56 protein-coding genes and 4 pseudogenes (2 of these 60 only partly in view) are annotated in these 55,015 nt (G+C 60.1%); 33 read left to right on the top strand and 27 right to left on the bottom strand.

Annotation, left to right across the window (positions count from 1 at the left end):
- The 4 genes from AB4Z52_RS20300 to AB4Z52_RS20285 form a co-directional block, all read right to left on the bottom strand.
- Positions 1-1,012, bottom strand: the 5' portion of a protein-coding gene (locus tag AB4Z52_RS20300) for an MFS transporter (protein WP_442219716.1). It extends 224 nt beyond the left edge of the window; only the first 1,012 of its 1,236 coding nucleotides appear in the window; it begins with the start codon at positions 1,010-1,012; its stop codon lies off the left edge, out of view.
- A gap of 4 nt (positions 1,013-1,016) precedes the next feature.
- Entirely contained in the window at positions 1,017-1,346 is a 330-nt protein-coding gene (locus tag AB4Z52_RS20295) for a hypothetical protein (RefSeq protein WP_442219715.1), read from the bottom strand.
- 2 nt (positions 1,347-1,348) lie between these two features.
- Positions 1,349-1,903 carry a cysteine hydrolase family protein gene (locus tag AB4Z52_RS20290; RefSeq protein ID WP_442219725.1) on the bottom strand — a complete coding sequence of 185 codons (555 nt, stop codon included), beginning with the start codon at positions 1,901-1,903 and terminating at the stop codon, positions 1,349-1,351.
- Between the two features lie 89 nt (positions 1,904-1,992).
- Positions 1,993-2,451: a MarR family winged helix-turn-helix transcriptional regulator gene (locus AB4Z52_RS20285; protein WP_442219714.1), complete on the bottom strand. Its 459-nt coding sequence runs from the start codon at positions 2,449-2,451 to the stop codon at positions 1,993-1,995.
- 379 nt (positions 2,452-2,830) lie between these two features.
- Between AB4Z52_RS20285 and AB4Z52_RS20280 the strand changes: the two genes are divergently transcribed.
- Positions 2,831-3,880 carry a hypothetical protein gene (locus tag AB4Z52_RS20280; protein ID WP_442219726.1) on the top strand — a complete coding sequence of 350 codons (1,050 nt, stop codon included), beginning with the start codon at positions 2,831-2,833 and terminating at the stop codon, positions 3,878-3,880.
- A gap of 260 nt (positions 3,881-4,140) precedes the next feature.
- Here the strand turns inward: AB4Z52_RS20280 and AB4Z52_RS20275 are convergent, their stop codons facing one another.
- The 4 genes and pseudogenes from AB4Z52_RS20275 to AB4Z52_RS20260 form a co-directional block, all read right to left on the bottom strand.
- Positions 4,141-4,533, bottom strand: a complete 393-nt coding sequence (locus AB4Z52_RS20275; protein ID WP_442219713.1) for a hypothetical protein — start codon at positions 4,531-4,533, stop codon at positions 4,141-4,143.
- A gap of 673 nt (positions 4,534-5,206) precedes the next feature.
- Positions 5,207-5,332, bottom strand: a pseudogene (locus tag AB4Z52_RS20270) (ATP-binding protein); the annotation flags it as partial.
- A gap of 470 nt (positions 5,333-5,802) precedes the next feature.
- The gene (locus AB4Z52_RS20265; protein ID WP_442219712.1) at positions 5,803-6,708 is read right to left on the bottom strand and encodes a nucleotidyltransferase and HEPN domain-containing protein; all 906 of its coding nucleotides are present in this window, start codon (positions 6,706-6,708) and stop codon (positions 5,803-5,805) included.
- A gap of 1,283 nt (positions 6,709-7,991) precedes the next feature.
- Positions 7,992-8,150, bottom strand: a complete 159-nt coding sequence (locus AB4Z52_RS20260) for a hypothetical protein (RefSeq protein WP_442219711.1) — start codon at positions 8,148-8,150, stop codon at positions 7,992-7,994.
- Positions 8,151-8,238: 88 nt separating this feature from the next.
- Here AB4Z52_RS20260 and AB4Z52_RS20255 point away from each other — a divergent pair, with 88 nt between their 5' ends.
- From AB4Z52_RS20255 to bla, 3 genes are all read left to right on the top strand, one after another.
- Positions 8,239-8,490 carry a ribbon-helix-helix domain-containing protein gene (locus AB4Z52_RS20255; RefSeq protein ID WP_442219710.1) on the top strand — a complete coding sequence of 84 codons (252 nt, stop codon included), beginning with the start codon at positions 8,239-8,241 and terminating at the stop codon, positions 8,488-8,490.
- 2 nt (positions 8,491-8,492) lie between these two features.
- Positions 8,493-8,858 carry a type II toxin-antitoxin system RelE/ParE family toxin gene (locus tag AB4Z52_RS20250; RefSeq protein ID WP_442219709.1) on the top strand — a complete coding sequence of 122 codons (366 nt, stop codon included), beginning with the start codon at positions 8,493-8,495 and terminating at the stop codon, positions 8,856-8,858.
- Positions 8,859-9,129: 271 nt separating this feature from the next.
- Positions 9,130-10,014: a class A beta-lactamase gene (gene bla, locus AB4Z52_RS20245; protein WP_442219708.1), complete on the top strand. Its 885-nt coding sequence runs from the start codon at positions 9,130-9,132 to the stop codon at positions 10,012-10,014.
- Positions 10,015-10,080: 66 nt separating this feature from the next.
- Here bla and AB4Z52_RS20240 read toward each other — a convergent pair whose 3' ends face one another.
- Together AB4Z52_RS20240 and AB4Z52_RS20235 are read right to left on the bottom strand one after the other, a co-directional pair.
- A complete protein-coding gene (locus tag AB4Z52_RS20240; RefSeq protein ID WP_442219707.1) occupies positions 10,081-10,254 on the bottom strand; it encodes a hypothetical protein in 174 nt (57 codons plus the stop codon).
- Between the two features lie 549 nt (positions 10,255-10,803).
- Complete coding sequence (locus AB4Z52_RS20235; protein WP_442219706.1) at positions 10,804-11,382, bottom strand: TetR/AcrR family transcriptional regulator; 579 nt, start codon at positions 11,380-11,382, stop codon at positions 10,804-10,806.
- A gap of 168 nt (positions 11,383-11,550) precedes the next feature.
- Between AB4Z52_RS20235 and AB4Z52_RS20230 the strand changes: the two genes are divergently transcribed.
- From AB4Z52_RS20230 to AB4Z52_RS20220, 3 genes and pseudogenes are all read left to right on the top strand, one after another.
- Complete coding sequence (locus AB4Z52_RS20230) at positions 11,551-12,195, top strand: NADPH-dependent F420 reductase (RefSeq protein ID WP_442219705.1); 645 nt, start codon at positions 11,551-11,553, stop codon at positions 12,193-12,195.
- Between the two features lie 52 nt (positions 12,196-12,247).
- The gene (locus AB4Z52_RS20225; RefSeq protein WP_442219704.1) at positions 12,248-13,189 is read left to right on the top strand and encodes an SDR family oxidoreductase; all 942 of its coding nucleotides are present in this window, start codon (positions 12,248-12,250) and stop codon (positions 13,187-13,189) included.
- A gap of 66 nt (positions 13,190-13,255) precedes the next feature.
- A pseudogene (locus AB4Z52_RS20220) lies at positions 13,256-13,489 on the top strand (NAD(P)-binding domain-containing protein); the annotation flags it as partial.
- Between the two features lie 1,126 nt (positions 13,490-14,615).
- On the opposite strand, the gene AB4Z52_RS20215 reads toward AB4Z52_RS20220, so the two are convergent.
- Positions 14,616-15,512: a LysR family transcriptional regulator gene (locus tag AB4Z52_RS20215; protein WP_442219703.1), complete on the bottom strand. Its 897-nt coding sequence runs from the start codon at positions 15,510-15,512 to the stop codon at positions 14,616-14,618.
- 272 nt (positions 15,513-15,784) lie between these two features.
- Here AB4Z52_RS20215 and AB4Z52_RS20210 point away from each other — a divergent pair, with 272 nt between their 5' ends.
- The 4 genes from AB4Z52_RS20210 to AB4Z52_RS20195 all read left to right on the top strand — a co-directional run bounded on the left by AB4Z52_RS20210 (position 15,785) and on the right by AB4Z52_RS20195 (position 18,428).
- Entirely contained in the window at positions 15,785-16,519 is a 735-nt protein-coding gene (locus AB4Z52_RS20210) for an SDR family NAD(P)-dependent oxidoreductase (protein ID WP_442219724.1), read from the top strand.
- Positions 16,520-16,594: 75 nt separating this feature from the next.
- On the top strand, positions 16,595-17,194 hold the full coding sequence (locus AB4Z52_RS20205; protein WP_442219702.1) for an NADPH-dependent F420 reductase: 600 nt from the start codon (positions 16,595-16,597) through the stop codon (positions 17,192-17,194).
- Between the two features lie 83 nt (positions 17,195-17,277).
- Entirely contained in the window at positions 17,278-17,691 is a 414-nt protein-coding gene (locus AB4Z52_RS20200; protein ID WP_442219701.1) for a nuclear transport factor 2 family protein, read from the top strand.
- Between the two features lie 104 nt (positions 17,692-17,795).
- Positions 17,796-18,428 carry a class I SAM-dependent methyltransferase gene (locus AB4Z52_RS20195; RefSeq protein WP_442219700.1) on the top strand — a complete coding sequence of 211 codons (633 nt, stop codon included), beginning with the start codon at positions 17,796-17,798 and terminating at the stop codon, positions 18,426-18,428.
- A gap of 103 nt (positions 18,429-18,531) precedes the next feature.
- On the opposite strand, the gene AB4Z52_RS20190 is transcribed toward AB4Z52_RS20195, so the two are convergent.
- Positions 18,532-19,398, bottom strand: coding sequence for a zinc-binding dehydrogenase (locus AB4Z52_RS20190; protein WP_442219699.1), 867 nt, complete (start codon positions 19,396-19,398; stop codon positions 18,532-18,534).
- Here AB4Z52_RS20190 and AB4Z52_RS20185 point away from each other — a divergent pair.
- Complete coding sequence (locus AB4Z52_RS20185; protein WP_442219698.1) at positions 19,279-20,511, top strand: LysR family transcriptional regulator; 1,233 nt, start codon at positions 19,279-19,281, stop codon at positions 20,509-20,511. The two genes, AB4Z52_RS20190 and AB4Z52_RS20185, sit on opposite strands and share 120 nt — an antisense overlap.
- A 592-nt stretch (positions 20,512-21,103) precedes the next feature.
- Here the strand turns inward: AB4Z52_RS20185 and ppk2 are convergent.
- Positions 21,104-22,018, bottom strand: a pseudogene (gene ppk2, locus AB4Z52_RS20180) (polyphosphate kinase 2).
- Between the two features lie 152 nt (positions 22,019-22,170).
- Entirely contained in the window at positions 22,171-22,356 is a 186-nt protein-coding gene (locus tag AB4Z52_RS20175) for a hypothetical protein (protein WP_442219697.1), read from the bottom strand.
- Positions 22,357-22,579: 223 nt separating this feature from the next.
- On the opposite strand from AB4Z52_RS20175, the gene AB4Z52_RS20170 reads away from it, so the two are divergent.
- On the top strand, positions 22,580-23,086 hold the full coding sequence (locus tag AB4Z52_RS20170) for a Dps family protein (RefSeq protein WP_442219696.1): 507 nt from the start codon (positions 22,580-22,582) through the stop codon (positions 23,084-23,086).
- A gap of 147 nt (positions 23,087-23,233) precedes the next feature.
- Entirely contained in the window at positions 23,234-24,742 is a 1,509-nt protein-coding gene (locus AB4Z52_RS20165) for a S10 family peptidase (protein WP_442219695.1), read from the top strand.
- 13 nt (positions 24,743-24,755) lie between these two features.
- Here the strand turns inward: AB4Z52_RS20165 and AB4Z52_RS20160 are convergent, their stop codons facing one another.
- Both AB4Z52_RS20160 and AB4Z52_RS20155 read right to left on the bottom strand, forming a co-directional pair.
- Positions 24,756-26,264: a mechanosensitive ion channel family protein gene (locus AB4Z52_RS20160; RefSeq protein WP_442219694.1), complete on the bottom strand. Its 1,509-nt coding sequence runs from the start codon at positions 26,262-26,264 to the stop codon at positions 24,756-24,758.
- Between the two features lie 117 nt (positions 26,265-26,381).
- Positions 26,382-27,146, bottom strand: coding sequence for a FadR/GntR family transcriptional regulator (locus AB4Z52_RS20155; RefSeq protein ID WP_442219693.1), 765 nt, complete (start codon positions 27,144-27,146; stop codon positions 26,382-26,384).
- A 150-nt stretch (positions 27,147-27,296) separates the two neighbouring features.
- Between AB4Z52_RS20155 and AB4Z52_RS20150 the strand changes: the two genes are divergently transcribed.
- The 3 genes from AB4Z52_RS20150 (at position 27,297) to AB4Z52_RS20140 (ending at position 30,744) form a co-directional block, all read left to right on the top strand.
- Complete coding sequence (locus tag AB4Z52_RS20150; RefSeq protein ID WP_442219692.1) at positions 27,297-28,196, top strand: aldose 1-epimerase; 900 nt, start codon at positions 27,297-27,299, stop codon at positions 28,194-28,196.
- A gap of 36 nt (positions 28,197-28,232) precedes the next feature.
- The gene (locus tag AB4Z52_RS20145) at positions 28,233-29,009 is read left to right on the top strand and encodes an SDR family oxidoreductase (RefSeq protein ID WP_442219691.1); all 777 of its coding nucleotides are present in this window, start codon (positions 28,233-28,235) and stop codon (positions 29,007-29,009) included.
- Positions 29,010-29,163: 154 nt separating this feature from the next.
- On the top strand, positions 29,164-30,744 hold the full coding sequence (locus AB4Z52_RS20140; protein ID WP_442219690.1) for an aldehyde dehydrogenase (NADP(+)): 1,581 nt from the start codon (positions 29,164-29,166) through the stop codon (positions 30,742-30,744).
- Between the two features lie 78 nt (positions 30,745-30,822).
- Here the strand turns inward: AB4Z52_RS20140 and AB4Z52_RS20135 are convergent, their stop codons facing one another.
- A complete protein-coding gene (locus tag AB4Z52_RS20135; RefSeq protein ID WP_442219689.1) occupies positions 30,823-31,221 on the bottom strand; it encodes a helix-turn-helix transcriptional regulator in 399 nt (132 codons plus the stop codon).
- A gap of 228 nt (positions 31,222-31,449) precedes the next feature.
- A complete protein-coding gene (locus tag AB4Z52_RS20130; protein ID WP_442219688.1) occupies positions 31,450-32,247 on the bottom strand; it encodes an SDR family NAD(P)-dependent oxidoreductase in 798 nt (265 codons plus the stop codon).
- A 122-nt stretch (positions 32,248-32,369) separates the two neighbouring features.
- On the opposite strand from AB4Z52_RS20130, the gene AB4Z52_RS20125 reads away from it, so the two are divergent.
- Both AB4Z52_RS20125 and AB4Z52_RS20120 read left to right on the top strand, forming a co-directional pair.
- On the top strand, positions 32,370-33,314 hold the full coding sequence (locus AB4Z52_RS20125) for a GlxA family transcriptional regulator (RefSeq protein WP_442219687.1): 945 nt from the start codon (positions 32,370-32,372) through the stop codon (positions 33,312-33,314).
- A gap of 118 nt (positions 33,315-33,432) precedes the next feature.
- On the top strand, positions 33,433-34,422 hold the full coding sequence (locus tag AB4Z52_RS20120) for a substrate-binding domain-containing protein (protein WP_442219686.1): 990 nt from the start codon (positions 33,433-33,435) through the stop codon (positions 34,420-34,422).
- Positions 34,423-34,496: 74 nt separating this feature from the next.
- Here the strand turns inward: AB4Z52_RS20120 and AB4Z52_RS20115 are convergent, their stop codons facing one another.
- The 7 genes from AB4Z52_RS20115 to AB4Z52_RS20085 form a co-directional block, all read right to left on the bottom strand.
- The gene (locus tag AB4Z52_RS20115) at positions 34,497-35,762 is read right to left on the bottom strand and encodes an ABC transporter substrate-binding protein (protein WP_442219685.1); all 1,266 of its coding nucleotides are present in this window, start codon (positions 35,760-35,762) and stop codon (positions 34,497-34,499) included.
- A 26-nt stretch (positions 35,763-35,788) separates the two neighbouring features.
- Positions 35,789-36,625 carry a carbohydrate ABC transporter permease gene (locus tag AB4Z52_RS20110; protein WP_442219684.1) on the bottom strand — a complete coding sequence of 279 codons (837 nt, stop codon included), beginning with the start codon at positions 36,623-36,625 and terminating at the stop codon, positions 35,789-35,791.
- Entirely contained in the window at positions 36,622-37,545 is a 924-nt protein-coding gene (locus tag AB4Z52_RS20105) for a carbohydrate ABC transporter permease (RefSeq protein WP_442219683.1), read from the bottom strand. The genes AB4Z52_RS20110 and AB4Z52_RS20105 overlap by 4 nt, the downstream gene beginning before the upstream one ends.
- Entirely contained in the window at positions 37,538-38,701 is a 1,164-nt protein-coding gene (locus AB4Z52_RS20100) for an ABC transporter ATP-binding protein (RefSeq protein WP_442219682.1), read from the bottom strand. Before AB4Z52_RS20100 ends, AB4Z52_RS20105 begins: the two co-directional genes overlap by 8 nt.
- Positions 38,698-39,534: a metallophosphoesterase family protein gene (locus AB4Z52_RS20095; RefSeq protein WP_442219681.1), complete on the bottom strand. Its 837-nt coding sequence runs from the start codon at positions 39,532-39,534 to the stop codon at positions 38,698-38,700. The genes AB4Z52_RS20100 and AB4Z52_RS20095 overlap by 4 nt, the downstream gene beginning before the upstream one ends.
- A 147-nt stretch (positions 39,535-39,681) precedes the next feature.
- Entirely contained in the window at positions 39,682-40,503 is an 822-nt protein-coding gene (locus tag AB4Z52_RS20090; protein ID WP_442219680.1) for an SDR family oxidoreductase, read from the bottom strand.
- A gap of 48 nt (positions 40,504-40,551) precedes the next feature.
- The gene (locus tag AB4Z52_RS20085) at positions 40,552-41,745 is read right to left on the bottom strand and encodes a phytanoyl-CoA dioxygenase family protein (RefSeq protein ID WP_442219679.1); all 1,194 of its coding nucleotides are present in this window, start codon (positions 41,743-41,745) and stop codon (positions 40,552-40,554) included.
- 100 nt (positions 41,746-41,845) lie between these two features.
- Between AB4Z52_RS20085 and AB4Z52_RS20080 the strand changes: the two genes are divergently transcribed.
- Positions 41,846-42,871: a LacI family DNA-binding transcriptional regulator gene (locus tag AB4Z52_RS20080; protein WP_442219723.1), complete on the top strand. Its 1,026-nt coding sequence runs from the start codon at positions 41,846-41,848 to the stop codon at positions 42,869-42,871.
- Positions 42,872-42,974: 103 nt separating this feature from the next.
- The gene (locus AB4Z52_RS20075) at positions 42,975-43,184 is read left to right on the top strand and encodes a SlyX family protein (RefSeq protein ID WP_442219678.1); all 210 of its coding nucleotides are present in this window, start codon (positions 42,975-42,977) and stop codon (positions 43,182-43,184) included.
- Positions 43,185-43,189: 5 nt separating this feature from the next.
- Here the strand turns inward: AB4Z52_RS20075 and AB4Z52_RS20070 are convergent.
- A pseudogene (locus AB4Z52_RS20070) lies at positions 43,190-43,339 on the bottom strand (3-oxoacyl-[acyl-carrier-protein] reductase); the annotation flags it as partial.
- Between the two features lie 172 nt (positions 43,340-43,511).
- Here AB4Z52_RS20070 and msrB point away from each other — a divergent pair.
- The 3 genes from msrB to msrA are packed head-to-tail and all read left to right on the top strand — an operon-like array spanning position 43,512 to position 46,638.
- On the top strand, positions 43,512-44,000 hold the full coding sequence (gene msrB, locus AB4Z52_RS20065) for a peptide-methionine (R)-S-oxide reductase MsrB (RefSeq protein WP_442219677.1): 489 nt from the start codon (positions 43,512-43,514) through the stop codon (positions 43,998-44,000).
- An 18-nt stretch (positions 44,001-44,018) separates the two neighbouring features.
- Positions 44,019-45,887, top strand: a complete 1,869-nt coding sequence (locus AB4Z52_RS20060; protein ID WP_442219676.1) for a cytochrome c biogenesis protein DipZ — start codon at positions 44,019-44,021, stop codon at positions 45,885-45,887.
- 13 nt (positions 45,888-45,900) lie between these two features.
- On the top strand, positions 45,901-46,638 hold the full coding sequence (msrA, locus tag AB4Z52_RS20055) for a peptide-methionine (S)-S-oxide reductase MsrA (RefSeq protein ID WP_442219675.1): 738 nt from the start codon (positions 45,901-45,903) through the stop codon (positions 46,636-46,638).
- Positions 46,639-46,692: 54 nt separating this feature from the next.
- Here the strand turns inward: msrA and AB4Z52_RS20050 are convergent, their stop codons facing one another.
- Positions 46,693-47,469 (bottom strand): class I SAM-dependent methyltransferase, encoded by a 777-nt coding sequence (locus AB4Z52_RS20050; protein WP_442219674.1) that lies wholly within the window; start codon positions 47,467-47,469, stop codon positions 46,693-46,695.
- A gap of 133 nt (positions 47,470-47,602) precedes the next feature.
- Between AB4Z52_RS20050 and AB4Z52_RS20045 the strand changes: the two genes are divergently transcribed.
- The 9 genes from AB4Z52_RS20045 to AB4Z52_RS20005 form a co-directional block, all read left to right on the top strand.
- Positions 47,603-48,529 carry a bestrophin family protein gene (locus AB4Z52_RS20045; protein ID WP_442219673.1) on the top strand — a complete coding sequence of 309 codons (927 nt, stop codon included), beginning with the start codon at positions 47,603-47,605 and terminating at the stop codon, positions 48,527-48,529.
- A 322-nt stretch (positions 48,530-48,851) separates the two neighbouring features.
- The gene (locus AB4Z52_RS20040) at positions 48,852-49,826 is read left to right on the top strand and encodes a glycosyltransferase family 2 protein (RefSeq protein ID WP_442219672.1); all 975 of its coding nucleotides are present in this window, start codon (positions 48,852-48,854) and stop codon (positions 49,824-49,826) included.
- Positions 49,810-50,538, top strand: coding sequence for a class I SAM-dependent methyltransferase (locus AB4Z52_RS20035; RefSeq protein WP_442219671.1), 729 nt, complete (start codon positions 49,810-49,812; stop codon positions 50,536-50,538). Before AB4Z52_RS20040 ends, AB4Z52_RS20035 begins: the two co-directional genes overlap by 17 nt.
- Complete coding sequence (locus tag AB4Z52_RS20030; protein WP_442219670.1) at positions 50,535-50,945, top strand: GtrA family protein; 411 nt, start codon at positions 50,535-50,537, stop codon at positions 50,943-50,945. The genes AB4Z52_RS20035 and AB4Z52_RS20030 overlap by 4 nt, the downstream gene beginning before the upstream one ends.
- Entirely contained in the window at positions 50,942-51,904 is a 963-nt protein-coding gene (locus tag AB4Z52_RS20025) for an NAD-dependent epimerase/dehydratase family protein (RefSeq protein WP_442219669.1), read from the top strand. The genes AB4Z52_RS20030 and AB4Z52_RS20025 overlap by 4 nt, the downstream gene beginning before the upstream one ends.
- Positions 51,901-52,776: a class I SAM-dependent methyltransferase gene (locus AB4Z52_RS20020; protein WP_442219668.1), complete on the top strand. Its 876-nt coding sequence runs from the start codon at positions 51,901-51,903 to the stop codon at positions 52,774-52,776. The genes AB4Z52_RS20025 and AB4Z52_RS20020 overlap by 4 nt, the downstream gene beginning before the upstream one ends.
- Positions 52,769-53,629, top strand: coding sequence for an SDR family NAD(P)-dependent oxidoreductase (locus tag AB4Z52_RS20015; protein WP_442219667.1), 861 nt, complete (start codon positions 52,769-52,771; stop codon positions 53,627-53,629). Before AB4Z52_RS20020 ends, AB4Z52_RS20015 begins: the two co-directional genes overlap by 8 nt.
- A 34-nt stretch (positions 53,630-53,663) precedes the next feature.
- On the top strand, positions 53,664-54,674 hold the full coding sequence (locus AB4Z52_RS20010) for a Gfo/Idh/MocA family protein (RefSeq protein WP_442219666.1): 1,011 nt from the start codon (positions 53,664-53,666) through the stop codon (positions 54,672-54,674).
- Positions 54,658-55,015: the beginning of a GHMP family kinase ATP-binding protein gene (locus tag AB4Z52_RS20005; protein WP_442219665.1), read on the top strand. 626 nt of this gene lie beyond the right edge of the window; 358 of the gene's 984 nt are visible here — the first part of the coding sequence; it begins with the start codon at positions 54,658-54,660; the stop codon falls past the right edge of the window. The genes AB4Z52_RS20010 and AB4Z52_RS20005 overlap by 17 nt, the downstream gene beginning before the upstream one ends.

Here is a 55,015-nt window from a genome sequence, read left to right as displayed (position 1 = left end):
TGGATAGCTGCATCAGACTGCTCGTGGAATTGGTGAAGGTCAGGATCGACACGCCGATGACGACGAGCGCGGCGCCGAACAGCCAGACATCGGGCGTTATCGCGGCGAATGCAAAGCCGATCCCGAACGTCGCGGCGCCGACGAACAGAAGCCCGAACCGGGGCTTGTCGCGTCCGGCGGCGAGCAGCGCACCGGCAAGTGTTCCGACCGCCATGACCGAGGTCAAAATGCCGTACTGATCGGCTCCGCCATGGAAGACCTTGATGGACATGGTGGAGATGAAGATCGGAAAATTCAGTCCGAAGGTGCCGATCAGGAAGAGCATCCAGAGGATAGCCTTCAGGTCCGGGCGGGACCGGACATACCGGAACCCGTCCACGAGGCTGCTCCGGGACCGGCTAGCGCGGAGGTTGGCGTGAAGCTCTTTGACGCGCAGGAGCCCAAGCGAACCCAGCACGGCGCCGAAAGAGGCCGCGTTGATCAAAACCGCCCAGCCAGAGCCGATGGCTGCGATCAGGACGCCGGCAACAGCGGGGCCGATCATCTGCGCGACGTTGATGGAGGCAGAATTCAGCGCCACCGCGTTTGAAAGGTCTTCGTCCCGGACCAGGTCGGAGACGAAGGTCTGGCGCGCCGGCATGTCGATGGCGTTGACGCAACCGGAGAGGAAAGCGAGGACGTAGACATGCCACAGCTGAACGAGACCCGTGACGACGAGGAGGCCGAGGCCAAGGGCCAGCAAACCCGAAGCCGCCTGGGTGGCGATCAGAAGCCTGCGCCGGTCGAAACGATCGGCGGCATAGCCGGACCAGGGCAGCAGGAGAAGCTGCGGCCCGAACTGCAGGCCCATCACGACGCCAACGGCGGTTGCGCTGTGGTGGGTGAGTTCCGTCAGCACGAGCCAGTCCTGGGCGGTGCGCTGCATCCATGTGCCGACATTGGAGACAAGCGAGCCGATGGCCCAAACGCGATAGTTGAAGACCTCCAGCGAGCGGAACGTGCCCTTGGCCATGCCGTCACGAGACCGTGGGCGAATTGCCGCCGTGGAACCGCCCGAACAAGCGTGCGCTCAGCACACCGATAAGCAGAACGCCGACGCCCACGGCGATGACGTGATCTGCGGCGCGCAGGTCGAAATGTCCCACACGGGCAAGGAGACAATAGGCGATGACGCCGTTTGCAAACCCCCAGAGCACGTTCACGGTCGAGGATGAAAGCCCTTCGCCCGGCGGCTTGGCAAACGGGCTCTGAAAGGACCGCCCCATCATGCCGCTGACGAAGTGAGGAACGGCGTTGGCCAGAAATGCGCCGCCGAACAGATAGGATATGTCATGAAGCCAGTTCATGCTCAGGCACTCCTTTGCAGAAGATCGATGATCGCCTGCGTCGTGCCGGTCTCTCCAATCCTAGGGAAAACCCGCGTGACGCTCCAGGCGTGGGCGTCGGCATTTGGGTCGGCCATGGCGTCGGTCGCGAGCATGACGTTGAAACCGAGCTCATAGGCCTGGCGCGCGGTGACCTCGACGCCATTGCTGGTGGCCACACCGACAATCACGACCTGCGTGACCGCCAACGCCTTCAAATAGGCTTCAAGGCCGGTGTTGGTGAAGGCGCCCGGCGTGTGCTTCGTCACGACATGGTCTTGCGCCTGCCGGTTCAGTTCGGGGATGAGATCGGTCCAGCCGACTGGAAATTCTCGATGGCCTCGCGGCTGCTCCGTCCGGCCCGGCGCACCGCCTGCGACATTGACCAGCACGACAGGCAGACCATGTCCGCGAAAGACGTCCAGCAGCGTCCTGGTGTGCTTCACCACGCTGTCCATGGGCGGCGCGTTCGGTAGCGGTACGATGCCTTTCTGAAGATCGATGACGATCAGCGCGGTCTTCGGGTCGAGGGTGGTCATGGTCACGGTGTTTTCCTTTCTGCGATCTGGATGACTGGTGAGACCACGTCTTGTCCCGTCACGCGCGTCAGCGGCGTCAGGCTTTCCAGTCAGCCCCGGCGGGCGTCGCTCTCGCCGAGACGCTTGATCAGCGCGGCCGCGGATATCAGCGTTTGTTGTTCGTCCGGATCCAACTCGGCCATCGCGGTCAGCAGCCACTCTTGCTTCGCGGCGCTCCGCTTCCGCCTCGCCTCGATGCCTTCGGCCGTAAGTGCGAACAGGACCTGCCGACCATCCGTCGGATGCGGGCGACGCTCGACCAGGCGCTCGCGCTCCAGCTCGGCGAGCGTGGCGCCCATGGACTGGGGTTTCACCGATTCTGCCCGCGCGAGGTCCGCCGTCGTCATCGGACCCGCCTTCTCCAGCCGCGACAGCGCCACGGTCTGCGACCACGTAAGTTCGTCCGAATTCGACTCCGCGCGCAGGCGCCGCAGGAGTTGCCCAATCGCCAGGGAAAGTTCGGTGACGGCAGTTACGAGGGATGGGGATGTGTCAGAAGGATCGCTCATATCCTCTCTATACAGATAGACAGGAAAACTTGCAAGTCTTCCTTCTTATTATACGAACGCACCGACCGGCGCGACCCTTTCGGATCGCAGCAGATCATTGTCGTTGCATTAAAAATGCTGATTGTGTCGGAAGCCAACGGGGGCTTGCCTGACCGGTCATACAATCTATGGCGAATGATGTGCCAGCTTGAACAGAGGCGAAGGTCGGCAATCGGCGGCGTCTGTGTAACCATCGCGTAGAATCGGCGGGGCGGGCGCGAGCCTGCTGGCTCCGGGACAGGCCTGGGCGGACTGCGTTATCGGCGTCACTATCCAGTGCAACGATACCTCCACCACCAGTACGACATACAGCGCCGACCTGCCCTTTGACCGCAATTACGTGATTGTGTCCAACACACCGGTCATCGTTGACGTCATTGCGGGAACGACGATCAGCGGGAATGGCCTTGCGGTTGCCAACACCGGCACTGGCGGCGTCTTTATTATCAACAATGGCGCGATCGCCGTCGATGTGGGCAACACGCCGACGGCTGGTGGAACGGCGGCCCTGTCGGTCTCGGCGGCCGGCGCGATCACCTACACGGGTGGGAACATCACCAACAACGGCGCAGGCAACGCATTCGATGCAACGCAGACGGGCGGTGTCGGTTCGGTGAATATTAATATCACCGGCAATGTTTCTGCGGCAACAGGCGAAGGCATCGTCGTCCGCGACGTGGCGACCAGCACCGGCATTTCGGTGACCACCAACGATGTCACCGCGCTGACGGCGGGCAAGGACGGCATCAACATCCAGTCCAACTTGCTGGCCGGCAACATCACCGAGGTCGCCAATGGCAACATCCGTGCGGGCAATGCCGGCATGGTGGCGGCGTTCCTGGGCGCTGGGGCGGCCGGCAACATCGACGCGACCGCCAACGGGTCGATCGACGCCCGCTTCGGCATCGACGCCGAGAACTTCGGCTCGGGCTCGACCACGGTCACCACCGTCGGTCCTGTCACCGCGACTAGCGGCGACGGCATCTTCGCGCTGTCATCAGGCGGCGCCGTCACGGTCAACGCTGGCGATGTCACTCCACCGGCAACACGGCGATCATCGCACGACAGACCTGAGTTGGAGCCGGCGCGATCGCCATCACCACCAGCGGCACGGTCGAAGGCGCCATCGCCGCGATCGACGCACAATCAATCGCCGACCACGCTATCGGCATCACTCTTGATCGAGACGTTCGACCTTTCGGTTGCGCTGAGAGGAAGGAACGCGATGCCAGCGGAGAGACTAAAGATGTGGCGTGTCCGCGAGATCCTGAGATACAGATTTGAAGATGGGCTTGGTCACGGGTCGATTGCGCTGCACGTCGGTGCGGCTCCCTCGACGGTGCGTGAGACACTGCGCCGTGTTGAGATCGCAGGCTTGTCCTGGCCGTAACCGAACGATGCGCCGATATGGCAAATCCCGGCGAGCCTTGTGCATGTCGGCCCACAATACCGGACCCGGCCGCGCGGAGCGCATGGTCGCTCTCCTCGTCGTGGGGCTCCGCTACGGCGCGAGTCAATCGGTGAACGCGCCTTCCCGACATCGGTGAATTGGCGAGGCTCCGGGTGGCTCTGCGCGACAGGTCAGATCGGCTGCAAGCGGTGACACCCCGCGAAGAGTCGGAAAGGTATATGACGGCTCGCGCGCCCCGGTCACTTCACGGAAAAGTCGACCGCTTCCTTCACCGTGCGGTCAACGGAGATCTGCACCTGATAGGTGCCGACCGGCCAGCCGGCATCCGGCTTGGTCATCGAGGAGTCGACATGGTTGTCGATCTTGCCGATTTCGAAGCTGACCTCGTCGATCTTGTAGTTCGCCGGCGCGACACCGCCCGAATCCACCGAAATCCAGCTCACGGTTAGCTTCGATCCCGAGGCCACAGCGTCGGTCAGGTCGGCGGAGAGGAAGATCTTGGCCGTGTCCGGCGCAAATGTCGCCTGGGTCTCTTTCGCGTCCTTGCTTGCGGACAGCACGATGTTTTCCAACCCTTCGGCCTGCACGTGCACGGCGAACGTTCCGACCGCCACCAAGGCGGCTGCCCCCATCATCGTCGACCGAATGCGCATGCTCTTCCCTTTGGACTGAAACCGCGGCCCGCGTCCGACTGATGTGGTGGGTGCCCGCGACCGCTTTAGTAGAGTGCGAGGGCGGGGTTTGTCAATGGAGCCGCGGCGCCATGATCGGCGTTTTGACGTGATCCTCCATGTCCGTCGTCAGGGATTTTGAGACGGGGCCTAGCTTGATCTAGCGCCCGTTCGCTCGCCACCGGGTGTTCGAGTCAGAAGACCGCTACATCGCAATACCCACTATCGAAGAGGCATTCTTTTGCTACCGGAGGCACCCCGTGTAGAGCGGCGGGAACCGTATGTCTGCAAGTCCCGCGCGGAGTGTTCCGAACACTCGATCCCCGCGTTTGACGAGGCTCGCAGAATGCAGGCGGCGCGTATTTTCGAGAGCGGCCGCGAAGCTGTACCGGCGTGAATGTCCGTTTCGTCCTCTTGATCCCACAAAGCCGTCGGTCCGGCCAACACCAGACATTGGCGCGTTTGGGGGCGGCTATGCTGCAAGCTTCGCTATAGCTCGCTCAACCAATCGCAAGAACCGGGAGTTGCGAGCAGCTGCAACCAACGCCTCTTGCTCAGAGGCGAAGTCCCGGCCATGGCGCCTTCCCGCAACCATCGCCATAGGTAGCGCAGAACCGCCGTTTGTCGGTTGTTGTTGGCCTACTTCTCCAATTTTGTGCACCAGCGTCGTCTTGCCGGCACGGCGTGGCCCAACGATCAGCACCGCAGGTGTGTCTGAAACCGCCTCTTCCGCTCTTTGCTCGACAAACCGTTTGTACATGTTGATTCCCAATCCGTTCTGATTAGAAATCATCAAGCATGATAATTAGAAGTCAATGGCAAGATGGATAGAAGTAACAGAGTTGAGATATGGAAATCAGCGTATGGAATACGGCCAGGTAGGGACAACCTCTCGGTGTGAACCGGCACCGGAATCCGGCAGCGGCCCATTTGGGCAATCCAAATCGTGCTCTCGGAAAAGCTAGTTTCCAAAGGGGATGTCGGCGACGCTAACCGCGTGTGATAGGTTACATGTAACCACCGCGGTCGGAGCAAAATATGGCTTTTGTATCAAGGCGCGTACCCTCGCGGGTAGATACCGGAATGAAGACCCGATTACACGGGAATGCGTTTTGGATGCGGCGGATGCCTTACGATAGGTTCTGGCTTTCCCACGACTCGGGCTGAGATGGGCTGCTGTGGCTGCCGCTTCATAATGAACGAGTAGCGTGGAAGTAGCCGCAATGGGGCTCACAGGGCCTTTTGAAGATTGTCGAGATGCTCTTCGCAGATCGTCTTTACCAGCTGCTGCAGCTCGCCGGTGCGCTCGCCAAGCCAGATCAAAGCTTCCTCGCCGATCGTGAAATGCTTGGAGTAGCGCGCCTTCACATAGGCCTCGTTGATGGTGTTGAACCAGGCGACATGGCGCTGCCGATCCTTCGGCCAGACCGCTACCAGCCGCCGGTCGCGGCCTTCCGCCAGCGTCCGCAGATGGTTGAGGTTGTGTGAGGCAGGGCTGTAACTGGTCAGCGTCAGCAACAGCGTCGAATAGGCTTGTTCAATGGCTTGATGTAGAAGAAAAGCGGCATGTTTAGGATAGCTTTTCTCCATATAGAGCGAGACCCCGTCCATTAAAGCTACTGCAAAAGAAAAGCGGTCGTCAAAATGCTCCTTGGCGATGCGGTATTCGTCGGCGGCTGAGCGTGGCCTCGGTTCGGCCAGCGGCTCGTCGTCGAGCTCATAGAGCACGATGCCGTCGCGACGGATGTCGCGAAAGAAATAGTTGCCCTCCTTCAGCGCCGTGTTGACCTCGCGGCGCGAGTGCACGACCAAGCTGACCGGCGTCTTGATGGCGCGGTCATGTAGGAAGCGATCGGCGGCCTTGTACCAGTAGAGCGCAAAGTCGGTGAGCTTGCGGTTGTTGACGATGACGAGCAGATCGTAGTCGGAGCGATAGCCCTTGCTGGTATGGCTCTCCTCGACCCAGTCGCCACGGCCGTATGAACCAAAGAGCACGATCTTCAGAATCCGCCCCTTCTTCTTGAAATCGGCGGTGCCTTCCTTCAGCGCATCCTCGAACTCCTCATGCACGATCTCGACGATGCGCGACAGTTCGCGTCGTTTGCGTTCGGGCAGATGATCGAGGCTGGATTTCATGGAAAGCGGCAATCTTTCTTTCTTCGCTCACGCCCTCTAAGCGCATTCAATGTGGTTTCTTCCCCACCAGATGGCAACAGCGCCACTGCCGATTACCGCTTCGGTTGCTGCAGATCGCCAATGGCTTCCAGCAGCGTCAATACCGTTTTCAGCGTACACGACGTGCAATTTGGAAACGCTTCGCCCATAGCGTTCTTAAACCTGTTCGCTGAGACCAAGCAAGCCACGAAACGTTTGTCGACACCCGTTACCCCCGTTTCGGTTTTCCGAACCCAATCGATAGCATTACGACGACGAACTTTCCGCGCATCGCGTCGCTGATCATCTCCTGAATGTCGGGGCGCAGGAGCGACGCGTCGGAGATCGCGTGGTCGGCATAGCTGTCGACGACCGTCCAGCCTGCTTTTCGGCATGCAGGCGGCCGAGCAGCAACTGATCCTCAATCGAGGCGTCTCGCTGATTGTCCGATGAGTAGCGGGCGTAGAGCTCGACCTCCATGAGGCGACCTCCTTACTCCGGGAGGCGGTCTCGGATCTGGCAATCTGTTTCGGCTTGAACGAAGTCCCGCGCGGCCTGTCGCGTCAGTAGTCTGACAAGATTGACGAGGCGTGGACCTAGCTTCGACGACGTAGGCACAGCCGGTCGCGGGTAGCGTCGGCGATCAAAGCTTTTCGGCGTTGTAGTCTCGGTGGCGCCACGACCGCGTTCTTGTCCTCGCACGGAATACTCCGCTTCGCGACAAGGATGCCAAGTGATAGCGCCTTTGAAAGGGAGAAATCACTTGTAAATCAGTGGCTTGTGGAGAGGCGGAGCGGAAGGCGGCGAGTATGGGCGTAGTCGCGCGCGACGAGACGAAGCCGAGCGAACAGAGCCTCGACCTCGCGCCCATATCGCGCGCCAGTCGGCCGATCAGTGCTGCATAGATTGCGTCGCAGCGGGGAGGCTTCTGCCCGACCTCTTCCGGAAGCTCATCGATCGCCAGCGTGAACGAACTGAGGCTGTAGAAGCCACGACACCAAGTTCGTCGTCGGTTGCGACAAACACCCGCGCGATGTTGCGTTTGTCGTCCTGGCTGGCACGACGCTGGAGCCAGTCATCGAGATCGGACTGCCCGCACGCGAATTGTTCTCGATCGTGACCCTTATCCAAGGGCGCGATAGCAAACCCCATGAGCCAGTCAGCCCACCAGATCGCGGTGCTGGCGAGGGCCGCCCCCAGCTTGTCGGCAGGTCAACTCCTTGGCGGGGCCGGCAACGCGCAGTTCGATCCGGTCTTTCTTCAATTCACGGGGTGGCCTGATTGAATGGGCAGAGGGCGGCATAGCAGTATCCTTTTGTGCAAAAAGGTGCGGCAATACGCCGTGCACGGCAATAGCTGGGCGTGATTTCCTTGGCATTGAGCTTGAGGGCAATCACCAACTGGCCGCCAGTTTGCGGGTTCATTGCGCACTCCCATAATGGAGCACGGTGATGAATATTGACAATATGTGCTACGATACTCACAATAAAGGGAGAACGAAAGGATATGCCAATGGCATCGGGAAGCATTCACGTGAAGGTAGGCGGCCAGTTGCAGGCCCATATTCAGCAGCAGATTGGTGAGGACGGCCTCTACGAAAATGCCAGCGAGTATATTCGGGCGTTGATCCGTCGCGACTTGCAAACGCGGGATGAGGCATGGGATGCGCTGCAAAAGCAACTCGCACCTGCGATGAGGGCGGATGATAGCGAGTTTGTCGCGGTTTCCGCTGAAGATGTCATCCGCCGCAATACGCGTCGCTGATCGTGGCAACCTACCGTTTTTACCCGCGTGCGGATGCGGCGCAGGACAAGATTTGGCGCGACACCGTTGAAAAATGGGGCGAGCCGCAGGCTGTGACCTACATCACGGGGCTTCACGCGCACTTGAAGCGTCTTTGTGAAGAAAGGGCGCATTGGCGCCGGCTTCCGCAAAAGCTTGCGGTTCCCGCCGATGTCAAACGCGAGGCGCATTTCAGCCGCTATGAACATCACTATTTGTTCTTCCGCGAACTTGATAACGGCGATCTTGGCGTGATGAGCATTTTGCACGAGCGCATGGATTTGCCGGTCCGGCTGAAGGAAGACTTTGCCGCCTTGATAGAAAAACAGGAAAAGACCGACGAGACATAACCGTCTGTCGCCGCAAGACGTTTTGTGGGAACCGGAGGCAGGTGACTGCCTCCGGTGACCCGGTGCCACGACGTTGCTGCCCATTCTCTTTTGATGTTCCGATTTCGGGCTGAAGGGCCTAAGGGCCCTTGAACATCATTAAAGGGGCACAGACATACGGCAGGATAACATGGATGAGCGGAAGCCCGGCCCCCTGACCAGTTCTCGGTCCTAAATTTGACGCCTTTCAATTGTTCTCGATTCAATTCCGACCAGGGGGGATTGAAACTACATGCCTTTACTGATTACGCGCCGGGTTGCGTTGATGACGCCGATAATTGCCCTGCCGGCGCTGTTTTGCCCTCTTGCACGGGCGGAGACCAGCCGCAAAGGCATTGAGTTGCGGCTTAAAGAGCTTGAAACGCGTAGCGGAGGACGCCTTGGCGTCGCCGTGTTGGATACTGCAACCGGTCAAGTAGTTGGCAATCGCCTCGACGAACGCTTCGCTATGTGCAGCACGTTCAAAGCATTGGCGGTTGCATACACGCTCGCTCGCGTTGATCGCGGCGAAGAGCAACTCAGTCGGCGAATTTTTTTTACTGAGCGCGATCTGGTAGTGCCTTTTAAGGCGACCAAGTCCCACCTCGCGGATGGCATGACAATCGAGCAATTGTGCCAGGCAGCATTAACTGTGAGCGATAGCACCGCGGCGAATTTGCTTTTGGCAAGCTTCGGTGGCCCTTCCGCGCTTACCGCCTATCTCCGTTTTTTGGACGATCCAATCACCCGTCTCGATAAGATTGAGCTGGACTTGAATGTCGTGAAGCCGGGGGAAACTCACGATACGACCTCACCACGCGCTATGGTCGGAACGCTGCGTCGGGTCGTTCTTGGCGACGCACTGTCAGCCCCGTCTCGCATTAAACTAACCAATTGGATGATCGATTCCAAAGATGCAGCGACACGACGCCTCCGTGCTGGCTTGCCGAAAGGATGGCGGATCGCGAATAAACCGGGAACCTGGGACGGAATTTCCACCAATGACATCGGAGTGGTCTTTCCGTCCGATCGCGATCCGATCGTGGTTGCAGCCTATCTTGCAGAAGCGCCAGGGGAGACCAAGGATCAAGAGGCTATCTTGGCTGATGTAGCCAGGATTGTCGCTGAGGAAATCTAACCGACCCGGCTTGATCAGTTTCATGGACCAAAGGCGCTAGATACGCGGCTCTCCAACCATCTGAACCTAAATCAATTTCTCGTCCTCTTTGTCCTCCATCCCGAACCGGATGACGCGCACGCCAGCGGTTTTCATCTGGGCCAGGGCGGCATTCTGGTCTGCGATGCTGAACGAACTGGGATGAACGAAATTGACACCTAACCGCGCGATCAGGTGGTGGTGACTAAACGCGCGCGCCATTGATGGACCTTTCACAGCGAAGCCGAGGCCTCAGCAGGAATCGGGCGTTGCGAGCCCCCGCAACCACTCTACGGCACGCTATGCTGCGACGACCTACTTTTCGGACTCGAAGCTTCTAGGGACAGTTCTGACTTGACCTGATCCGGCGAATATGCGGCGCGAGACGTTCCAGAACTTCGGCCTCACTGATCTGGCTCACTCCCTCGTGCTGGTAGGCCACGATTACAGAAGCCAATACCTCGCTCCAGCTCTTCAGGCGGAGCCCGGCCAGTGGCACCAATCCGGCGCTCCAAGCGGCGAGTACGGCGACGGCCGACCCGCATCCGCTAATCAGCCCACGAGTAGCACGAGAACGAGCGCCGACAGGACAGTCAGGATGACACCGGGGTTCGGAGAAATCCCGGACCCACCTACATCCCGCTGCTTCCGCGCTGGATGGACGAACGAGGTATCCGCATCGAGGTCGTCCGCTACGAGGTGCGCAGCTTCAAGCGCTGGCCGCCTTATGCCGGCATCGCCGAGAACATGCTTACCAACGCCACTCTCCCGTCAACACGTCGCCTTCTTAACATCGTTGCTTGGCAGGTTTGTCTGGATGGCGCTCGCGATGATTCGAAAGAGATGATCGGCCCGTGGCGCGAATGAGGGTAGGTCGACGAGCCAGCCGAGCGCCGACATCAGGCCGAACAGGTCGTCGCCATTCATATCGGTGCGGGCCGTACCTTCGGCCTGAGCACGGAGCAGTAGTCGCGCGCTCGCCGAGTGCACAGCTGCGCATGAAGCATAAAGAGCGGAGTCCGGATTCGTGTGGGCGGCCGCCATCAGCGCGACAACGCCCCTATAGCTTTGGGCGAATGCCAACCAGTCGCGAAACCAGGACACGAGCGCTTCGTCAGGGGAATTAGACGTTTCGAGTTCGTCTGCCTTCTGCGTCAGTGCGTCCAGATCCGTACATACCAACGCTTCAAATAAGGCTTCTCGCGTCGCGAAATGACGAAGCAGCGTCGCCAACCCGACGTCGGCCCGACGGGCGATATCGCGCATCGACGCATCGACACCATGCTCGGTGACGACCTCACGCGCGACCGTGAGGATATGGTTGTAATTTTTTCTCGCGTCGGCTCGCATGGTTTGCCTTGATAAATGGATCGGTGGTCCATATGTGTGGATCGGCGACCCGATTGTAAAAGTGGATCACTGGTCCACTAAATACAGTGCATGCATGTGGATGGCAACAGAGGCGCGGCCCGAAAACGCGAAACGAGAAGTCGTGGGGAATTCGCAAGGAACACTTACATGAGAAAAATCAGCACAATCAGCATCATCGGATCAGGCGGCATGGCGGCGGCGATCGGCAGCCTTGCCGCCAAGGCCGGACACACCGTCGAGGTGATGAGTCGCGACGCCGCCAAGGCGCGGGCACTGGCCGATCAAGTCGGAGGCGGCGCGACGGCAGCGGGTTTCGGCGCCGCTCCGACCGGGGATATGGTCATCCTGGCGGTTCCCTATTCCGCCGTTCTCGACGTCGTGAAGCAATACGGCGAAGCGCTGGCCGGCAAGCTTCTCATCGACATCACCAACCCTATCAAATCCGATTTCACAGGCTTTCTGACCCCTGAGGACAGTTTCGGAGCGCAGGAGATTGCCAAGGCAGCCCCTGCCGATGCGGTCATCGTCAAAGCGTTCAACACCCAGAATGCCTGCGTCCTGGCTGCCGGTCCAGTCGAGGGCCGCCCGCTGGACGTGTTCATCGCCGGGGACGACGCGCAGGCAAAGGCACGCGTCTCGGCATTCATCGAGAGCGTTGGGTTGCGCCCGATGGATACCGGGAAGCTGCCCATGGCGCGGACACTGGAGCACGCCTGCATGCTGTGGCTAGGGCTCATGATCCACTCCGTCAAACACGGCAACTTTTCAATCGGTGTCAGCCTTCGTGGCTGAGTCCACCGTCAGAACTTCTTCTCACATCACCTCACTCACAAGGAGCATTTACATGCACGTTTTCGTCACTGGCGGGACCGGCCATTCCGGCCCCTATATCATCTCCGAGCTTATCGGCACTGGGCATGAAGTCACTGCCCTTGCCCGGTCGGACAAAGCCGAGGAGGCGGTTTCCAAGCTCGGCGCCAAGGTGCGTCGCGGTAGTCTCGAGGATCTTGACGGGCTCAAGGCCGCGGCTGCAGACGCCGACGGCGTAATCCATCTTGCGCACAGGCAAGACCTGCTTCCTACGGGCGGGATCAACGCCGTGGCTGCCGCGGAGCGCGAGATCATGCTGGCGTACGGCGAGGCGCTGGCGGGGACAGGAAAGCCGCTGGTCGTGTCGGCGAGCATTGGCGGCCCCGGATGGGAAGGTCTGGGCCGGCCGGCCACGGAGGACGATCCGTCCCTTCCCGGGGGCGATCCGTACAAAGGCACCCTACGGGTTCGCAATATTGTGGAGACCACGGTCATCGATCTCGCCGAGCAGGGCGTTCGGTCTTCGATCGTCCGGATTCCTGAAATCATGCATAGCACGACCGATAATGCCGGCTTCTTGCCGCTGCTGATTGGGCTCGCCAAGGAGAAGGGCGTCGTCGGCTACCCCGGAGACGGCGAGAACCGGTGGACCGCTGTGCACGCCCTCGATCTCGCCTCAGTGTTCCGCCTGGCGCTAGAGAAAGGCCCCGCCGGCAGAAACTGGCACGCGGTCGCGGATGAAGGTTTTCGGTTTCGCGAGCTCGCCGAGGCCCTTGGCAGCCGCCTAAACCTGCCGGCCGTACCCATTCCTGCAGACGCGCTCATGTTGCCGGGTTATTTCGGGTTCCTCGCAAATCTGGTTACGCTGGACACCCCGGCGTCCAGCGCCATCACGCGTCAGGCCCTCGGCTGGGACCCCACTCAGCCCCGCCTGTTCGCCGATTTGGACAACGGTCACTACTTTCCTGCCCGCTGAGTTTATCCGGGGGATGTTCCCTTTAAAGACAACGAGCAATATTCAAACCTCACCAGGAGACTGAAGATGAGCACCATCAGCATCATCGGCGCAGGAACTATGGCCACTGCGATCGCCGGCCGTATTGCCAACGCCGGGCATACCGTCGAGGTCGTCAACCGCGACCCCGCCAAGGCGCAGGCGCTGGCCGACCAGCTCGCAGCCGGAGCAACCACAGGGACCTACGGCGCCGTGCCGGCGGGCGACATCGTCATCCTCGCCGTGCCGTACACCAATGCGGCGGCGGTGGTGGCCGACTTCGGCAAAGCGCTCGACGGCAAGGTGATCATCGACATCACCAACCCGGTTAACCCCGACATGTCGGGTCTCGTCATGCCCCACGGCAGTTCCGGCGCGCACGAGACCGCCAAGGGCCTCCCCGCCGGCGCGCATGTCGTGAACTTTCAACACCATCTTCGGCCACGTCCTTGCCAAGGGTGGACGCCTCGACGCGTTCATCGCGGGCGACGATGCGGAGGCGAAGGCGCGCGTCTCGACCTTCCTCGAAAGTCTCGGCCTGCGTCCGTTGGATGTCGGCGGTCTACACATGGCCCAGACCCTCGAGGCGCTCGGTCTGATGATGATTGGTCTCGCCAAGAACGGCGCCGGCACCTGGGACCTTGCCATGAACGTCGATATCGGCTGAATCACCGACAGCACGACCTACCGGCAGGTCCACAACACCACTGGGAGAGAGGCAACAGACAGTAAGCCCCATGAAGGCGCCTGCTTCAGGCGCCTCCAGATCCCTGCACAGCCTCAACTATCCGGTCTGAGTGGTTGGCGCGTTCCCCGCCGCGACGTGTTTGCAGTGACGAGAGATGGCGCACCCGACACGATTCGAACGTGTGGCCTCCACCTTCGGAGGGGCATCGCTCACTCTATGTTGCTAGTCGCGGAATGGCCCTCACCCCCAACCTCAAGTATCAGGTGTTGCGTGCCCATAGAAACAAAAATTCTCGAATGAAATCACGCTCTTGACCTCACGGTCAGGAGCTTTTTCATGTGTCGCGGATCGTGACACATAAATGCGGTCGAAACCCGCGTTTCCAACGGTTTCCGAAAGTTCCGACCGTGTGACACGTATGGCACATGGCGACGGCTCTTTGTTCTTGGGGCGTTCACGGGATGGCGCGGGAAGTTGCCGGCCGCAATTCAAACGAACAAGTACTCTTCCGGCCGAGCCGTGAGATTGGCGTCGGCGATCCCGGCGTCGTGCCTCAGGCAAATGGCCCGGTTGGCTATGAGAGCGTTTTTCTAACGTAAGCAATGCCGCTGCGGCTCAGCTCCCCATTCGCCAATTATCGACAGCATCTGTGCAGCAACGGACGAGAGGCGGGGACGGCGCGTTTCCCGGATGACCGCGTCGACGGCGACCTGCCGGGCGTCAGTCGAGCGGTATTGATAGGCCTGCGAGAAGCGGAGCGTACGCAGCGAGCCTGCGGGATACGAACTCCATGAAGAGCCGAACGCGCTTCGTCTTACGAGACTCCCCCTGTGTGAGAAGCCAGAGCGTTCCGTACATGTGCAGGTCGGTGCCGGGCACCCTCACCAGCAGGGCATCGGCATCTCCGATGAAGCACGGCAGTGTCGTGATCCCGAGCCCTTGCCGTACAGCAGCGATCTGCGCCGCAGCGTCCGTGGTCCTGAATGGAACCGCCGTGGTGCGAACCTCACCCTCGCTGACCCACTCCGGAATGCCATGCATGCTTATGACGATCCACCGGATGGGATCAGGTGCGCCCGCACGCCATGCGGCCAGTCGATCGCGAGACATGTAGACGCCGCCGAACAGCTCTGGCCCCTTCAGGCCGTGAAGATTGAGCGGCAGTGTTTTGCGGTCGTAGACGACGCGGATCGCCACGTCAGCCTCTCGGTTGGTCAGATTTGCCAGCTCGCCGGACGACAAGATTTCCATCTCGATGTCCGGATGCAGACGCGCGAAATCGGCGAAGTCCGGCATGAGCAGGTGTGTCGCAAGGACCGGTGTCAGCGTCACCCGCAGGAGCCCGCGCACGCTCTGGTCGCGCCCGAAGACGCGCGTCTCCAGCTGGTTCGACGACGCTTCCATCTGGTTCGCAAGCTCGAGCACCTCCTCGCCCGCAACCGTTAGGCGATAGCCCGAAGGCAGCTTTTCGAACATCTGCGTCCCGAGGCGTTCCTCAAGCTGGGCGATGCGTCGCAGCACGGTCGCGTGGTTCACCCCCAGGCCCTTGGCGGCGGCCCGCACCGATCCTCCGCGTGCGACGGCAAGAAAGTAGCGAACGTCATCCCAGTCGATCATGGTGCAATCCCGCACCGGGCGGTGCGCCTTCCAAAGCCCTAACTTATCGTACAACGGTACAGGGCGTCCATCATAACACTTGTCGACGAGCGGAGCCTCATTCCGAACGGCGGAACCTTATCGTCGCGACTGCAGTTAACAGCCGTGCCGGATCGATTTCGCACCACCGATGTGCGCGCTTTCGCACTCAACGCCTGACCCCGGCAGACCCATGTTGAAGGTCTCGGGGCGTTCCCGAATGACCAAGGCGGAAGCCTGGAGGGATGTACGACATGACCAGACTGAATGGAAAGACCGCCGTCATCACCGGCGGCGCTACCGGCATCGGCCGCGCAGCGGCGAAGCGTTTCATCGAGGAGGGCGCCTTCGTCTTCATCTTCGGCCGCCGACAGGAAGCGCTCGACGCCGCTGTGGCGGACCTCGGGCCCAATGCCCGCGCGGTGAAAGGCTCGGTCTCCAATGAAGCCGACCTCGACCGACTGTACGCAGCTGTGAAGGCCGAGCGCGGAAGCCTCGATATCGTCTTCGCCAATGCCGGGGCCGGAAGCCCGCTTCCGCTCGGCAAGATCACCGCCGAGCACATTGATGAGACCTTCGACACCAATGTGAAGGGCACGATCTTCACGGTCCAGAAGGCGCTGCCGTTGATGGGCCCGGGCGGTTCGATCATCCTGACCGGATCGAGCGCCGGCACCACCGGCGCCCCGGGATTCACTGCCTACAGCGCGAGCAAGGCAGCAGTGCGCAATCTCGCGCGGACCTGGGCGGCGGACCTGAAGGGCACCGGCATCCGGATCAATGTGTTGTCGCCCGGGGCGACGGCGACCGAACTCGCGAAGGAAGCGCTGGGCGAGGAGGGCCAGAAGGCCTACGGCGCGATGACTCCGCTCCAGCGCATGGCCGATCCGGCGGAGATCGGGGCCGTGGCCGCCTTCCTCGCGTCGTCGGACAGCAGCTTCATGACCGCCAGCGAGGTCGCCGTCGACGGCGGCCTAGCCCAACTCTGACAACACTACACCTGGACGGGCTCCATTCGATATTCGGAGCCCGACCCGGGCGTGGTAAAACAAAGGAGAATAAATATGAGCTACGCAATTATCGGCTTCGGCAATATCGGCAAGGCCCTGGCCAAGGCGTTTGCCCGCAAGGGCATCGAAGTATCCGTCGCAACCACGCGCGACCCGGAAAGCTTTGCATCCGATGCGGCCGCGATCGGGGCTACGATCATTCCCAAAAAGCTGGTGGATGCGGTCAAGGCGGACATCATCTTTTTGGCTGTCCGTTTCGAGCAGCACCCGGATGTCGCAAAGGCTTTGCCCACCTGGCAGGGGAAGACCATCGTCGATGTGACCAATGCCTACGGCGTGCCTCCTGAAAAACTGGAGGGACAGCCTTCTTCCAAGTTCGTTGCGCAGGCATTCTCTGGCGCAAAACTAGTCAAGGGCTTCAACCATCTGGTCGCTGCCGTCCTTGATCAGGATCCGGCCGTGCATGGCGGCAGGAGGGTCGTGTTCCTGGCGAGCGACGATGACGCTGCCGCAGCGGAAATTGGTACGCTCGCGGAAAATCTCGGTTTCTCGCCGATCAAACTTGGCGGGCTGTCGGAAGGTGGGCTGCTCGTCCAGGCGCGTGGAAATAGCTGGGGTCATCTGATCTTTAAGGATCTGGCCAAGTTCGACTGATGAACACAACGTGCCAACCGGCGGGCTACGATGCACGGATCGGATCGAGCGCGAACCGATCCGCGCGAAATGGAGAAATTCCCATGAGCATTGAGAAGAACATCCAGACCGTGAAGGACTTCTTCGCCGCGATCGGCCGCGGCGACAGGGAGGCTCTGTTGGCACTGGTCGCCGAAGACATCGAGTGGATGATTCCGGGCAAGGACTGGCCGCTGGCCGGCACGCGCCACGGTCACGCCGGGCTGGCGGATTTGCTTGAGACTGCATCCAAGTCGATGGAAACGTCCACGGAACCCCGTGAATTCGTGGCGCAAGGAGACCGGGTCCTCGTCGTCGGCTTCGCGAAGGGAAAGATCAAAGCTACGAACAAGACGTTTGTGGACGACTGGATCTTCGCCATCACGGTCCGGGATGGCAGACTGACCAACATCCGGGAATACGTCGACACGCAAGCACTGGCCCGGGCCGCGCAGATGGACGCATCCGGACCTGCGTAGCGCTGGCCCTTTGCAGCCGTCGGCTTGGGGTAGATGGTGGATCAGCCGTGATCGTCCCCTCGCACGCCGCGCTCATCGAATGCCCAACCATAAAGGAAATCCCGATGTACGACCAATCCAAACTATCAGAGTTGATCCGGTTCGCACGTATAGATGCGGGCTCCACCGTCATCGACGTCTATCCAGGAGACGGCGACTGGACGCGCCTCTTCTCCGACGTCGTGGGACCGGAAGGACGGATTTACAGTTTCGTGCCGGCCGAAGTCGCCGACTTCAAGAACGATCCGGTCGGCCGCATGCGGACGCTGGCGAAGGAGCCGGGCCGAGAGAACGTCGAAGCCGTCTCAGCGGACCTCGTCTCGATGCCGGAGATCACGCAGCCAGCGGATGTCCTATGGCTGCACCTGTTCTACCACGATCTACACACCGCGCTGATCCAGGCCAGGGGCGCGACGGCGGCCGACTTCAATCGAGCCGTCTACGAGCGGCTGAAGCCCGGTGGGTCCTACGTCATCGTAGACCACGCCGCCGCCGCAGGAGCGGGCACGAGCGACGCCCAGTCGCTGCACCGGATTGAGCCAGCCTCCGTTCGCGAGGAGGTGGAGGCGGCCGGCTTCGTACTGGACGAGGAGAGCAAAATGCTCGCGAACAAGGACGATCCGCACTCGGTCAAGGTGTTTGACCCCTCGATCAAGGGCGAGACCGATCGCTTCGCCTATCGGTTTGTGAAGCCCTGACAGGTCCCGGCGCCGACTTCATGTCGACCTCCCCGATGGGTGCACCCGGGCGCCGAATGGAACACGCACTCGCGACAGAACTCGTGGGAGCCGTCCTCCATCTTCAAACGAGCAAGACCACCTTCCCGCCAGCCGCGTCCGTCTCCATCAGCCGGTGCGCCGCCTGGATGTCGGCAAAACCAAATACACGGGCAGGCCTGGCCTGGTAGGCTCCTCGGGCGACATTGTCGGCGAAGTTCTGGAACGGAATCACTCCGAGCGGATAATCCAGGGTGCCGAAGGCGAACGCGCTGGCGAATGTGCTGAGATGAACGCCGCTCGGCATTTGGAAGACGGGATCAAACTTGTCCAACGGCGTGCCACCGCCAAGAAACCCGGCCAGGCAAACACGACCGCCCCGCCGAAGTGCCGCCAGAGAGTCGAGCACGCTCGTGGTGCCGATCAGGTCCAGCACCGCATCCACGCCGGCAGGCGCGATGTCTCGCACCTCGGCAGCCAACTTGCTGGCGCCAATCAGGACATGCGCCGCACCAAGCCGGTACAGCATTTCGGCCCGCTCCGCCCGGCGAGTGGTGGCGACCGTTCTGACCCCCAGACCAGCCGCGATGTTCAGGGCCGCTTGACCCAGCGCGGAAGTCGCCCCTCGGATCACCAGCGTCTGGGCGGGGGCCAGTTGGAGATTCCCAACCAGGCAGGTCCAAGCAGTGGCGTAGGATTCAGGAAGCGCCGCGAGTTCTTCCCAAGGCAGATCAGTGTCGATGGCGACAACGTTTTCGCGCGGCACGCTCACAAACTCGGCGTAGGAGCCATTACGTGTACGTCCCATCCCGCCCATGAGAGCGACGACCTTTTGGCCGGGCGCAAAGCCACCCTCGGGATCAGTCTCTATGACGCCGGCGCACTCGATGCCGCTGATCTCCGCCACTTCGCCCCAGGCGCCGCTCCGAAAATAGAGCTCCGCCCGGTTCAAGCCGAAGGCTTTGACGGCGACCAGAACCTCGCCCAAGTTTGGCTCCGGTTTGGGGCGTTCGGCAAGACCCAGTACTTCGGGACCGCCGGGTCGGGTTATGACAATAGCGCGCATGTGGGTGCTCCTTCTTTCTTCTTAGGAGATTTACATGCATCGCTCAGCAAATTATTTTACAAAGTTTCTTCCAACATTGTAGATTTCACTCCCATGTATGGTTTCACACTCGCCCAACTCCGCTCGATCGATGCCGTTGTCTCGGAAGGATCGCTGCAAGCCGCCGCGCTGCGGCTCGGCCGCACCCACCCAACCCTGCATACGGCCATCACCAACGTTGAGCGTCAGATTGGTTTTCCGCTGTTTGATCGAGCCGGGTACCGCATGGTCCTTACGCCCGCTGGAGAGGCATTCCTGGCGCGCGCCAGACGCGTGCTCACGGAAATGGCGGACCTTCAGGTCTACGCGGCCCAACTCGCGGCGGGCGAGGAGAGCGAGTTACGGGTCGTGATCGGTGATCTGTCGCCGCTTCCCGAAATGCTTCGACTCCTGCGCGACTTCTTCGAGGGACGGCCGGCCACTCGATTGCACCTTCAGTTCGCGGCAATTTCAGGCCCCTGGGAATTGCTGTTGGAGGGTCATGCAGACCTCATCCTTCATCACGTCGATCAGAGTGACCCACGTTTCGAGACGATCGATCTTCGTCCTGTTCGGCTGATTCCCGTCTCTGCCCCGAGTTTTCTGCCTTTTCCGGTGGGGGAGGTCTCGCCCGAACGAATGCGGGACCTGGTTCAATGCGTCATTCGAGACAGCGCGCAGAATTTGCCCGCCAGAAACTACTACGTCATCGAAGGTGCGCGGACCTGCACGGTCAGTGATCAGCTCATGAAGAAAGAAGTTATCTTGCAGGGACTTGGCTGGGGCCACATGCCGGATTTTCTTGTCGACACCGAATTGCGGGACGGCCGTTTGCTCTCTCTGGTCAACGGCTATTTCCGCGGCGGCGTGATTGAGCTTGTCGCTGCGCGTCAGGCTGGACGCGTTCATGGGCCAGCAGCGTCGGCACTCTGGCGTCTGCTTAAGGCGAGCGCAGCTTCGATGTCTGAGGACAAACCGTGATGATAGTACTGATCGACATCGGTTGGTGTATTGCGTCGCGGAGCAAAAAGCGGCGGTAAATGGTGCAAAGAGAAATTCGAACTGACGACCACCTCCAAGGGACTACGCCGCTAACCTTGGAATAGCGCCTTCGATCAATCGCAAGAATCGGGTGTTGCGAGCCGCCGCAACCACTCTGCAGCGCGCCGCTCTACGCCAGCCGACGATTGACGCAGACGGCCGCGCCCGGCGATGATGAGCACTACACCTACGCTATTGCGCTCTAAAATGCGATTGGGCGGTTTCCACAGTCTGAGCGGACAGCAAAGCTGGCAGCCGGCATCCCGGAACGCAATTTTTGACAATTAATAGCGATCGATTGACTTTCTTTCACAGCTGGTAACGAGCTCGTTTCTTGGAGTGCCGCTTGGGAACGAGATCGTACCTCTTCCACCGTGTCGGCAAATGGCTGTGCTTTTCTCGGCGGAATGGAGCGCATGAAACGAACGACTGGTCGATACGAACGATTTTAACTTTTATCCACCTCAGGAGTGCGCCCAAAGGCAATGCCTGGGGCCGGAGTTCCTCCAGCCCGGCGCTTAAACAACCACTATCAGTAGACCTCGGGGACGTACATCTCTTCCGGCACCGGTATCCTGTTGTAGTCGGCGTGGCGGATGCGGCCGGGGAGTTCGACCTCTGGCTTGGGCACGTCGCCATAGGGGATCTGCTTCAAGAGATGGGCGATGCAGTTGAGGCGGGCGCGCTTCTTGTCGACGGCCTGGACCACCCACCACGGGGCTTCCTCGGTGTGGGTCTTGGCCAGCATTTCTTCCTTGGCCTTGGTATATTCCTCCCAATGAACGCGGCTTTCCATGTCCATCGGCGACAGCTTCCATTGCTTCAGCGGATCGTGGATGCGCATCTTGAAGCGGAATTCCTGTTCTTCGTCGGTGATCGAGAACCAGTATTTGATCAAGATGATGCCGGAGCGCACGAGCATCCGCTCGAACTCGGGTACGGAACGGAAGAACTCGTCGAGTTCGTCCTGCGTGCAGAACCCCATGACGCGCTCGACGCCGGCGCGGTTGTACCAGCTTCGGTCGAACAGGACCATTTCGCCAGCCGTCGGCAAATGCGGGATGTAGCGCTGGAAATACCATTGGTGGCGTTCCCGCTCGGTCGGCGCCGGCAGCGCCACGACGCGGGCGACGCGCGGGTTTAGCCTCTGGGTGACGCGCTTGATAGCGCCGCCCTAGCCGGCGCTATCGCGGCCTTCGAAGATGACCACGACCTTGAGCCTCTGGTGCTGAACCCAGTCCTGCAAGCGAACAAGCTCGTGCTGGAGACGGAATAGCTCGCGGAAATAGATCTTGCGATCGAGCGTCTCACTGGCGGGTTCGGACATGCCTTCGGCGACCAGCTCGTCAAGCCGATCTTCTTCCATCTGCATCTCCAGCTCTTCGTCGAAGCTGTCGGCAATTTCTTCCTTGATGCGGGTTAGTTGATCCTGGCTGTGTTCGGTCATCGACGTCATCCCTGTTGTTTCAACCGACAGGAGCAGGTCTTGGCTACAGAGATATGACAGTCGAGGCATAAGCGCGCTTTCCACCGGGCCAAGGGAGGCCGGCGAGGCCCATCCGCGGTGCCGGCCGTCTCAGGCTTTGGAGACGTAAGGCGTCAATGGTCGCCAGGTTTGGCCGCCTCGCGCCAGAAGGTCGTCCGGTGCTTTGGGCCGACGGCGCCGGAGGCATAGTTTGGAAAGTCCGGCTTTTCAGCCGCCCAGGCATCAAGCACCGGCTGCACCACGCGCCAGGCCTGCTCGACCATGTCGGCACGCATGAAGAGCGTCGCGTCGTTGGTCATGACGTCGTAGAGCAGCGTTTCGTAGCCGACATTGGGTGATGGCGATGAGGCAGTCTTAAAGCGGCAAGCGACGAGCGCGCCTGGCCCGCATAGTCACTGCGCTTCCATATCTCAATAAAGGCTGGACTTATTGACGGCGCGCCCAAGATCATAGGTCGAGCGATCGAAAACGTGGGATGCGTTCGCGCAATCGCAAGAACCAAAAGATGAAGAAGGAAAGATTATGCCCAAGGATAATTCGCCAGCCCCTGAACTCGCGACGCCAACCGACTTGCGCCGCAACGATCGCTCGAAGGTGGTCGATGCGCTGAACGGCGTGCTCGCCGACAGCTTTGCGCTGTTCTTGAAGACGAAGAACTTTCACTGGCACGTCTCCGGCCCGCATTTTCGCGACTACCACTTGATGCTCGATGATCAGGCGGCGCAGATTCTGGGAACGACCGACGATATCGCCGAGCGCGTGCGCAAGATTGGAAGCACGACGTTGCGGTCCGTCGGCGACATCACTCGCCGCCAGTCCATTCGTGACAATGACGCGGAATTCGTGCCGCCGGAAAAAATGTTGAAGGAACTGCGCGAGGACAACCTGCATCTCGTCGAGGCCTTTCGTAATGTGAAGGCGCTGGCGGACGATGCCAAGGACAATGCGACCAGTGGCATCGTCGACCAATGGACCGACATGGCCGAACGGCGTGCCTGGTTCCTGTTCGAGGCCACGCGCAAGAGCTAAAGGGGTGGTGTGCCAGACGAGGAACAGGCGGCCCTGACGCTCCTAAGGTCGGCAGTCCAACAGATCAAGATCTGTTGAATTTTTTCGGTGGCGCGATCAGGTAGTATCGGCAAATGCCTGCTGCGTGGGCGCAAAGAGGATGAGCTTTTGTCTGTCCGTAATCTGACTGTTGCCTTGCTAATCAGCCTTTCGCTCTTTTCAACGCAGGCGCTTGCCCAGCAGCAGCCCTCCGGCGGATCGGGCGGGGGCAGCGTCCTTGGGCTTTTGCCCGCGGATGCCGTGACCGACCACGTGCTCGATGCCGGTGGCGAGGCCATCGCCTACAAGGCGACCGCAGGCACGCTCAATCTCTTCGGACAGGACGGCAACCGCACCGGTGAGGTGTTCTATACGGCCTATGTTGCAAAGAACGGTGCTGGCGACCGGCCGGTCACTTTCGTCTTCAATGGCGGTCCGGGCGCGTCGTCCGCCTATCTAAACCTCGGCCTTGTCGGCCCTCGGGTGCTCGACTTCGGGCCAACCGGCCGCGACGGCGCAAAGGCGAAGCTGATCGACAATCCGGACAGCTGGCTGCAGTTCACCGATCTCGTGCTGATCGATCCGATCGGCACGGGATGGAGCCGGACGGTCAAGCCCGACGATGCTTCCGATTTCTATGGCGTGCGTGCCGATGCCGAAAGCCTTGCCAAGGTTATCGCGCTCTATGTCACTCATAACGGCCGAGACTCGTCACCGAAATATCTGCTTGGCGAAAGCTATGGCGGCCTGAGGTCGGCCAAGGTCGCATCGGCACTGCGCCAGCAGCAGGGCATTCTCGTTTCCGGCATCGTTATGGTGTCGCCGCTGATCGAGGGCCGGCTTGTCTATGGGGGCGACGGTTCTGCATTGAGTGCTGCACTACAATTGCCTTCGCTTGCCGCAGCCGCACTCGAGCGCCGCAATGCCTTTAGCGAGGCTGCCTTGGGCGACGCTGAGAAGTTCGCAACCGGCGACTATCTGACGACGCTTGCCGGCCGACCGCCGTCGGGCGAGGCGGGACGGGCATTTTATGCGCGTGTGGCAGCGTTAACCGGAGTGCCTATCGATGTCGTTGCCCGCAGCAACGGCTTCCTGCAGGACGTCTACGTCAAGCATTCCGTTGATGACGGTTCTAAGGTCGTCAGTTCCTACGACGCATCCCTCGTCGTACCTGATCCCTACCCGGAATCCCACGCTGACAGGGGCGACGATCCGATCCTCGATGGCTTTACGCGCGCCTATGGCGGTGCCTTTTCAAGCTACGCCCGCGATGAGCTCGGGTTTCATACCGACATGACCTATACGCTCCTGTCCGAAACGGTGAACGGGCATTGGGACTGGAGTGGTGGGCGCGGTGGTGGCGGCTCGCGCTATGAGGCGAGCGGCACCGATGACATCAGGCAGATGCTGTCGCTGGTTCCGTCGTTCCACCTGCTGATCGCGCAGGGCTACAGCGATCTCGTCATTCCCTACGGCATCAACAAATACCTCATCGAGCACCTGCCGCCCGAGGCATCCGGCCGCGTCGGCCTCAAACTCTATCACGGCGGACATATGTTCTACACAAGGCCGCCTTCGCGGGCCCAGTTTACAGCCGATGCGAAGGCGTTTTTCGCAGCACCCTTGCGGTCGGAGTGAATGGCGCGAAAGCTCAGCCGTGTTGCAGCTGGAACAGATGGCGGATTCGCGATGTCAAAGAGCCGGCGCGGTCTGCGCCTGCCATGAGGTCGGCGGCGCCGAACAGATGCCGCTCGGCTTCCATCCGCTTGGACATGATCTCGCCTAGCTCCTCGGCAATCGACGGCCGGTCGCGCAAGAGCGGCGCAAGGCAGTCATGTCCGATCTCGTAGATCACGACATAGGTCAGGGCGCGGATGGTGCCGACCTCGCCGGCACCCATCAGGACACCGCCCTCGCCGAAATAGTCCCCAGGCGCAAGGCGGGTCAGCTCGATGGTGCGCGCGCCTTCCCTGCGGCTGATGCTGACGACGCCCGTTCGCATGATCATCAACGACTTCAGCATCGAATCCTGCTCGGCGATGATCGCGTCCTTGTGATAAGTGCGCCGCGACATGTGGCTTGCCAGCACTTCCTTCTCGTCTTCGGTCAAGGGTGCGAAAAGCGGAATGTTGTTCAACAGGCGCCACGGCGTGCCGTTGTGGCGCGCCGCACTTTCGCCGTCCGGTTCGACGAAGGGGATGGGCATCATCGAGCCCACCGGAGTGGCTAGCTTGAGGCCCGACGATTTTGCATGGCGATAGATGAGATCGAAGATCTCGTTCTTTGCCGGGGTGATCATCGAGATGTCCTTGACCCGGCACCATAGCCCGATCTGTAAAGCCTGCCCGTCGAGGCTGTCGATCGTCACCGAGGGTTCGGGAACCTTGAGGATCGAATTGGCGCTGAGCAGCACATTATGCATGACGTCGGCAATCACCCGCGGCACTGCCGTCGGTTCGAGGCGGATCGTTATCGAGACGCCGTGGGTCTCGTCGGGACTGCTGAGATTGGTCAGCTTAGCCTTGGCAAGCGCGCTGTTTGGAATGATCACCAGGTCGTTGGTGCCGTTGAGAAGATGCGTCGCCCTCCAGTTGGTCTCGACGACGCGGCCCTGCAAATCGTCGTCCAGAACAACCCAGTCCCCGACCGAATAAGGTCTACCAAGATTGAGGGCGATACCGGAAAAGACGTCGTTGAGCGTGCTCTGCAGCGCCAGGCCGAGGATGATGGCAAAGACCCCAGAGGTTGCAATCAGCGTCCCGATCGGGACGCCGAAGACGTAGGAGACGACCGACAATGCCGCACCGAGGTAGATGACGCCGACGACCAGATCCTGCAGCAGCCGGCCTTCACGCGGCTTGCGCTCGAAGATCAGGAAGATACGGACGAAGCCGACCAGTATCCAGGCGCCGTTGACCCACCAGACCACCTTGGCAACGGCGATGAAGATGCGCAGCGCGACCGAACTTTCCGCCGCCGCCGGCGCATAGGGGACGATGTCGTGATAGAGCAATACCGCGGTCATCAGCATGAAGAAGGCGATATGCGCCACCAGCCGCCAGGTGCGGTGGCGGCGAAGCACGACGCGGGTAACCACCATACCGACCAGGATCACCATGCAGAATTGGACGATCGGATTGCTGATGATTTCAAATGACATAGGGCGGCCGTATTGATGCGATCTGGGATGCGGCACTTGTTCTATTAGATTGTGCTGCGCCAGCACAGTGGCATGAACGGCGGCGCAGTTCCATACCTGGGCGCGTCCCGTTGCGCCTCAGGCTCTCGCCTTCTTCAGAGCATCGGTGATCTCGCTGCGTGCGACGCCGATCAGCCGTTCCATCGCTTGCCGTGCAGCATCCGGTTGGCGCATGCGGATTGCTTCCAGCACCGCTTGGTGCATGGCGATTGCATGCTCGTGCGACTGGCTCGCCCGGTTGGTCAGCCGGAAGCTTGCCAGCAGCGCTGCCCGGATCGCGGTTGCAAACTGGCGATAGACCCAGTTGCCGCTGGCATTGATGATCGCGGTGTGAAACTCGAGGTCGGCGACGCTCCAGGCTTCGGTGTCGCGCGAATTGGCATCGACCATGTCCTCAAACGCCTTGGAGATACGGAAGAGCTGGTGGGCCGTTGCCTGGGCGGCTGCTTCGCAGGCGGCCGCAGGCTCCAAAAGCTGGCGCGCATCGACAAGCGAGGTGTAGAAGCGGTCGTCGTTGCTGAGCCGCAGTGTGGCGTCGAGAACCAGTGGGTCGAGATAGTTCCAGTTCTCCCTCGGCAGGACGGTCGTGCCGGCGCGCGTCCGGGAGCGGATCAAACCTAGGGCGGACATATATTGCATGGCTTCGCGAAGGCTGGTGCGGCTGACGCCGAACTGTTCGGTCAGTTCTCCCTCATTCGGCAGCGTCGCCCCCTCCGCCATCGCGCCCGAGACGATCTTGTCGATGAATTGCACCAACAGGACTTCGCGAACACCGCGCTTTCCGCCGGCCAGCAAGCCCGGCGTACCGGCTCCGATCCTACCGCCCATTTCACCGTTGCTCATTTTGCTTCCCCTTGTGGTCCTTGCAGGCTTGCCTGCTCAACCTTCTTTGTCATATTGACCGATAAATAATATCTTTCAATTTATAAATACGATGAAATACATTACAGAGGAGCGGTTGCTGTTCGAGGTAGAGGCTGGGAAGGCCTATTGATGACGATTGTCGAACTGAGAAACGGTCCAGTTGAGGCGCGCATTTCCACGCGAGGAGGAACTATTCTCAGCCTCTCCTGGGAGAGGGACGGCGGCCGCGTGCCGCTTCTGCGCGGCGCTCTTTGCGATGATGCCGACGCGCTTTCGGCTGGATGCTACCCCATGGTGCCGTTTGGCAACCGGGTGCGGGACAATAGCTTCTCCTTCGGTGGCCGCAACTATACGCTTGAGCCCAACACGGCCTGGGACCCGCACTATCTGCATGGCGACGGCTGGCAGGCAGAGTGGACAGTCGTCGAGCAAGGCGATAGCGAGGTCGAACTGGCCTTTTCGCATATGGGAAAAGGTACTCCCTATCACTACGAGGTGCTGCAGCGTTTCACGATTGCCGATGGCGCGTTGGAACTGTGGATGTCGGTGACGAACAGCGGGGCGGAAGCGCTTCCGTTCGGTCTCGGTTGGCATCCCTATTTCCCCATAACCCCGCAGACCGTGCTCAAGGCGCCCGCTGCCCGGATGTGGACGGAGACGGCGGGCTGGCTGCCCGGGGAAGCGACAGAAATCCCCGATGATCTTAATTTTTCGAACGCCCGGCCGCTGCCGCATCGCTGGGCCAACAACGGCTTCGAAGGCTGGACAGGCCAGGCCGAGATCAGCTGGCCGGAACGCGGCACGCGCCTGCGGCTGACCGCCGATCCGCTGTTCCAGCATGCGTTCGTCTTCGTCTCCGATATCCGCTTTGACCCGGCGTTTCAGCGCGATTACTTTTGTTTCGAACCCATGTCGCATCTGGCAAACGGACACAACCTGCAGGGACTTGGCGATCTCGTCGTGCTTGCCCCCGGCGAGGGGCTTGCCGGCAGCATTAGGCTCAGGCCGGAGACGATCGCGCGGGACTGACTATTTGAACTATCGTTTTCATGAAAGAATCCCATCGTGACAAACAGACTTGCAGGCAAACGCATCCTCATCACTGGCGCAGCGCAAGGCATCGGCCTTGCCATCGCAAAGGCCTGCGCTGGCGAGGGCGCTAGCCTTTTCCTCATCGACATGGATGGAGCACGTCTGGCAGCCGAAGCGGAGATGCTGAGGGCGCAAGGTGTTTCGCTCGGCTTCGCCAGGGCCGATATCACCGATGCAGCGGCAATCGAGGCTGTCGTTTCGCAGGCTGCAGCCGATATCGGCGCGCTCAACGCACTCATCAACAATGCCGGCATCAACGTCTTTTCCGAACCGCTGGCGATGACCGACGCCGAATGGCAGCGCTGCTTCGACGTCAATCTCAAGGGCGCATGGAATTGCTGCAGGGCGGTGCTGCCCGGCATCATCGAGCAGGGCGGCGGGGCAATCCTCAATATCGCCTCGACACACGCTTTCACGATCATCCCACACACCTTCCCCTATCCGCTTGCAAAGCATGCGCTGCTCGGCATGACCAAGTCGCTTGGTATCGAATATGCGGGCAGGGGGGTTCGCGTCAACGCATTGGCGCCGGGCTATGTCGCGACGCAAAAGTCTATCGAGTACTGGAACAGTTTCCCCGATCATGAAGCTGCGAAAGCGGCAACGATGAAGCTCCACCCGGGTGGGCGTATCGCCACGGCGCAGGAGATCGCGCTTGCGGCCGTATTCATGATTTCCGACGAATGCCCGTTCATGAACGCAACCAGCCTGACCATCGACGGCGGCTTGAGCGTCCTCCAGCATCAGTGACGTCAGTCCGGTAGCGCCCAAGTCGGCGCAAAGCCGCGACGTTTCGTCGGCTTGAATTTTAGATGATGAGTATCATCTTACAATTGTCATCCGAACTTGCTATGCGACGGCCGTCTGCGCGCCGTCGCGCGACAGCGAAATCCAAGGAATATCCATGACAGACAGTTTTGTGATTAGTGGCGATCTCTTGATCGGCGCGGGCACTGCCGGCGACGATCGGTCCGCTTATGCGATCAATCCGGCGACCGGCGCCAATCTGGAGCCTGCCTTCGCGGTTGCAAGCGTGGCCGATGTCGACCGGGCCTGCGCGCTTGCAGCGCAAGCCTTCGATGCCTATCGGGCCACGAGCCCTGAGGTCCGCGCCGCGTTTCTCGAGACGATTGCTGCCAACATCATGGATATCGGCGATGTCCTGATTACGCGCGGCAACGAGGAGACCGGATTGCCTGCCGCACGCCTTGAAGGCGAGCGCGCCCGCACCGTCGGCCAGCTGCGTTTGTTTGCCCAGGTGGTTCGCTCCGGCGAATGGCTCGACCTGCGCGTCGATCCGGCGCTGCCGGAACGCAAGCCGATGCCGCGGCCCGATCTTCGTCTTCGCCAGATCCCGCTTGGGCCAGTTGCCGTCTTCGGCGCCAGCAATTTTCCGCTCGCCTTCTCGGTTGCCGGCGGTGATACGGCCTCAGCACTTGCCGCCGGCTGCCCTGTCGTCGTCAAGGGGCATCTCGCTCATCCCGGAACCGGCGAGCTTGTCGGCCGGGCGATCCGTGCTGCCGTTGCCGCATGCAATCTGCCGGAAGGCGTCTTCTCACTCGTCACCGGCGCCAACGAGACCGGGGCGGCACTGGTGCGCAATCCGGCCATCAAGGCGGTCGGTTTTACCGGGTCGCGGGGCGGCGGCATGGCGCTTGCAGCGATTGCCGCGGCAAGGCCGGAGCCGATCCCGGTTTATGCCGAGATGAGCAGCATCAATCCCGTCTATCTCTTCCCGGCAGCGCTCGCGGCACGGGCGGAACCATTGGGCAAGAGCTTCGTCGATTCGCTGACGCTCGGTGCTGGCCAGTTCTGCACCAATCCCGGCCTGATGTTTGCCGTCGATGGCGCGGATCTCGATCGCTTCGTTGCAAGCGCCAGCGGCACGCTTACCGAACGTGCTCCCGCCCCGATGCTCACCCCTGGCATTCACACGGCCTATGACAAGGGCGTTGCGGCCCTTGCCGGCAATGAGGCTGTGAAGACGGTGGCGCAGGGGCAGGCCGCCGATGGCGTCAACCGCAGCCCGGCGATCTTCTTTGAGACCGACGCGGTGCATTTTCTGGCCGACGAGAGGCTTGCCAACGAGGTCTTCGGCGCGAGCAGCTTGCTGGTGCGCTGCCGCGATGTCGCCGAGATGGTCACGGTCGCCGAGAAGCTCGAAGGGCAATTGACGGCAACGCTACATCTCGACCCCGGCGACCATGCCGATGCTCGCAAGCTGCTGCCGGTGCTCGAGCGCAAGGTTGGCCGCATCCTTGCCAATGGCTGGCCAACCGGCGTCGAGGTCAGCCATGCCATGGTGCATGGCGGGCCGTTCCCGGCAACATCCGACAGCCGCTCGACCTCGGTTGGAACACTGGCAATCCGACGCTTCCTAAGGCCGGTATCCTATCAGGATCTGCCCGATGCGCTTCTGCCGCCTGAACTGAGCGATGACGGCATCAAGGGCCTGCCGCACCTTCTGGACGGTGTGCGCAAATAGGCTGTTGCCCGTCGTCAAATTCGGCCGTCTTCTCTGCGCGAGAAGGCGGCTTTTCAATATTTAGACATTTGCCTGATATCAGAGCGCATCGCCGTCACGCTGCGGCGGCTGTCGCATGTTCATGCCCGGCCCGTGTTGTGTTCCGCGCCAGCGACCGGGTGTGACGCCGACGGTCTGGGCAAAGACACGGGTCAGATGGCTCTGGTCGGAAAAGCCGCACATGAGCGCGATCTCGGCAAGCGAAGCTTCCGTATGCATCAGCGCCTTGGCCCGTTCTATGCGTCGTTGCGTCAGCCAGCGGTGCGGTGGCGTGCCTGTGCTGCGGGAAAAGGCGCGGGCAAAATGGCTGGTAGAAAGACCGCAATCTTCTGCGAGTTGAGCAAGCGTAATGTCTTGGTCGAGCCGGGCATCGATGCTGTCGCGCACGCGCCGCAATTGCAGCGGCGTCAGGCCGCCGACAACAACCGGCGGCCGCATCCCCGTGCCGCCTTCAAAACACGCACCATGCATCCCCTGCCTCGCTGAATGTCCAACAGCCAGAATAATGTCGCCGCAGGGCCACGAAACAGCCTTTGCGACGACGAACGCTTTCCCGCACCGGTCTTGATGCCCCTGCATATGGCTGTCAGTTTATGCGAGAATGCTACAATGACCAGCTATTTGTTATGCAGATTCAACCAAATTTCCCGCAGGTGGTGTGGCGCCTCAGGCGATGTTGTAGCGGGGCGCTGGTTTTGATCGCGAAAGATTGGGCATCAGCGCCTGGCGGGCTGCCTCATAGGCGTACCATTGCGAGATGTCTTGAAGAGAGGGGAGTGTGACCAGTTCGCGCTGATCGAGACCCGCGAGTGCGGCATCGACGAGGTCCTCCGTCGACATGACAATCTCTGTCGGCAAGTGCTCGACCGGCATCCCAGCAATTTCCCAGAACTCGGTGGCGATGGCGCCTGGAAGGACAGCCTGGACGGTGATGTTCTTGTCGGCAAGCTCATGCTTTAGCGACTGGCTAAAGGCTAGAACGAAGGCCTTGCTGCCACCATAGACACCATTCAAGACTTCAGGGGCAATCGCGACAATCGAGGCGATATTGATGATCGAGCCGCCGCCGCGGGCAACAAAACCGGGCACGACGGCGTAGGTCAGGCGCGTAAGCGCCGTGATATTAAGGTCGATCATCGCCTCCATCTTGTCGACATCTGCCTGAAGCAGTGGCGCCGTGCCGCCGACGCCGGCGTTGTTGACCAGCAACGTGATGCTGGCGTCGGTCTTCAACACGGATTCGATGCGGTGAAGATCGGATTTGTCGTTGAGGTCGGCGGCAATACTTTCGATGGTGCGCCCCGTTTCCTGGGTGAGGCGGGTTGCAAGTGCACCCAATCGCTCGGCGTTGCGCGCAACGAGGATCAAGTCGTATCCGCGCTTGGCCAGGCGCTGCGCATAGATGGCGCCGATGCCGGAGGATGCTCCGGTGACGAGTGCCGTGCCCTTGTGTTCAGTGGTCATTGTTTTTCTCCTTTGCTCAGAGCGGCGGCCGATGCCGCTTGCTTGAGAGGAGTTGTAGGCTATCTTGCGAATGTCTCAAATGTCATATATACCACCTTTTAGGACAAGCATGAGATCGAGTGATGCAACAGATTGCCTTCCTGATTTATCCCGACTTTCAATTCATGGGGCTTGCCGCTGCGACAGTATTCGAGTTCGCCAATCTTGAATTGCCGGAGCCGATCTATGAGATCTCCTACATCTCGGAAACGGGTGGACCGATCCCGACTTCGCTTGGCATGGCGGTGGACACCAAGGCTTTCAGCGATGCCCGCTTCGATACGTTGATCATTGGCGGCGGGAACGGGATGGTCAGGGCGAGCCGCGGGGTCAAGGATTTCGTAACACTTGCGCTTACGCAATCAAGACGCGTGGCGTCGATCTGCACCGGGGCTTACGTGCTGGCCGAGGCCGGTATCCTTGATGGAAGACGGGCAACGACGCACTGGGCCTATGCCCGCGATTTGCAGGAGCGTTTTCCCGCCGTCAGGATGGAGGAGGATCGCATCTTCATCATCGACGGCTCGGTCTGGACCTCGGCGGGCATGACGGCCGGTATCGATCTTGCCCTGGCAATGGTCGAAAAGGATCTCGGTGCCGACCTTGCCCGCTCGGTTGCGAAAAAGCTTGTGGTTCATCATCGCCGCGCCGGCGGCCAATCGCAGTTTTCCGTCCTATTGGAGATGGATGCCAAGACCGACCGGATCCAGAGCGCACTTGTCTATGCCAGGAACAATCTGCGCACGGCACTCTCCGTCGAGCAGCTGGCCGATGCGGCGCATCTGAGCCCCCGGCAGTTCAGCCGTGCCTTTCGCGCCGAAACCGGCCAGTCACCGGCCAAGGCGGTGGAAAATCTGAGGGTCGAGGCAGCCCGCCTGATGATGGAGCAGGGTCGGCATCCGATCGATGTGGTGGCCGAGGAGACCGGATTTGCCGACCGCGAACGCATGCGCCGCGCCTTTCTCAGGGCCTTCGGACAGCCGCCGCAGACGATCCGCCGCAATGCTCAACGGGATTATCCGGGCTGAGGTGCGCCATTCCGTTTGCGACCTGTTCACATGACTGTCATGCGTGTCCGCTAAACGCCGCTTACATTGCACCCATGGTTAGCATTGCAGCAGACAGAGATCGGAGGCGGCGGTTAGGATGTCGACCCTGGAGCAAGTCGCCCACCGCGCCGGTTGCTCGATTGCGACGGCAAGCCGGGTGCTCAATAGCAATGGGCCGGTCAGCGACGAGATGGTGCGCCGGGTCAGGCGCGCGGCAGCCGAGCTGCGCTACCGTGTCAGCGGCCGTTTGCCGACAACGGCGCGTCGGCGACCCGTCATCGGCGTGCTTATTCCGAGCATCACCAATCCTGTTTTTGCGGCATCTCTCTCCGGCATCCAGAACCGAATGCTTCTTGCCGGCCACAGCGTGCTGATCGCACAGTCTAACTACGATCCGGCGCAGGAGGTCGATGCGGTGGCCTCGCTTCTCCAGGAGCGGCCGACGGGGTTGATCCTCACCGTCTGCGATCCGGAAAAGAGCCTGGCTCTTTCGGCAGCACTTCCACCTACGGTGCTGTTGGGCAACATGCCGACAGTGCGGTTTGCAGCCGCTGTCGCGACCAACAATTTCCTTGCCGGCAAGGAACTGACGGAGCATCTGCTGCTTTCCGGTCACCGCCGTATCCTATTCATATCAGGGCATTTCGGTTCGTCGGACAGAGCACGGCTCAGGTATCATGGATATATTAGGGCAATGGAGGAAGCCGGTCTTCAGCCCTTCGATGCGCTGCAGATTCCCTTCATCGACAGCTACGACCAACTCGAGCTCAACGCCATGTGGACCTTCCAGCCGACGGCAATCATCGCATCGAACGATCTGCTTGCTATCGGGGTGATGGGGTCGTTGCGACGCATGGGGCTGTCGATCCCCAAGGATGTCTCCGTCGCCGGCTTCGATGGCATTGCCATCGGGCGGATGATGGACCCGCCGCTGACAACTGTCGAAATTCCCGATGCGACGATGGGCGGGGTTGCCGCATCACTGCTGCTCGACATGGCCGAGAATGCAGCAGCACCCCGACATGTAACGACGGCGTTTCGGTTACGATGCGGCGGAACGGTGCGCGACATCACTGCTTTGGCGTGATCCTATTTGCCGCCTATGAAAACGCCGCCGTCCGATCAGGGAAGGCGGCGTCGTCCTATAAGCCGTGATTAGACTTAGCTGCGCGGCAGCATGCTCGTGACGTCGGATGCGGCGTCGTCGAGCGCTTCTTTCGGCTGTGCCGACTGGTCGACGATCCGCGACAGGTTGTCGACGATGGTCTGCGTCACGCGAACCCCGTTGGCGCCTGGGAAGGCATACCACGGGATCATCACCGGCATCTGGCTAAGGGCTGCCTTAAACAGCGGGTTCTTCTTGTAGAAGTCGCCGAGATATTCAGGAGACGCGGCGGCAAGTTCGTTGTTTGGAACATAGCCTGTGCCTGGAACGACAACCGAGGCGCCATAGGGGCCGGCTGCGAACTTGACGAACTTCCAGGCCGCGTCCTGCTTGGCCTGGTCGTGCGTCAGAATAACCGCAGCGTTGCCGCCGGTCGGCAGCTTGCCGTTGACCGGATCGATCAACGGGATCTTGGCGGTGCGCAGGTCGAATTTGGTGCCGACATTCTTGATGGTGTTGACCAGCGCGCCGGTGGTCTGGAATTCGAAGCCGACCTTGCCGGCCGCGAATGCCTGCTCGCCAGCGGGCTTGGTGAAGACCGGCATTCCGCCTTCCTTGACCATGCGCTGGATGAGTTCGACGGCCTTTTGACCTTCAGGGCCATTGAAGGCGACCTTGCCCTCGTCGGCGCTCAGCATGTGGCCGCCTGCGCCGAAGAGGAGGGCGGAAAACATCCAGTCGTCGCCCTGCCAGCGGAAATCAATGCCGTCGACGCCGTTGCCGAGCGCCTTGATCTTGCCGCCGAGCGCGATGACGTCATCCCAGGTCTTGGGCGGATTTTCCGGGTCGCCGCCGGCAGCCTTCACCAGGTCGGCGTTGTAGTACATGATCGGATTGGACGTCGCGAATGCGAGGCCGATCTGTTTGCCGTTGACCTGGGCAAGCTTCAGGATGGTATCGGAGAAGCCCTCTGCCGCCATATGGCCGTCCTTCTGGACAAGCGGCCCGAGGTCGATGGCGACATTGCGCTCGTCGATCATCCGAAGGCGATTGAGGCCGATGAAGGTGACGTCGGGCATCTCATTGGTGCCGAGCTGACGCAGGATCGTCTGGATCCCTTCCTCATAGGTTGCCGAAGGGCTGGCGAACTGGATCTTGATATCCGGGTTCTCTTCCATGAACTTCTTCGAGATCGTGTCCATGACGTTCTTGAAAAAGCCGGGCATCGGATAGTGGACCGTCAGCGTTGTCTCGGCATAGGCTGGAACCGACACTGCCATGGAAATGACCGCGGCGGTGAGAATCTGGGTGATATGCTTCATCGCTCGTTCTCCTGGGTTGAAACCGGTCAGCCTTTTAGACCGGTCATGGTGATGCCTTCGATGAAGCGCTTCTGCGCGAGCAGGAATGCCACGACGAGGGGAAGGGTAATGGTGAGGGTGGCGGCCATCAGGGCGCCGTAGTCGTCGCCTGCTTCAGCGGCGCGGAAATACATCAGGCCGAGCGGCGGCGTGGCGTAGGCCTGTTTGCTGATGACGATGAGCGGCCAGTAGAGATCGTTCCAGTGCGCCACGACCGAGAAAATGGCAAAGGCGGTGACAGCCGGCCATGCATTCGGAACAATCACGCGAGCGACGATGCCGAGCTCAGACATGCCGTCAAGCCGGGCCGCATGAATGAGATCGTCAGGCATGGCGCGGAAGAACTGCAAGAACATGAAGATCGCAAAGACCGAGATCGAAAAAGGTGCGACCAGCGCCGTGTAGCTGTTCAAAAGGGACAATCCGTTGAAGCCGACATAGAGCGGCAGCGCCGTTGCGTGGATCGGGATCAGAAGGCCGAGCATGACCAGCACCATCATCAGCCGCGCGGCGGCGAACTTGAGCTTGGCCATGGCGTAGGCGCAGGGAATGGCGATCAGCACCTGGAAGAAGAAGATCAAGCCGCAGACCAGCACGCCGTTGAGTAGCAGCGTCCCCATAGGCACGCGGGTCAGCGCCTTGGTGAAATTGGCGATGTAGTAGAAGTGCACGGGAATGAGCGACAGCGCAGAGGTGAAGATCTCGTCCTGCGCCTTGCCCGCCGTCGAGATCATGAAGATATAAGGCGCCAGGAAGACGAGCGCCGTGATCGACAATAGCGAGAGGCGGACGATCCGACCTGAGTTGAGAGCTTGGGTCGTCATGTGTAGTGCACCTGGCGGTCGAGAAGGCGGTACTGCAGGAACATCAGCACGACGAGGATCGCCAGGAACACCACGGTCATCGCAGATGCGTAGCCGACGCGCATGTAGACGAAGCCTTCCTGGTAGATGGTGAAAAGCAGGACTTCCGAGGCATGGTTCGGGCCGCCTTCGGTGAGCGTCTTGACCGCGTCGAAAACCTTGACCGCATTGATGACGCTGATGGTCGTAACGAAAAGGGTCGTCGGACCGAGCATCGGCCAGGTAACCAGGAGAAAGCGGTCGAACGAGGATTTAGCGCCGTCAACCTTAGCAGCGGCATAGAGCTCGCGCGGAATTGCGGTGAGGCCGGCCAGAAACAGCACCATGTTGAAGCCGACGGACTGCCAGACGCCGATGATCGACAGGCTGTAAAGCACCGTCCCCGATGCGCCCAGCCAGTTCGGCCCGGGGATGTCGACAAGCGCAAGCAGGGCGTTGATCGGACCAATCGTCGGATGGAAGAGATATTGCCAGACGGTCGCCATGGCAACGATCAGCGAGGCGACCGGCAGGAAGAAAGCCGTGCGAAAGAAACTGCGCCCGATCGTTTCGCCTTCGATGAGCAAAGCAACCGCGAGGCCGAGGACGATCGAAAGCGGTGCGACGATCGCGGCATAGGCGGCCGTATTCCACAGTGATTTCTTAAACGTGCGGTCGCCCAACAGATGCGCGTAGTTCTCGAAGCCGACGAAACGGAACTTGCCGATGCCAAGCTGGAAATCGGTGAAGCCGAGGAAGATGACGGCAGCCATCGGCAGCAGTACGAACAAAATGATGAGCACGATTGCCGGAGAGGCGAGAAGCCAGGCCGTGCGGGCTTCGCTTCGCTCGCGGGCAACTTCCGTCTTCAACGGGATCGACATGGAGGCAAGGCTAGCCATGCGCCTTGACCCTTCCGGCATCGACGGCAACCGGCGTTGCGTGCAGGCGACGGCCGTCCTCGGCAAAGACCATGGCCCTTTCAGGCGACAAGGTGAGCGCCACCGGCATGCCGGCGCCGACGCCTGCCGCCTCAGTCGGTGTCAGCTTTGCGATCATGATCTCGCCGATCGCATCGAGCTTGCAATAAAGGATCACCTCAGAGCCAAGAAACTCGATGCGCTCCACTTGGGCTGCAAGTGCGTCCTGCCTGTTGTCGGTGAGCGAGACGAATTCCGGGCGGATCCCGAGCGTCACCGACGTGCGGGCTATGCTCGTATCCGTAAGTGCCAGCCGGATGCCTCCGAATGAGACGAGGCCGCCTTCGGCGCGTGCCGGCACGATATTGATGCGAGGCTGGCCGATGAAGCGGGCGACCTCGATATGTGCCGGATCGTCATAGATCGCCTGCGGCGTTGTCAGCTGCAGCAGATTGCCGCCGATCATCACCGCGACGCGGTCCGCCATGGATAGCGCCTCGGCCTGATCGTGCGTCACATAGATAGTCGGCACGCCGGCGCGCCGGTGCAGTTCGACGATTTCGCCACGGGCGTGGACGCGTAGATTGGCATCGAGATTGGAGAGCGGCTCATCCATCAGGAAGACGCTCGGCTGGCGCACCATGGCGCGGGCGAGCGCCACGCGCTGGCGCTGGCCGCCGGACATCTGGCCGGGCTTGCGGTCAAGCAGATGGTCGATCTTCAGCGATTTCGCCATCTCCTCGACGTCGCGAAGAATAGCCTTGCGCGTGTTGCGCTGGCCGGGGGCGAGGGTGCCGACGAAAGGCAGCCGCTGCATGCGCGACAGGCGCCGCATGGCAAGTGGCACGGCAATGTTCTGGCCGGCCGTCAGATGCGGATAAAGCGCGTAGGACTGGAAGACCATGGCGATGTTGCGGTCGGCCGGCGCAATGTTCGACATTTCCTGGACACCGATGAGGATCTCGCCGCTATCGGCATGGTCGAGACCGGCAAGTATCCGCAGCAGTGTGCTCTTGCCGCAACCCGACGGGCCGACCAGCGCGATGAATTCGCCAGGCTCGACATCGAGGCTGACGCCCTTAAGGATGGCGTGCTCGGCGAAGGATTTGGTGATGCCGCGTAGCGAGAGCGCGGTCATTGGGTTCTCTCCCGCTGCACCTTGTGGGCAACATGCGGGTAGACCTCGGCGACGACGTCGTCGAGCACATGGGCGGTCATGCCGGGCACTGCGACGATCTGGCTGGTAACGTCCTCGCCGAATTCATGCACCACGGCGCCGATCAGGCGCTCGCCGGGCATTTCACGTTCCATCGTGTCGATAATGAAGGCTGCCGAAGGGCCCCAGACGACCGATGTCTGGTCGAAGTGGCCCTTCCAGGCCCAGTGCAGGTGGCCGCTTGCAAAGAGCGCAACGTCATGGGCGGCGATCAGATCGTAGAGCCTGCGGCGGGGGGCGGGGCGAACGCTCCAATAGCCGGTGTCGCCTTCGGCCGGATCGTCGACGAAGAGCGGTTTGTGAGAAAAGATCGCCACCCGAAGGTCGCCGCGCCCTTCAAGCATCCCCTGCAGCCATTCGAATTGGTCTTCTTCCTCGACGCTTTCGGTGCCTAGCAGCAGGCCGTCAATGCCGATCAGCCGCCAATTGTCGAGGTCTTCCGCCCAGTAATCGGGGCCGACGAGGCGACGCCATCGATCAAGGCGAGTGGCGTTGACCGGCTGGCTGGTTCCCGGCAGGTCGCCGACATCGTGGTTGCCGGGGACGAGCAGCATCGGCACTGAGATCTGGCGCATCAGATCCATCGAGAAGGAGATGTCCTCGTCCTTGTCGGCGCCATCGACCGTCAGGTCGCCGGTATGAATGACGAGATCGGCGCCGCTTTCCTCGATAAAGCGGGCGAGCGGCTCCCAATTGCCGTTGAAATGTGGCTTGCCGGGGCTGAAATGGGTATCGGTGATCTGGATGATCTTCACGGCGCCTCTCCGAAATTCGGGATGGAAGCGCCGTGACGACGACGGCCTTGCTACAAGTCAGGCGCTTCTGCCGGCCTGTATAGAAGCGTCCGATGTCAGTTAGGTAACAAGCTTTTTCAGCCGTTTTCCAGTTTTGTCACATCTCTGTCAAAGTGGCGCGAGCGGATGCGGCGAACCGTCATAGGCGCCCCAGACAGACTGGTCGAAGCAGATCACCGACCCGGTCATTAGTCCGGATTCCGCCGATGAGAGATAGGCGCAGGCACGCGCCACCTCCTCAGGATCGACGAGCCGACCGAAGGGCTGGCTTGCTGCTGCCTTCTCCAGCCAGTCGGCCGGCGCACCATGATATTCGCGCTGGATACGGTCTTCCCCTTCGGATGCCATCCAGCCGATATTGAGGCCGTTGACGCGGATGCGATTGCGCAACAGCGCATATGCCGTGTTCTTGGTGAGCGTTTCCAGTGCCCCCTTGGAGGCACAATAGGCGGCGATGAAGGGCTGCCCGGCCTTGGCCGACATCGAGCCGATATTGACGATCGTGCCTTCAATCTTCTCGCGCCGCATCACCTTCACAGCCTCCTGCATCAGGAAGAACGGCGCGCGGACGTTGACTGCGAACATGGCGTCGAAAAGCTCGGGACTGGTATCGAGGATGGTGCCGCGATCGGTGATGGCTGCGGCGTTCACCAATGCGTCGACGCGCCCGAACGTCTGGTCGCAAGCTGCAACGACGTTTCGCGCATCCTCGACATTCCCAAGATCTGCCTTGACGTAAACCACCTTGGCGCCGGTCGCCGTCTCGATTTCCTGCGCCTTGGCGCGGCCCTTGGCTTCGTTGCGCCCACAGATGACGACGCCCTTGGCGCCGCGTTCGGCAAAGAGCCTGGCGATGGTGGCGCCGAGCCCCTGGGTGCCGCCGGTGACAATGGCAATCTTGCCGTCGAGACGGCCGTGGTCAGTGGACATGAATTTCCTCCGCTTTTGATATTTTAATGAATCCCCCGCATTCCAGGTTCAGCTCAACTTCTTCTCCGCCTGGACCGCCAGGGTCTCGGCAAACGCCTCGTCGCTCCAGTTTTCGCGCAGTGCTTCATGCATCAACTGCGCCTGCGTCTTCGGTGCCAGACCGCCGACGGGTGGGTCGCGGTCGAGGTTCGTGGGGAAAGAATAACCTTCGGCGCAGCAGGCGATGGCGTTGGCGATTTCAGTGTCGGTCAATTTCGCCAAAGCCTTGAGCGCCTTCAGCGCCGGGAAAAGGGCAGCGCTCATGCGTTGGCGGTTGACCGTCTCCATGGCGCGGCCGAAGGCCGAGGAGACCTGCAACAGATTTGCAAGGCGCTTGATATCCGCCGAGCGGTTGGTTCCCGCGGCGTGGAAAAGGGCCGGGTTGAAGAAGACGGCATCGCCTTTTTCAAGCGGCAACTGCACATGATTGCGATCGAAATATTCCCTGAATTCCGGCCGCTTCAGCGCCAGATAACCCGGCACATAGGTCTGGCTGTGCGGCAGGAACAGCGTCGGTCCGCTTTCGAGCGGCATGTCGCAATGGGCGATTGCGCCTTGCAACGTCAAAACCGGCGAGAGCTTGTGGACGTGGGCCGGAAATTGCTCGATAACCGAGGAAGACTGGAAGCCGAGGTGATAGTCGCGATGGGCCGATTGCGCCGCCCCGCCCGGATTGACGCGGTTGACCTGCGCGGTCATCTGGTAGCTCGGCCCGAGCCAGGCTTGGCTTGCAAGCGCAATGATGGCATTGCCGTAATAGGCAGCGAAATTCTTCGCATCGGCAAGGCAGTGCTTCTCCAGCGAGTTCCAGATGCGGTCGTTGGCGCCGGGCTTGGCGAAATGGTCGCCGCCGCCCGACGATGTCCTGTGCTGCGCCTCGATGATCTCGCCGAATATTTCGCTCGCCTGGTCGATCACGCCCGTGTCCTCGTAGGCATGCTTGAAGACGACGACGCCGGGGCCATCGCCGAAAGCCTCGCAGATTTCGGCGAGAACAGCGCGCCGGCCCTCTGTCGTCGAGGCAGCGGCCAGTACCTTGCGGCTGTCGTAGATCAACACGTTTTTCTCGACGGCGCTGGCATGGGGATAGTCTGACAGCGCGGTGGTCTTCTCAGCGAGCGCGCGGAAATCGTTGAGATCGCAGGCGTCCTCGGTTAGCCAGACCCGATCGGCTCTCAATTTCAAAATGTTGTTGGTTTTCATGATGTGCTCCCGTCACATGTTGGTGGCAGTACTATATCGCGCGGCGAAACTTGGTATATAGATCAGAGATCCATCAAAAATCCATCAGAACGGCATGCCATTGGCCCATCCCTTTCTCGTCAAGGACATTGCATTCCAGGCAAGCCTCAGCACTGCCACCGTCGATCGGGTGCTGAATGGCCGCCCTGGCGTCCGGCGCCAGACCGAGATGCGGGTGAGGGCGGCGATTGCGGAACTGGAAAAACAGCAGACCGGCGCCGAGACCACCGGCAGCAAGCTTGCCATCGACATTCTGATGGAAGCACCGGAGCGGTTTACCGCTGCGGTGCGGGATGCCTTCGAGGCTGAGGTCGCCACCTACCTGCCGACGATCTTTCGCTGCCGCTTTCACTTTCACGAAGTCATGCGGCCGGCTGAGCTGGCGCTGCTCATCGACCGCATCCGGCTGCGCGGCACCGACGGTATGGTGGTAAAGGCGCCCGACGTCGCCGATGTGGGCGCGGCGATCCGTCGCGCCGTCGAGGCCGGCATTCCCGTCGTGACATTGGTGACGGATCTGCCGAATACCGGACGGATTGCCTATGCCGGTGCCGACAATCGCGCCGCCGGCGAAACGGCGGCCTATCTGATCGGCGAATGTGCCGCAAGCCAGCGTGCGAAAGTGCTCGTGACCCTTTCGAGTAGCCGCTTCCGGGGCGAAGAGGAAAGGGAGATCGGTTTTAGACGCGTCATGCGAGACCGCTTTCCAGATGTCGGCATCCGGGAGATCAGCGAGGGGCACGGAACGGACATTGCAACCGGAAGCCTGGTTTCATCGGTGCTGGTGCAGGATCCCGATATCAATGCCGTCTATTCGATCGGCGGCGGAAATCGTGCTGTCCTTGCGGCATTCGAGGCTGCCGGCCGGGATATTCGCATCTATGTCGCCCATGATCTCGATGCCGACAATCGCGCCCTGTTGAGGGACCGGCGCATTACCTTCGTGTTGCACCACGATCTGAGGACCGACGCCCGCTGCGCATTTCGGGCGATCATGAGCCGTGGCGCGATCGGCGGGCGGGCGCTCGTGTCGTCCCCGTCCGCCGTCGAGATCATCACCCCTTACAATATGCCGACGGCAGGCTGAGCCGTGGGCTGGAGCTCAGTCTTGTCCCGGCGGGTCGGGCTTGCCATCGATGTCGAAATCTGATGTCTGCTGCAGGCCTTACGATCGACAAGGATACCTAGAGATGTCCGACGAACAGAGCCGTCTTACCAAGCTCGAGGAAATCATCGCCCACCAGGCAAAGACGATCGAGGAGCTCTCGGATCAGCTGGCGGAGCAGTGGCGCGTTGTCGAGCAGACGCGGGCAAAGCTCGACCGGCTCACCGAGCGCTTCCTGACAATGGAAGGCGAAAACCTGGAAGCGCCGGCGAACACCCGTCCGCCGCACTACTGAGTTCGTCACCGCAGAAGACCTTGCCCGCCGTCGATCCAGATCGGCGTGCCGCCAATATGCCTGGAACGACGGATGCTAAGAAACAGCACGGCTTCGGCAACATCGTCGGCGCTGCCCGATCTTCCATGGGTAAGCGGGATCTCGCCCTCAGGCCAGGTCCTGAGTGTCAGCTTTGCACCGCCCCACGCCAGAAGGCACTGACCTGGCTGTTTCCAAAAGACATTCACGTTTTGGTGTTTTCACACGCACGTGTGTAACAATATGCCCAGTCCTTCCGTATCAGCTGGTAGAATTCAAGATTATCCAGTCACATTGGAGGCTTCTGAGATGTTGAACAGGCGATATCTGCTTATGGCGGGCGTATTTGGTGCTGTTGCCACGAGGCTGAGCTGGGGAACCAGCCCGGCCAGGGCTGCAGAGACCTTTCCTGTGACCCATACCGATGCGGAATGGCACAAGTTGCTGTCGGCGGATCAATTCGAGATCCTGCGCAACCAGGGAACCGAGCGACCCTTTACCAGCGAGCTGCTGCATGAGGAGCGCAAGGGCAATTTCGCCTGCGCCGGATGCGATCAGGATGCGTTCTTATCCAGCACCAAATTCGACAGCGGCACCGGCTGGCCGAGCTTCTGGGCGCCGATCGAACACGCCGTTGCGACAGAGCGGGACACGTCCTTTGGCATGGTGCGCGATGCGGTGCATTGCACGCGCTGCGGCGGCCATCTCGGCCACGTCTTCGATGACGGGCCGAAGCCGACGGGGCTTCGCTACTGCATGAACGGCGTCGCGCTTAAATTCCACACTGTTTCTGCTTGATACGGAAGTCCTGATCCCATGCTTCTCTTCCTCCTCGCCTATCTGGGCGGCGTGCTGACGATCGTCAGCCCTTGTATCCTGCCGGTCCTGCCCTTTGTCTTTGCAAGAGCGGGCCAACCCTTCATGCGCAGCACGCTGCCGATGCTCGTCGGCATGGCGGCAACCTTTGCAGCGGTCGCCACACTTGCCGCCGTCGGCGGTGGCTGGGCGGTGGAAGCCAATCAGTACGGCCGGTTCGCGGCCCTGGTGCTGCTTGCCGCTTTCGGTGTCATTTTGTTGTTTCCGGCGCTGTCTGACTACCTGACACGGCCGCTCGTCTCGCTCGGGGCAAGCCTGTCGCAATCGGCCGATCGCGGCAGTCGCGCGGGTGGGTCGACGGTCGTCGCCTCGCTGCTTCTCGGCGTCGCTACCGGCTTGCTTTGGGCTCCATGCGCCGGGCCGGTGCTCGGTTTGATCCTGACGGGCGCCGCCCTTCAAGGCGCAAGCGTCGGCACGACCTTGCTGCTGCTTGCCTATGCACTGGGTGCTGCCACCTCGCTGGCTCTGGCCTTGCTGATCGGAGGCCGGGTCTATCAAGTCATGCGCAATTCTCTCGGCGTCGGCCAGTGGGTCCGTCGCGGCCTTGGCGCTGCAGTGCTCGTGGCCGTCGGAGCGATCTCGCTTGGCGCCGATACCGGTTTCCTGACGCAGGCCTCGCTTGCCAGCACCGGCTCGCTGGAGCAGAGCCTGCTCGACAAGTTCCATCCGCAAGGCTCGAGCGGAGATCAGCCCTCCGTCGTCATGAAGGGCGGGAATGCCATGATGAGCGCCACCAACGCGATGAAGGCTGGCGATGCCAACGGGGCGATGATGAGCGCCAATACCGCAATGATGAGTGGCGCGAATGCCATGATGAAGGCGGCGGCCCCGGCACCTGCTGCATTGCCCGTCGAAAACACGATGCCTTCGCTCGACGGCGCCGTTCAGTGGCTGAATTCGCCGCCGCTCACCGCAGAATCGCTGAAGGGCAAGGTCGTACTCGTCGATTTCTGGACCTATTCCTGCATCAACTGCCTGCGCGCCCTTCCCTATGTGAAGGCCTGGGCCGACAAATATAAGGACCAAGGTCTTGTCGTCATTGGCGTTCACGCGCCGGAATTCGCCTTCGAGAAGAATATCGACAACGTCAAAAAGGCGATCGGCGACCTGAAGATCGACTATCCTGTTGCAATCGACAACAACTACGCAATCTGGCGCGCCTTCGACAACCAGTACTGGCCGGCCCATTATTTCATCGATGCGCAGGGTCGCGTCCGCCACCACCACTTCGGCGAGGGCGAGTACGATCAGTCTGAACACGTCATCCAGCAGCTTCTGGCTGAAGCGGGCAAGACCAGCGTTGCCGGCGATGTCGTCGACGTCAAGGCGACTGGCACTGAAGCCGCCTCGGACGGCAGCGACGTCCAGTCCCAGGAAACCTATGTTGGATGGCAGCGTTCAGAGAATTTCGTCGGGACAGAAGGCACCGTCAACGACGCGGCCCACACCTATGCCGCATCGCAGCCGCAGCTCAACCAGTGGGGTCTCACCGGCAACTGGACGGTCGGCAGCGAACAGGCCGTGCTCAACGACAAGGATGGCAGCATCTATTATAAATTCCATGCCCGCGACCTGCATCTGGTGCTGGGACCTGGAGCTGACGGCAAGCCCGTGCGCTTTGCCGTCACGATCGACGGCAAGCCGCCGGCAGCAAACCATGGCACTGACACCGATGAAGCCGGGCAGGGAACCGTCACCGGGCAGCGTCTCTACCAACTCGTCCGGACGAGCGGCCCGGTTGCCGACCACACGTTCGAGATAAAGTTCCTCGATCCCGGCGTACAAGCCTACGCATTCACCTTCGGTTGATAGGAGATCATCCATGAAGACGTCATCAAAAAATACCATCGTGCGGTTCTTGTCTCGACGGGCGGGCTTCCTCGCCTCGGCCGCCGCTATCGTGCTCGTGGGCGGCTTCGCGCTCAATTTCACCCCGTCCGTGGCCGGCGAGGCGAGGCAAATCCCGGCGCCCACAGCCGATGAGGCGGCCAGTTCCGGTAGCGAGACGATCGTGCTCGCCGGCGGTTGCTTCTGGGGCGTGCAGGGCGTGTTCCAGCATGTCAACGGAGTGGTCAGCGCCACATCCGGCTATGCCGGCGGCGCCAAGGGCGCGGCTCAGTACGAGACCGTCAGTACGGGCACCACGGGCCATGCCGAATCCGTCAAGGTCGTGTTCGATCCGAAGAAGATCAGCCTTGGACACCTGCTGCAGATCTATTTTTCCGTCGCGCATGATCCGACCGAGCTGAATTACCAAGGGCCGGACAGCGGCACGCAATACAGGTCTGCGATTTTCCCGACTACGGCCGAGCAGGCAAGCGTCGCCAAGGCCTATATCGATCAGCTCAATCAGGCGCACGCGTTTGGCGAGGCGATCGTCACCAAGATTGAGCCGGACAAGGCTTTTTATCCGGCGGAAGGTTATCACCAGGACTTCCTGACGACCCATCCGACCTATCCCTATATCGTCATCAACGATCTTCCGAAGATCGATGACCTGAAGCGGCTGTTCCCCAAGGAATATCGTGCCAATCCGGTGCTGGTCGAAGCGGCTAACTGAGTGTTCATCGACTGCGCGCGCCGCGTCCGGATAGCGGATGCGGCGTGCCCAAGCCTAGCCTTGCGACACGATAAGGTAGAGCGAACCTTGGAATTCCGGCTGCGTCCGCAACTGGCCGTATTTCTCGTCCCAGCGGCCATCCTCGATTTCAGTGCGCAGTCTGGCGATATAGCCGGCTGCGACCTCCGGCGAGACGAAACTCCAGGCGGAGCAGGAGAGCCGGGCACCGTCTTCCAGCAGCATTTCCGGCCGGCCGTAATAGGCCTCGTTGAAACCGTCGCGGCAATCGAGCGGGATCGGCACTGGCAGGATATCGATCTCGGTGGCGAAGCCATCGCGGATGGCAGCCATCGAGGGATATCGCCGCGCCTCTGTTGAAAGCACTTGCGCCGCATAGTCGTTCAGCCAGAAGGATTGGACCTCGTCCGGATCGCAGGTGAGAATGAGGACCGGCCCGCGGGTAACGCGGCGCATCTCGCTCAAGCCTGCCTTCAGGTCCGGCCACTGGTGGATCGTGAAGGTGCCCATCGCGGCATCGAAATGCTTGTCGGGGAAAGGCAGGTCTTCGGCGACGGCGTCAATCGCGACCGACAGATGCGCCGGGCGCTGGGACCGCATCGAGGCGGAGGGCTCGACGGCGGTAATGTCCCGATCAACCGGCTCGTAGGAACCGGCGCCGGCGCCGACATTGAGGACGGTGCGGGCGTCGCCGAGAGCTGCGTCGATCACGGCGGCGATGCGCGGTTCCGGCTGGCGGTAGTTTGAATAGCTCTGGCCGATCGTGCCGTAGTTTGCGTCGCCCGCGCTACCGTCCGTATGTCTCACGCTCATGTCAGTTCATCCAATTTCCTGTTCGAATTGGCAGGTCTATGCCTGAAATGTAATAGAGATTTGACGCCCGGCGTCAAAGCCGCGATGTTCGCCCGTCTCTACCGATTTTCGTCTTTTCTCCTAGGAATGCCCCATGATCATCCGCCCGCGGCCGAGCCTGCTGCAGCTCTTCTTCATCGTTCGCGGCTCGGTCATTGTGCGCATCCTGCCGCAAATGATCGTCATTTTCCTGCTGTCGGTGGCGATCGTCTGGGGACATGAGGCAAGGCCTGGCGTGTTTCTCTCGCTGAACGGCGCGCCCTTTGCGCTGCTCGGTATTGCGCTGTCGATCTTTCTCGGCTTTCGCAACAATGCCTGTTACGACCGCTGGTGGGAGGCGCGGCGCAACTGGGGTCAACTCATCTACGTCGCGCGCGGCTTTGCCCGCCAGATGCTGATGCTGGAGGCGGCACATGGCAAGGAGGGTCGCCTCAAGCGCCGGGAGCTTTTGAACCTGACGATCGCCTTTGGTCATGCGCTGGTCAGTCATCTCAGACCCGGAGGCGTGGAAGAAAAGGTTGTCCGCCACCTCGAAGGCGGGATCATCGATCTCTATCGCGCCACTCGAAATCCACCGGACCTGCTGTTGCGGCTGCTTTGCGCCGACCTTGCGCGATTGCGTGCCGAAGGCCGGATCACCGATATTCAATACCAGATGCTGGACGCAAGCGTCGGGCAGATGGGGGCGGTGCAGGCGGCCTGCGAGCGCATCCGCAACACGCCGCCGCCATTTAGCTACACCTTGCTGCTTCATCGCACCGCCTATCTGTTCTGCTTCCTTTTGCCTTTCGGTTTTGTCGATGCGCTCGGCTGGGGGACGCCGTTCGTCGCAGCGCTCGTCGCCTATACGTTCTTCGGGCTCGATGCGCTCGGCGATGAACTCGAAGATCCGTTCGGCAACCAGCCGAACGCGCTGGCGATCAGCGCGCTTGCCGATACGATCGAGATCAATCTGCGCGAGGCGATGGGCGAAACCGACCTGCCACCGCCACCGCTGCCCAAGGATTTCATTCTGATGTGAGGTAGTTGCGAAGATTTTCGCGACGGGATGGAATAAAAACCGAGGTGCTTGCGCGTACCGCCTCTCAACACAGCCTTACAGTCCGAGTAGTTGGCTTTGATCCAGGCTGGAGTGCAGACTGTGATCTGAAACAGATCGGGTACATATGTGAGGGCAGGGCTCGTGCGGAATGGGGCTTGGGGATGAAGAGCATTTCGAGATTTAAATGTCTGACCGCATAATTTGCGAAGGTTAATCAATAATTCTCAGAATCAATTTAAAAAGCGCAAAGCTACCGCCAAAGAAGCCCATGCTAACTCAGTAGCGTACGCTAGAGATGACTATGCGCCCACAAATATCCGTCGTTGTCCCGGTCTACAAAGAAGAAGCGAACATTCGGCCGTTCTTGTCGCGTGCTGAAGCATTGTTCGAAGAAATGGACAGGTCTTATGAGATTATATTCTCTTTAGATCCCTCCCCGGACGGGACAGAGCGGGTCATCCTTGAAGAGATAAATCGCAACCCGAATATCAAGCTCTTGATCTTCTCTCGCCGTTTCGGCCAGCCGGCCGCGACCATGGCAGGAATCTTGGCGTGCACCGGGGAGACTTGCGTCGTTATAGATGTCGACCTTCAAGATCAGCCGGAACTTATAAAGGACATGCACGGAAAGCTGTCAGAGGGCTTCGAAGTCGTCTATGCAACGCGCCGCAATCGGCGGGGTGAAACGCTGATCAAAAAAGTGATCGCCAGTCTCGGTTACTCAGTAATCAACAAGCTTAGCGACGTGCAGATACCACGCAACACGGGCGACTTTCGAATTATGACCCGGCGTGTAATCGAGGAGCTGCGGGGCTTGAACGAAACCCACGGCTTCCTGCGCGGCCTTGTGGCCTACGTCGGATTTAAACAAAGCTTTATTGAATACGACCGGGACGAGCGTTTTGCAGGCACTGGAAATTACAATCGGCTAACCGGATCTTTGAGAATCGGCCTGAATGGGCTCGTCAGCTTCAGCGCCCGACCACTTTTTCTGATGTCTTTGACGGGCTTTGCTCTAGCTGGCCTGAGTTTCCTACTCGGTGCGTGGTACGTTTTCCAAAAATTGATAGGTGTGGATCTTACGCCGGGTTTGTCCACCACGGTTCTGTTCATCAGCTTCTTTTCGGGGATGCAACTGCTCGGCCTTGGTCTGATTGGGGAATATGTCGGTAGAATATATGACGAAGTGAAACGTCGCCCGATGTATATTCTCGATCGAAAAGTGAATTTTGGTGAGAAGCCACGGGGTGAGCGCCGAGATGCAGCAATCAGCTAAATGGCCCAAGGTATTCCCCCCGCTGACACCCGAACAGCGGGTGATCAGCGACGACTTCATGAAGCATTGGCATGATGTGCTTCCCGCCAAATACGGCATCGTTGACGAGTTCAACCACAACTACGTCGTAAAACACGCGCCGGCTAATTTCAGGCGCACTTTGGAAATCGGCGCCGGTAGCGGCGAGCACATGAACTACGAAAAACTGAGCAACGAGCAGACAAGGAACTACGTCGCGGTCGATATACGCGACAATATGGTTGCCGAACTGCGCAAGAAGTTCCCGGCAATCCAGTCGGTTGTTGGCGACTGCCAGAAGCACATGGGTTTCGAGGACGGCTATTTCGACCGGGTACTGGCAATCCACGTGCTCGAACACCTGCCCAATCTACCGGAAGCGGTCAAGGAAATGTACCGGCTTTGCGATAAGGACGACGGGTCGGTGTCGATCGTAATTCCCTGCGAAGGGAGCCTTGCTTACAGCCTGGCACGGCGGATCTCCGCCCAGCGTGTCTTTGAAAGGCGCTACAAGCAACCCTATCGCTGGTTCATTGAACGGGAACACATCAATCTTCCGGAGGAAATTTTCGAGGAATTGTCGAAGTACTTCATCGTGGTGTCCTCAACTTACTTCCCAATTCCCGTCAATTTGAAGTTCTGCAATCTATGCATCGGCGCCACGTTCAAGCCGAAGGGCCCCTTGTCGACATGATGCTGATGGACAAGCAGAATTTGCGACAGCTCTTTAAATATTTGGGCGTAGGCGGCTCAACGGTGCTGTTGTATCTCGGCCTGGTCTTTGTAACGGTCCAGCTTCTTCATCTCGGACATTTCTGGGCGATCAGCATTTCCTATGTCTGCGCCATCTCTTTTCATTTCTTTGCAAACAAAATCTTCACCTTCGATAGCCGCAATGCCAACGTGATCAGAGAACTGATGCGATATTTGATCGTAGCATTCGCCAATTATCTCATCACTTTGGCTGTCGTCTTTGTTGTCGTCGATTGGGGACGACAGTCGACCTATCTGGGGGCTTTGTTGGCAATTATCGTCACCATCGGCCTGGGTTACGGCATGACGAAATTCTGGGTTTTTCATCATGATAGAGGACCGCTTTGAGCCATACATATGTTGTCACAGGTTGCGCAGGCTTCATCGGCAGCACACTTGTGGATCGCCTGCTCGCAGATGGCCACTCGGTCATCGGTGTCGATAATTTTTCGACCGGCCTGCGTCGCTTCCTGGACGGCGCCATGACGAACCCACAGTTTCGGTTAATGGAACTCGACCTGCTTGACCTCGATGCGCTTACAGCGGCGTTCAAGGGCGGGGAGGCGGTTTTCCACTTGGCCGCCAATGCCGACGTGCGGTTCGGGACCAGTCATCCGCGCAAGGACCTCGAACAGAACACGATCGCGACCTACAACGTGCTTGAGGCTATGCGCGCAAACGACATCAAGCGTATCGCCTTTTCTTCGACTGGCTCGGTCTACGGCGAATCTTCCGTCATTCCGACGCCGGAAGACGGTCCTTTTCCGGTGCAGACATCGCTATATGGTGCATCGAAAGCGGCAGGCGAAGGCTTGATCTCGGCCTATTGCGAAGGTTTCGGATTCAAGGCGTGCATCTTTCGCTTTGTTTCCATTCTGGGCGAACGCTACACGCATGGCCACGTTTTCGATTTTTACGACAAGTTGAAAGCCGATCCGTCGCGTCTGCCAGTGCTTGGCAACGGCAAGCAGCGGAAATCCTATCTCTACGTCCAGGATTGCATCGATGCCATTCTGCTTGCGATGGACAAGGCCGACGGCAAGGTCAATATCTTCAATCTTGGAGTCGATGGATATTGCGAGGTCAACGACTCCATCGGTTGGATCTGCGAGACGCTTGGAGTGAAACCGGAATTGCAATACAGCGGCGGTGATCGCGGCTGGATAGGCGACAACCCTTTCATTTTTCTCGATACCAAACGCATACAGGCACTTGGCTGGAAGCCCAAATGCAGCATTCGGGAAGGGGTGCTGAAGACCGTCGAATTTCTGCAAATGAATGAATGGGTCTTCGAGGTAAGAGAATGACCGATGGCCCGCCGTGTCGCATTTGCGGTAGCGAGACCACGTTCATCGGGACGCGCGCTGGACGCATAGATGGCCGACTGTTCAAATTTTGTCGTTGTTCCGAGTGCAATTTTTCGTTTGTCGAGAACTATCGATCAGATTTTGAGAACATCTACAATGAAGACTATTATCGCGGCAAAGGCGGCGATCCGATGGTGGATTACGTCTACGAGAACGAAAATCCAGGGCTGACGATCAGATTTTATGAATATCGCGGACTTTGTCAGATATTCTCGACCCTTTGTCCAACGGGTGGAAAGTGGTTGGACTTCGGATGCGGCGGCGGCGGACTTGTCAGATACGCGCGCCAAAGATCGCTTGATGTCGTCGGGTCGGAAGACGGGTGGGCCGCTGATCTCGGTCGATCGTCGGGGATACCTATTCTGACGTCTCAGGAGTTGGACAGTCACGCCGGCAGCTTCGACTTTGTTACCGCGATCGAGGTTTTTGAACATATTGCCGATCCTCTTGAGGCCTTCAAAAAGATTCGCAGCCTTTTGAAGCCAGGCGGAAAATTGTTTTTGACGACAGGTAACGCTGCGCCTTGGAGCGCGCGCTTGTTGGAGTGGGGATACACCCATGCGCCAGACGTTCACATTTCGTTTTTTGAGCCAGGCACTTTGCGGCGGTGCCTCCGTGAGACCGGTTTCGTATCTGCGCAATGCGCATTCAACACTGGGTTCAAGGACATCATAAAATATAAGGTTTTGAAGAACATCGGCCTTCATGATCGAAGTATGTTTCTGGATATACTACCGTGGTACCTGATCTCGAAGATTGTGGATTACAAATATCAGATAACCGGACAGCCATATGGAGTCGCGGGTGGCTGAGCATAAGATCTGCTTAATAACCGGTGCATCCCGCGGTTTGGGCTTTCATTTGGCGGCCGCGTTCTGGCGTGCGGGCTACAGCCTATTCCTGGTTGCCCGCAATAATGTGGAATTGAACCATTTGCTTGCTATGTTGCCGCCGATGGGTGCTCAGCGCGCGCGCGCTTTCGTTGCCGATTTGTCAGATCCGGCGGCCTCGAAGAGAATCACTGAAACGGTCTGCTCGGAATTCTCCAGAATTGACGTGTTGATAAACAACGCAGCAACACAAGGCCCGCTCGGACCTCTCTGGTCGACGACTGCCGACGATTGGGCCCGGGCGATCCAAGTCAATCTGCTGTCACCAATCGATCTGTGCCGCGGCCTTCTCCCGCTGATGATAGATCAGCGAAGCGGTTCGATCGTCAACTTGTCGGGCGGCGGTGCAACCGGCCCTCGTCCCAATTTCAGCGCTTACGCGACGGCGAAGGCTGGCTTGGTCCGCTTCAGCGAGACTATCGCTGAGGAGGTGAAACAGTTTGGGATCAAAGTGAATGCCATTGCCCCCGGTGCCATGAAGACCGCCATGTTGAGCGAGGTACTTGCGGATGGCGCCGAAAAGGCTGGCGATCGTGAATATTCGATTGCCGAGACGGTGTTTGCCACTGGGGGCACCTCCATGGACGATGTCGCCAGACTTGCTCTCTTCCTTGGCGGTGACGCCTCCTTGGGCATCACAGGAAAGCTCATCAGCGCAGTTTGGGACAACTGGGAGAAGTGGCCTGAGCATCGCGAAGAACTGGCGGCGAGCGATGCCTATACCCTGCGGCGTATCGGGGGGCGTGATCGAGGGTTTGGATGGGGCGACAAGTGATGGCGTTTGATAGAGATATTGAAGCAGGTGAGACATGAAGGCAGGCAGTGGGCCGCTTGGCGTCGCGATCATCGGCTGTGGCCTCATTGGGCAAAAGCGGGCAAAGGCACTCGGGGCAGGCGGCAAACTCATTGCCTGTGCCGACAAGGATTTGTCGCGCGCCGAATACCTTGCCGGTAGCCAGGGCGCCCGCGTGTTTGCGAACTGGCGCGAGGCTTTGTTGCTGGCCGACGTGGATCTCGTGATCGTTGCCACTTTACACGATTCACTTGCCGAAATCACCCTTGCGGCAATCGAGGCGGGCAAGCACGTGCTCGTAGAAAAGCCTGCAGCCCGGACATCGGCTGAATTGAAGCCTGTCATCGAAGCCGCCGCAAGGCGAGGCGCCAAGGTGCATGTTGGCTTCAGCCATCGCTACCACCGCGCCCTGCGGAGGGCGAAAGAGATTGCCGATGCTGGCGAAATCGGCGAGCTGATGTTCATCCGCGCCCGTTATGGACACGGGGGGCGGCTGGGCTATGATCGCGAGTGGCGCGCAAATCCAGAATTGTCCGGTGGTGGCGAATTGATCGACCAGGGACCGCACCTGATCGACTTATCTCGCTGGTTCCTGGGCGAATTTTCCGAGATCCAGGGATTTGCCCACACCTATTTTTGGGACATGCCGGTCGACGACAACGGCTTCATGATCTTGAAAACGCCGAAGAAAATGGCGGCCTTCCTTCACGTGTCCTGCACCGAATGGAAAAATACCTTTTCCATGGAAATCTATGGAAAGGTCGGCAAGCTTGAGATTTCCGGTCTTGGCGGGAGTTATGGGGTCGAGCGGCTTACGCATTACCGAATGCTGCCGGAAATGGGGCCGCCGGCAACAATCGCCTGGGAATATCCCATGGCCGACAATTCATGGGCCGTCGAGATCGAACAATTCTATGACGATATAAGGCTGGACCGGCCGCCGTCAGCGGGGCTGGTCGACGCTTACGCAGCACTGAAAATCATCGAAAAAATCTATCAGGAGTCTGGCTATGATCATAGCGCGTAGCCCCTTGCGCATCACGCTGGGTGGCGGCGGAACCGACCTTCCTTCCTACTACAGGGAGAATGAGGGCTTCCTCGTTTCCGCAGCGATAGACAAATATGTCTATGTTACGGTCATGCGCCCCTTTACCGAGGGCATCTACCTGAAATACTCACAACTCGAGCATGTCGAGCAAATATCCGACGTAAAGCATCCGATCATCCGCGAATCCCTGCAGATGATGGGCTTCAAGACGCCCCAGGTCGAGATCACCACACTGGCCGATATTCCATCTGGCACCGGGCTCGGCTCCTCGGGCAGTTTCACGACTGCCCTTCTGAAGGCGCTCTATACCCACCGCAAGC

Origin of the sequence: Rhizobium sp. 2YAF20, from assembly GCF_052114685.1 — a bacterium.
In the GTDB taxonomy this organism is placed as follows: domain Bacteria; phylum Pseudomonadota; class Alphaproteobacteria; order Rhizobiales; family Rhizobiaceae; genus Rhizobium.
Note: the sequence above shows the minus strand (reverse complement) of the source record. Positions and strands in the feature narration are given on the sequence as shown.

Coding starts and splice junctions, on each gene's coding strand:
- AB4Z52_RS20295 (WP_442219715.1), bottom strand. CDS start 1,346: ATGAACTGGCTTCATGACATATCCTATCTGTTCGGCGGCGCATTTCTG.
- AB4Z52_RS20290 (WP_442219725.1), bottom strand. CDS start 1,903: ATGACCACCCTCGACCCGAAGACCGCGCTGATCGTCATCGATCTTCAG.
- AB4Z52_RS20285 (WP_442219714.1), bottom strand. CDS start 2,451: ATGAGCGATCCTTCTGACACATCCCCATCCCTCGTAACTGCCGTCACC.
- AB4Z52_RS20275 (WP_442219713.1), bottom strand. CDS start 4,533: ATGGGGGCAGCCGCCTTGGTGGCGGTCGGAACGTTCGCCGTGCACGTG.
- AB4Z52_RS20265 (WP_442219712.1), bottom strand. CDS start 6,708: ATGAAATCCAGCCTCGATCATCTGCCCGAACGCAAACGACGCGAACTG.
- AB4Z52_RS20260 (WP_442219711.1), bottom strand. CDS start 8,150: ATGAACCCGCAAACTGGCGGCCAGTTGGTGATTGCCCTCAAGCTCAAT.
- AB4Z52_RS20255 (WP_442219710.1), top strand. CDS start 8,239: ATGGCATCGGGAAGCATTCACGTGAAGGTAGGCGGCCAGTTGCAGGCC.
- bla (WP_442219708.1), top strand. CDS start 9,130: ATGCCTTTACTGATTACGCGCCGGGTTGCGTTGATGACGCCGATAATT.
- AB4Z52_RS20240 (WP_442219707.1), bottom strand. CDS start 10,254: ATGGCGCGCGCGTTTAGTCACCACCACCTGATCGCGCGGTTAGGTGTC.
- AB4Z52_RS20235 (WP_442219706.1), bottom strand. CDS start 11,382: ATGCGAGCCGACGCGAGAAAAAATTACAACCATATCCTCACGGTCGCG.
- AB4Z52_RS20230 (WP_442219705.1), top strand. CDS start 11,551: ATGAGAAAAATCAGCACAATCAGCATCATCGGATCAGGCGGCATGGCG.
- AB4Z52_RS20225 (WP_442219704.1), top strand. CDS start 12,248: ATGCACGTTTTCGTCACTGGCGGGACCGGCCATTCCGGCCCCTATATC.
- AB4Z52_RS20215 (WP_442219703.1), bottom strand. CDS start 15,512: ATGATCGACTGGGATGACGTTCGCTACTTTCTTGCCGTCGCACGCGGA.
- AB4Z52_RS20210 (WP_442219724.1), top strand. CDS start 15,785: ATGACCAGACTGAATGGAAAGACCGCCGTCATCACCGGCGGCGCTACC.
- AB4Z52_RS20205 (WP_442219702.1), top strand. CDS start 16,595: ATGAGCTACGCAATTATCGGCTTCGGCAATATCGGCAAGGCCCTGGCC.
- AB4Z52_RS20200 (WP_442219701.1), top strand. CDS start 17,278: ATGAGCATTGAGAAGAACATCCAGACCGTGAAGGACTTCTTCGCCGCG.
- AB4Z52_RS20195 (WP_442219700.1), top strand. CDS start 17,796: ATGTACGACCAATCCAAACTATCAGAGTTGATCCGGTTCGCACGTATA.
- AB4Z52_RS20175 (WP_442219697.1), bottom strand. CDS start 22,356: ATGACCAACGACGCGACGCTCTTCATGCGTGCCGACATGGTCGAGCAG.
- AB4Z52_RS20170 (WP_442219696.1), top strand. CDS start 22,580: ATGCCCAAGGATAATTCGCCAGCCCCTGAACTCGCGACGCCAACCGAC.
- AB4Z52_RS20160 (WP_442219694.1), bottom strand. CDS start 26,264: ATGTCATTTGAAATCATCAGCAATCCGATCGTCCAATTCTGCATGGTG.
- AB4Z52_RS20155 (WP_442219693.1), bottom strand. CDS start 27,146: ATGAGCAACGGTGAAATGGGCGGTAGGATCGGAGCCGGTACGCCGGGC.
- AB4Z52_RS20150 (WP_442219692.1), top strand. CDS start 27,297: ATGACGATTGTCGAACTGAGAAACGGTCCAGTTGAGGCGCGCATTTCC.
- AB4Z52_RS20140 (WP_442219690.1), top strand. CDS start 29,164: ATGACAGACAGTTTTGTGATTAGTGGCGATCTCTTGATCGGCGCGGGC.
- AB4Z52_RS20135 (WP_442219689.1), bottom strand. CDS start 31,221: ATGCGGCCGCCGGTTGTTGTCGGCGGCCTGACGCCGCTGCAATTGCGG.
- AB4Z52_RS20130 (WP_442219688.1), bottom strand. CDS start 32,247: ATGACCACTGAACACAAGGGCACGGCACTCGTCACCGGAGCATCCTCC.
- AB4Z52_RS20125 (WP_442219687.1), top strand. CDS start 32,370: ATGCAACAGATTGCCTTCCTGATTTATCCCGACTTTCAATTCATGGGG.
- AB4Z52_RS20120 (WP_442219686.1), top strand. CDS start 33,433: ATGTCGACCCTGGAGCAAGTCGCCCACCGCGCCGGTTGCTCGATTGCG.
- AB4Z52_RS20115 (WP_442219685.1), bottom strand. CDS start 35,762: ATGAAGCATATCACCCAGATTCTCACCGCCGCGGTCATTTCCATGGCA.
- AB4Z52_RS20110 (WP_442219684.1), bottom strand. CDS start 36,625: ATGACGACCCAAGCTCTCAACTCAGGTCGGATCGTCCGCCTCTCGCTA.
- AB4Z52_RS20105 (WP_442219683.1), bottom strand. CDS start 37,545: ATGGCTAGCCTTGCCTCCATGTCGATCCCGTTGAAGACGGAAGTTGCC.
- AB4Z52_RS20100 (WP_442219682.1), bottom strand. CDS start 38,701: ATGACCGCGCTCTCGCTACGCGGCATCACCAAATCCTTCGCCGAGCAC.
- AB4Z52_RS20090 (WP_442219680.1), bottom strand. CDS start 40,503: ATGTCCACTGACCACGGCCGTCTCGACGGCAAGATTGCCATTGTCACC.
- AB4Z52_RS20085 (WP_442219679.1), bottom strand. CDS start 41,745: ATGAAAACCAACAACATTTTGAAATTGAGAGCCGATCGGGTCTGGCTA.
- AB4Z52_RS20075 (WP_442219678.1), top strand. CDS start 42,975: ATGTCCGACGAACAGAGCCGTCTTACCAAGCTCGAGGAAATCATCGCC.
- msrB (WP_442219677.1), top strand. CDS start 43,512: ATGTTGAACAGGCGATATCTGCTTATGGCGGGCGTATTTGGTGCTGTT.
- AB4Z52_RS20060 (WP_442219676.1), top strand. CDS start 44,019: ATGCTTCTCTTCCTCCTCGCCTATCTGGGCGGCGTGCTGACGATCGTC.
- msrA (WP_442219675.1), top strand. CDS start 45,901: ATGAAGACGTCATCAAAAAATACCATCGTGCGGTTCTTGTCTCGACGG.
- AB4Z52_RS20050 (WP_442219674.1), bottom strand. CDS start 47,469: ATGAGCGTGAGACATACGGACGGTAGCGCGGGCGACGCAAACTACGGC.
- AB4Z52_RS20045 (WP_442219673.1), top strand. CDS start 47,603: ATGATCATCCGCCCGCGGCCGAGCCTGCTGCAGCTCTTCTTCATCGTT.
- AB4Z52_RS20040 (WP_442219672.1), top strand. CDS start 48,852: ATGCGCCCACAAATATCCGTCGTTGTCCCGGTCTACAAAGAAGAAGCG.
- AB4Z52_RS20035 (WP_442219671.1), top strand. CDS start 49,810: ATGCAGCAATCAGCTAAATGGCCCAAGGTATTCCCCCCGCTGACACCC.
- AB4Z52_RS20030 (WP_442219670.1), top strand. CDS start 50,535: ATGATGCTGATGGACAAGCAGAATTTGCGACAGCTCTTTAAATATTTG.
- AB4Z52_RS20020 (WP_442219668.1), top strand. CDS start 51,901: ATGACCGATGGCCCGCCGTGTCGCATTTGCGGTAGCGAGACCACGTTC.
- AB4Z52_RS20010 (WP_442219666.1), top strand. CDS start 53,664: ATGAAGGCAGGCAGTGGGCCGCTTGGCGTCGCGATCATCGGCTGTGGC.